Origin of the sequence: Pseudoalteromonas sp. SCSIO 43101, from assembly GCF_023650775.1 — a bacterium.
Taxonomy (GTDB): Bacteria; Pseudomonadota; Gammaproteobacteria; order Enterobacterales; family Alteromonadaceae; genus Pseudoalteromonas; species Pseudoalteromonas apostichopi.
Genome location: NZ_CP072673.1, coordinates 772,332 through 830,002 on the forward strand (window position 1 = coordinate 772,332; position 57,671 = coordinate 830,002).

Sequence of the window (57,671 nt, forward strand, 5' to 3'; positions counted from 1 at the left end):
AATCTCGAAGTGGATTTTTCTTTTGAAGTACCAAACCTTGCGCGTTTTCGTGTAAACGCATTTAACTCAAACCGTGGCCCAGCGGCGGTGTTTCGTACTATCCCAAGTGATGTTTTAACGCTTGATGACTTAGGTGCGCCTGATATTTTTAAAACCATTTCCGATAATCCGCGTGGTTTAGTGTTGGTTACAGGCCCGACTGGTTCTGGTAAATCAACTACCTTAGCGGCGATGGTTGATTATATTAATCAACATAAGCATCACCATATTTTAACTATCGAAGATCCTATCGAATTCGTGCACGAGAATAAGCTGAGTCTCATTAACCAACGCGAAGTTCACCGTGACACGCATAGCTTCTCTAATGCACTTAGAAGCGCATTACGTGAAGATCCGGATGTAATCTTGGTGGGTGAGCTTCGTGACCTTGAAACAATTCGCTTAGCGATGACCGCGGCAGAAACAGGTCACTTGGTGTTTGGTACCTTGCATACTACTTCTGCACCAAAAACTATCGACCGTATCATTGACGTATTCCCTGGTGAAGAAAAAGACATGGTGCGTTCAATGTTGTCTGAATCACTACGTGCCGTAATATCACAAACCTTACTTAAAAAAGTGGGCGGTGGCCGAGTAGCAGCCCATGAAATCATGATAGGTATTCCTGCTATCCGAAACCTAATCCGAGAAGATAAAATCGCGCAAATGTATTCATCAATTCAAACCGGTGCGTCCCATGGAATGCAGACCATGGATCAATGTTTAGCAAGCTTAGTTAACTTCGGTATTATTACAACCAATGATGCGCGTGCTAAAGCACAGGATAAAACCCAGTTTGGTGGTTAACGGAGTTATTTTAAAATGTCTTTACCTTTAAATCATTTTTTACAAGTTATGATCGACAAAAAAGCGTCTGACTTGTTTGTTTCTAGCCAACTGCCTGTCAGTGCAAAAATAAACGGTGAGCTAGTACATCTTACCGACGAAAAGCTTTCTGATGAAGCTTCACTCGATTTGGTTGAGTCAGCCATGAGCGATAAGCAGCGTAAAGAATTTCATGATACTAAAGAGTGTAACTTTGCGATTGCAACTGATGAGGGCCGTTTCCGTGTTTCTGCTTTTTGGCAGCGTGACAGAGCTGGTATGGTTATTCGTCGTATCGTGACTCAGATACCTGATGTGAATGAGCTAGGGTTGCCGTCAACCTTAACCGATGTGATTATGGCTAAACGTGGTTTAGTTCTGTTTGTGGGTGGTACAGGTACGGGTAAATCGACCTCGCTCGCTGCGCTTTTAGGTTATCGTAACCGCAACCAGCGAGGTCATATTTTAACGATTGAAGATCCTATTGAATTTGTTCATGAGCATCGTAAAAGTATCATTACTCAACGTGAAGTAGGTTTAGATACAGAAAGCTTCGAATCAGCGCTAAAAAGCTCGTTGCGTCAAGCGCCTGATGTAATCTTAATTGGTGAAATACGCTCACAAGAAACCATGGAGTATGCATTAAGCTTTGCAGAAACAGGTCACTTGTGTGTGGCAACACTGCATGCGAATAATGCTAACCAAGCAATCGACCGTATTATGCACTTAGTACCTAAAGAAAAGCACGATAAGTTAAAATACGACTTAGCACTTAACCTTCGCGCTATTGTTGCTCAGCAGTTGGTTCCAACTGCCGATGGCGAAGGACGTGTAGCTGCTATCGAAATTTTGCTAAATTCGCCTATGGTGGCAGAGCTTATTAAAAAAGGTGATGTTGGTTCTATCAAAGAAACCATGGCGAAATCGAAAGAAATGGGTATGCAGACCTTTGATCAAGCATTGTTTGAGCTTTATAAGCAGCGTCGCATTAACTACGCCGATGCGTTGCATCATGCTGATTCGCCAAATGACCTACGCTTAATGATTAAGCTACAAAACAATGAGCAAAGTGGCGCAGGCTTTTTACAAGGCGTGACTATCGATGGTCTTGATGGAAAGAGTGACACATAAATGGGATTGCGAGTAAGTTTAATCAGCTGGTTATTACTATTAGTGAGTACGTTTCATGTATACGGTAATGACAATAAAGGTGTGGTTATTTTTATTCGCGATGATGTTTATGACGATTACAGTCGCTTTTTGAATGGTCGTAAGCCTATTGAAGTTAAAGACTTCAGTGGTGCTTACATTCGTCGCGATGTAGTCGATATGATCATAGCTCAACAAGCATTGAATATAGGCGGCTACACTAAGCCATTTCGCTACCACAAAGGTAATGCTAATTACCGTAATACCAAGCTGTTAGAAGATGGCCAGCTTTTACTCAGCTTTGATAGTGTATGGTCTGTTGATGCAAAGTCGCTTGCAGAGTCGGTGTACATATCAGATCCTGTGATTCGAAATGGTGAGTATTTTGCGGGCATTTTTACCTCACCGAACAATAAAAAAGCGCTGCAAATAAAACAGCTTACTGACTTTAAGCAATTAACTGCGGTGTCAACGCCACGCTGGCAAACCGATTGGCAAACGTTATCGGCTCTGCCACTGAAAGAATTACTTAGAGAAGACGAGTGGCTAGGACAAGTCCGCACTGTATCGATGCAGTGGGTTGATTTTATGATGATGCCCCTGATGCCCAGCCTCAATAATCGTTATTCCTTAGAGAATATTGAATTGGTTGCTGTGCCTAACCTTTTACTTCAGCTTAAAGATAGCCGCCACTTTATCATTTCGAAGAGTCATCCCGATGGCAAAGAAGCCTTTGCTGCAATTCAAAAAGGGCTTGCACAACTTCGTCAATCAGGTGCAATTGAAAAAGCCTACCGAGAGGCAGGCTTTATTCCAGATTTAAAAGACTATATTGTGATTAACGAAGAGCGCTAGTCGCCGTAAAATTGTTCAAAGAAGCTTTCTAAGATGATCACTGCAGACATGTTATCAACATTGCCTTTACCAAGGTTTCGATAGCCACCTTGTTCGAATAAACGGGCTTTGGCATCTGCAGTTGTTAGTCGTTCGTCATGAGTTTCAACCGGAATAGCAAAGTGGTTGTGTAAGCGATTAGAGAACTTCTTCGCTTTAAAGGTCACCTCTTGATTCGTACCATCCATATTAAGCGGTAAACCAACTACCATTAAATCAGGTTGCCATTCGTCCACTTGCTTTTTAATGAGCTGCCAATCAGGAATACCATCTTTCGCTTTTACTGCTTGTAAGCTTGATGCTGTTCCTGTGAGTTCTTGACCTATAGCTATACCAATGCTTTTGGTTCCAAAGTCAAAACCCATTACGGTGCGTTCACCCACCGGCTTAAAAGTTCGTTTTGTCATAGTCTTAAAATTTTAAATGTTAAGCGTGGCCTGCTTCAGAGCTTAATTGCCCGACATCAAAACCGAGCATAGAAACCGCTTTTTCCCAGCGTTTTTCGACTGGAGTATTAAAGATGATTTCAGGATCAGCTTTGATAATTAACCAGGAGTTTTCTAACAGCTCTTGTTCTAATTGGCCTTGATCCCAGCCAGCATAGCCAAGAGTGATAATAAATTGATCAGGTGCCTCACTTGTGGTTAAGCTTGCTAACACATCTTTTGAGGTCGTGATCATAATGTCACTGCTGAGCTTTTGACTCGCTGCATAACCAGGCTTTGGCGAATGTAAAACAAACCCGCGATCGGTTTTTACAGGTCCGCCAGCATACACAGCTAAGCCTGCAGCTTGTTTGCTTTTGTCGTTATCAATTTCGATTTTATCGAGTAGCTCGCCCACAGTGATGTTGATAGGCTGGTTAATCACCAAGCCCATTGCACCATCTTGATTGTGCTCACAAATATAAGTGACAGCACGCTTAAAAAAAGGGTCTTGCATGCTCGGCATCGCGATTAAGAAATGATTCTCTAATGACTGCATAGGTCGCCCCTTTTGTTGTTTAAATTAAGTATGGCTCAGTTTTCTTTCAATGGCATCAAATAAGTGACCAGTGATTGAAATATCATAAGCAGCTTCAATCTCTTTTACACACGTTGGCGCAGTGACATTGATTTCAGTTAAGCGGTCGCCAATGATATCTAGACCAACAAAAATAAGGCCTTTTTCTTTCAATGTCGGCGCAACTGCTTCAGCAATTTTGCGGTCAGAGTCGCTAATAGGGCGTGCTTCGCCACGACCACCCGCTGCTAAGTTACCGCGCGTTTCGCCATTTTGTGGAATACGCGCTAAGCAATATGGCATCACTTCACCATCAACTACAAGTACGCGTTTGTCGCCTTGTTTGATTTCAGGAATATAATTTTGTGCCATTGCAAAACGGTTACCATGCTCGGTTAATGTTTCGCAGATCACACCTATATTCGCATCATCCTCTTTAACACGAAAGATAGATGCCCCTCCCATGCCATCAAGCGGCTTTAAGATAATATCTTTATGCTCAGCTAAAAATGCACGAATGTCTGCTTGGCTTCGAGTTACCAACGTATCAGGGGTATGTTCGCTAAACCAAGCTGTAAATAGCTTTTCGTTGGCATCACGTAAGCTTTGAGGCTTGTTGATAATAAGAGTACCGGCTTGCTCGGCACGCTCTAAAATATAGGTTGCGTAGATATACTCAGTATCAAAAGGTGGATCTTTACGCATTAAAATTACGTCTAAATCAGCTAAAGCAATAGTGGCTTTTTCTTCTAACTCGTACCAGTGATTTACATCATCAAAAACACGGGCTTTGGCTGCAGTTGCATAGCCTTGACCTTGACGCAGAGACAGGTCATCCATTTCCATGTAGTAAATTTCGTAACCGCGCTTTTGTGCTTCCATCATCATTGCAAAGCCAGTGTCTTTTTTAATATTAAAGCCACTTATTGGATCAGAGATTATGCCTAACTTAATTGCCATTATTTTGCCTTAGAATCGTATGCCATACTGTGTTTTGTTACTTTGATATATGGGTGTTTTTACGGTTTTCAATTCGCTAAATCGCCAAACTGTAATTGCAGTGCGCTTAACACGGTCAGGGCCGCTGTTTCTGTCCGCAAAACACGAGGGCCTAAACGAATATCAACAAAATTTTGTTGTTTAGCTATATCGATTTCTTCATCGGTAAAACCACCTTCAGGACCCACTAAAAAACGCACGCCCTCGCTAGGCACATGAATAGTTTTAATGCTGTGCTCAGCACGTGGATGTAAGGTGAGTTTTATTGCTTCACTTGCTTGCTCTAACCATTCTTTTATATCGATAGGAGGATGTACAACTGGTACATAATTGCGGCCAGATTGTTCTGCTGCAGCAATTGCAATTTTTTGCCATTGTTGGTGTTTTTTCTGCAGTCTATCGCCACTGAGTTTTACACCACAACGTTGACTAAAAATAGGAGTGATTTCTGTGATACCTAACTCTACAGATTTTTGAATAGTGAAATCCATTTTATCGCCACGAGAAATACCTTGGCCCAAGTGAATTTTTAAAGGCGATTCAACATTATGATCAATAAATTCTTGTGGCTCGACCACCACATTTTTTTTGCTGACTTCAATAATCTCACTGAGGTATTCACCTCCTTCACCATTAAAAATCGAGACCTTATCACCGACTTGCATACGTAATACACGGCCAATGTGACCTGCTGCATCATCATCAAGTGCTAATGGTGTGTTTAAAGAAATCGCTGAGGGTTGGTAAATATGTGGAACTCGCATGGCTGTCACTTATCAATAATTTTAGCAATATGGTAAGTATACAGCGGTTTAGGTGCAATTATTTATTTGTTATTTAAACTCATCTTTGGCAGTTAAGGCGTGGGCAGTTGTTTCGGCTATTTCAGATTGGCAAGATAAGTGATTAATGTGAGCTGCATCAGGGCAGGGAGTAAAGCCAAAGCCTTGTCCTTCTTGCTGCACTAAGTAACGTATTTTGTGCAATGAGTTATAGATAAACTTTTGTGCGTCGTCTGCCAGTTGGTAGTCAGTTTGGTTTATCAATACACCTTGTATGTTGTGATGTTCATGTAAATAGCTAGCTAATTCTGAAACACTAATCTCATTACTAAAATCACAGTAGCAATAATCTTTAACGAGTTGATCGAACATGAGCTTTACCATGCTACGGCTATTAGCTCCAGCCACCACAAGGGTTGAGTTTTCGGCATTTGCAAAATAGTGCTGAGCAAATGCACGACTAAACTCATTATCGATATCAACTAATAAATAATTATTAACTTTAAATGGCATAACGCCTCACGATTCAAGAACTTCCGTATCAAATTGAAAACATACTTATTAGTAAATAGCCTATTGCACCGAAAACGGCAAACTCAATACAGGCTATGCCAATGTTATCTTGGTGGTCTACTTCTAACGATGTGTCGATATTGGGTAAAGATATATATTTAATAATATAGCTCAAAATATACAACAATACCCACATTGCACCGCAATGAGATACTAGAGTGAATAAATTTTCTACCATCTTACCACTAATAAAGGATGCACTGGCAAGACCAGCATAACCCGCAAGTGCTAGGCCAATAGACTTACCCGCATAGCGAATACCAATAGAAGTATTTTCAAGATTAAAATTACTTTGTAGCGATGCACCTTGGTTGGCTTTGGCAAAGCGATACTCTCGGATTTTACTATCAAGGGCAAACATACCTTGCAGCACAAAAAAGCTTACAGTGGCGATCAGCAAGCTGCTATAGCCTTGGGTATGGCACCAGTTATATAGACCAAGAGCAATAATACAGTTTGCGATTAACATGCCTGAGTCGACTAAAGCAGCACAGACATTTTGTTTTAATATGGCCGCTTCTTCGTTAAAGCGATGCAAAATCCATTTACGGTGAATTAAGTGACCTATTTTGATAAAGCTAAATAACAGCACAATAAGTAATAGGACCTTGAGCGGGTTAGACTGCGCTGCACTTAAGCTAATTTCATCAAATATATAGGCAATGGTAGCAATAACAACCATGATCTCACTGGCAAAGCTGATCCCCATAGCAAAGTTATCATGCTGTGCAAGCTCTTCTTTAAGCGCTTGTTTTGCTTTGATTTGCGTTAGAATACGTAGCAGTACTATAGTGACGCAAATTACAGCGAAACTAATAGCAATCGCGACTAAACTAGTGTTAGATAGTGATAAATATGACATGCAGGTCCCTGCTAAATAATTCTTTGATAATCATTCTAGTACGGTTATTGGCAAGTTAAAAGAGAGTATTTAATGAGTAATTTACACGCGCTTACCGAGTCACTACATCAGTTAGGCCAAACCCGCTTCGAGAGCCTGTATAAAGGGCAAGCGGAGCAAGAGAAAATTATTAACTTATTGTCTTTAAGTGACTTTGCGTGGAATTGCTTACAGTCTCAACCAGACCTAAAAGATTGGTTACTAGATGATAATGAACTCACTAACCGTACGATTGAAGCTCCGTTAAACAGTGCTGAAATTAGCGAACTTGACGACAATGCAGCGATGGCAAAGCTGCGCTTATATCGCGAAAAGTACTGGTTGAAAGTGGCTTTTCTTGATTTGTGTTGTGCTAACCCAATTGCTGACAGTATTGCTTATATCTCAGCGCTTGCAAACCAGCTTATCGATAGTGCTAATCAATGGGCATTTGCACAAGTAGCTAAAGTCAGCGGCATGCCGCTTGATGATGACGGTAATGCAATGCCAATGTTAGTTTTAGGCATGGGGAAACTTGGCGGAGGAGAACTTAACTACTCATCTGACATTGATTTAATTTTCTCTTATCCACGCGATGTTGCAACACAAGGTGGTCGCCGCTCCATTGAAGCCCAGGTGTTTTATACTAAAGTGGCGCAAAAACTAATTATGGCGCTTAACCAAACTACGGTAAATGGCCAAGTATTTCGGGTCGATATGCGTCTGCGCCCATTTGGTGAAAGTGGGCCTTTGGTGATGAGTTTTAATGCAATGGAAGACTATTACCAAGAGCAAGGGCGTGAGTGGGAACGTTATGCCATGCTAAAAGGGCGTTTAATTGGTTCAGAAAATCGTTATTGGGACGAGTTTTATGAATTGCTTCGCCCGTTCGTTTATCGTCGCTATATTGATTTCTCGGTGATTGAATCGTTACGTAAAATGAAGCAAATGATTGCTCAAGAGGTACGCCGAAAGCGCCTTACAAACAATATTAAATTGGGTGCAGGCGGCATTCGAGAAGTAGAGTTTATAGTGCAAGCTCTGCAAATGGTGCGAGGAGGGCGTGAAGCTAATTTACAAACTCAGTCATTATTGGTTGCTTTAAAAGAGCTCGTAAACAACCAAGTTATGTCGAATAAAGAAGCTGAGTTATTAACACAGAACTATTTAGATTTACGTCAAATTGAGCAGTACCTACAGATTTTCGATGATAAACAAACGCAAACCTTGCCTGATGACGAGCTAAACCAACAACGTTTATGTTATTTGCTCAACAAAGAAGATTTTAATCAGTGTTTAATTAGCATTGAGCAGACCATGTCCCAAGTACATAGTGAATTCGAACAAGTGATTGGCTTTGAAAGTGAAACGGCGGATCCTTGTGAAAGTGAGTATATTAGCGCTTGGGAAATGACTGATGTTAGCCTGATGTGTGAGCCGAACCTTGATTGGCAACCGGCGCTTGAAGATTTTAAAGCGCGATTAACTAAGGCGAAAATTGGCAGTCGAGGTCGTGATATCCTCGATAAATTAATGCCGCTTTTACTTAAACAACTCACTGTAACTAAAGCGAGCTGTGATGCCTTTACCATGATTTGCCAAGTACTGAATAAGATCATTTCACGAACCGCCTACTTGGAGCTGTTATATGAAAATCCCGGTGCGTTAAATCAGCTGGTTTCACTTTGTTGTCATAGTAAATGGATAGGTGAGCATATTTCTCGCTACCCAATTTTACTTGATGAGCTGATCGATCCTCAGGTGCTCTATAAACCGACGCCTCTGTCTGCTTACAAAAATGAAATTAGACAGTATTTCTTACGCATTGAGCATGGTGACTTAGAATTGCAAATGGAAGCACTTCGTCAGTTTAAACAAACACATCAATTACGTATTGCCGCAGCAGATGCAACAGGTGTTCTTAGTGTAATGAAAGTAAGTGATCACCTTACTGCGCTTGCTGAGGCTATTGTAGAGCAAGCTGTAAATATAGCATGGCATGCCTGTGTTGAGCGCTTTGGTCAGCCAGCGAATACTTCAGAGCAAGAAAAAGGCTTTGCAGTGATAGCGTATGGCAAAACGGGCGGTTTTGAAGTCGGTTACGATTCAGATCTTGATCTTGTGTTTGTGCATAACCACGATGGTAGCAGTTACACTGATGGTGATAAGTCGATTGATTCTAGGCAGTTCTACTTAAAGCTGGCGCAGCGCTTAATGCACTTATTCAATACTCGCACCGCTTCTGGCATTTTGTATGAGCTTGATACTCGCTTAAGGCCTGAAGGAGCGTCTGGGCTACTGGCTATTAATCTAGAAAGCTTTTATCACTATCAACAAACTCAAGCATGGACTTGGGAGCATCAAGCACTAGTCCGCTCACGAATGATTTATGGGCAAACCTCATTGAGCGAGCGTTTTGCACAAATTCGCAAAGACGTTTTATGCCAAGCCCGCGATAATGAAAAGCTGAAAACAGATGTCGTTGAGATGCGTGAAAAAATGCGCGCTCACCTTGCTAAAGGGAATGATGAGCTATTTGACTTAAAACAAGATAGGGGCGGTATTACAGATATTGAGTTTATCACTCAGTACTTGGTGTTGAATAATGCTATGCAGCACCCTGAGCTAACTACTTGGTCTGATAATGTGCGTATTTTAGCTGATGCAGCTCGTTTGGATTGTATCAGTGAACAAATGCAGCAAGAGTTAATCGCTGCGTATATTGCGTATCGTTCACGCTATCATGTGATGAGTTTGAATCAGCAAGGGCGTTGTGCGCCACGTGCTGAGTTAACTCAGCACATCGACTTAGTAAGTCAGGCGTGGCAGCAGGTGTTTTAGCTTTTTAAGCGACGGCAGTTTTCGCGCACATAAGCTGAGGGCAGCTCGGTTATTACCGCTGCTCTTTGCTTAAAGCAGAAGTAAGTGTAAACCTCATTTTCGAAATCATCGTTGATGGCGCGGCCAACTTGGTAAAGTGTTGAGACAAAATTACTATCAACGCGAAAATGGTCTTTTACCACATAGTCTTTACTTAAATACCAGTACAGCACGATATCTTCGTGGCGGGCATAATCCGCGAGTACATCTTTTAGAGTATTACCACTTTCAAAACGACGTGGTTGAATCTCTCCAGTCCAGTTTGGCGATGAAGGATCGACTACTTTTTCACGTTCAAAAAGTGCTACATCAAGGCTGGTTTCTGGCGTAGGCAATTTAAGAACGTACTTATCTCGTTCGTTATTTTTGTCATTTACTTGGTTACGTAGTGCTGCATAAAAGCGCGATAAGCCTTGTGCCGCAGCATTCTTAGTATCTTTCATGTCCATTACTGGACCACTACCGAATAAAAAGTAAATAGCAGCAGCAATTAAAATAAATGCTAGTGATAAATGCTTAACCCAGAACCACATTTCTAATACTCTTGTTGTTGATTAGCTTTATAAAACCATACAAACAGCAAAATGTCACTCTACTTGTAATAAGAAGGGGCATTCTTGTCTGGACGGGTTTTAAAGCGGCGATGTAGCCACATGTACTGTTCTGGCGCTAAATCGATGGCTTGCTCCATACGTTGATTTACATGAGTAACATCAACAAGATCATCACCACTTGGGAAGTTTTCAAGAGCAGGTAACACTTCTAGGTGGTAGCGACCATTTTCATCACGACGACTAGTTAAACTCACCGTTTCGCAGTTGCGGCTACTTGAAAATAGCAGCGTCCCCGTTGTTGTTGCAGCTTCTTTTACCGCATAAAAGGGGGCAAATTCACAGCGTTTACGGCCGTAATCTTGATCTGGCAAGTAGTAGCAAACTTTTTTATTTTTAAGTGCTTTTAATAAGCCTTTGACATCTTTTTTGCCAATTAAGTATTCGTTTGAACGAAGACGACCGTTAGTCGTGAAATATTCCATCAAAGGGTTATTGTGTGGGCGATAAAAGCCAATACCTTGGTGTTTTACACCCATAATACGGCTCGCCATTTCTAAGTGTAAAAAGTGTGGCACAAGTAACAGAACACCTTTACCTGCTTGCTGAGCCTTTTCAAAGTGCTCAAGACCTTTAACTGAACCAAACACTTTATTGATACGCCACTGGGGCCACCACCAAGCCATGCCGGTTTCCATCATTGCAATACCGGTATTTTCCATATTTTTAAGTACTAATTCACGTTGTTCATGTTCTGGCATATCAGGAAAACATAAACGAATATTCACTTCAGCAATATGACGGCGGCGCTTCATAAAACGGTGTACTAAACGACCAAGTAGTTTTCCAAGCGCTAGTTGTAATTTATGTGGTAACCAAGAGATAAGATATAAAAAGAACACGCCAACCCAAGTTAACCAGTAACGAGGGCCTAAAAAAGACGCCTTAAAAGGAGATGAACTAACCACAAAAAAATCTCTGAAAATAAAAAAGCTAGTTTAACTGTATGTCTTTAAAAATACAAAAAAGCCAGCACGAGGCTGGCTTTTAAATAAGGACTCATTAGAAGAAATTACTAGATTTCTTTTAAACCTTGGTTAATTGCCGCAAGGTCTTCGCTTGTTAGTGTACCAGCAGCTTGCTTCAAACGAAGTGTTGAAACAACATAGCGGTAACGAACGTTTGCTAAATTACTTTTTGCATTATAAAGGTTTTGCGTGCTGATCAGTACGTCTACGATAGTACGTGTACCAACTTCAAAGCCTGCTTCAGTTGCTTTAAGCGCACTTTCAGCAGAAACAACAGCTTGTTGTAGAGCTTTATAAGTTGCGATGTCAGATACCACTTGGTTGTATGATGTGATAACTGAGCGGGTTACTGCACGTAAGCTTGCTTCTAAGTCTTCACTTGCCGCGACATAGTAAGCACGAGCTTGCTCAGTTGCAGCGGTAGTTGCACCACCTGAGTAGATAGGCAGGCTAAAGTTTACGCCAATTTTAGCACTATCTTCACGTGGCTTATGTGAGTTACTGTTTAAGTCAGTTAGGCTGTCACCATATGAAGCATTTAATGTTAGCTTCGGATAATGCCCCGCTTTTGCTAAATCGATTTGATCTTTAGCAATATCAACCGTGACTTTTGAAACTTGCAGATTTAAGTTGTTGTCTTTTGCAATTTCGATGTAGTCAGTTGACTGTTTTTTAGGTGCAACCGTTGAAAACGTTTCGGTATTCAACATATCTAATTTAGCGTGGTATTTACCTGTGATTTCGCGAAGCTGCTCACGAGCTGTTTCAACACTATTCTTAGCAACAATTTCTTGCGCAACAGAGTTATCGTACTGAGCTTGTGCTTCGTGAACATCAGTAATCGCTGTTAAACCAACCGCATAACGTTCTTTTGTTTGTTGCAATTGGCGCTCGATAGCGCGCTTTTCTGCTTGTACGAACTCAAGGTTATCGATTGCACTTAGTACGTTGAAGTAACCCTCAGCAACACGAACGATTAAATCTTGGCGAGCAAAGTCGTACTGAGCATTTGCTTGTAGTGCTTGTTTATCTGCAATACCAAGTGAATTCCATGCGCCTAAATCAAACAGTGTTTGGTTTAAGCTGATACTACGGCTAAACTCATCAGGATCATAGTCATAACCGGTATAACCCGTTGCATCATTACCGTCATAAAGATCTGATTTGGTTGATTGGTAACCAAGGCTTAAACCAATTTGTGGTAATAGTGCACTTAACGCGCGATCGCTCTCATAGGCTTGCGCATCTGCTTGGGCTTTTGCTTTAAGTACGGTAGGATCGTTTGCCGTAGCAATCTCGTATACTTGCAGTAAGTCTTCAGCATAACTAGCTGTTGCAGTCAGTGCGCTTGAAAACCCGATCAGCGCAGCGAGTAGTGTTTTTTTCATTGTTCGTTCAGTCCTTAGACAATTTTGTACTGTCACCATGGTACTCTTTTTTAATGAATAACCAAAAAAAAATTACGTAAATCTGCATGTCCAAGTGTAACAGAATATAATTGGCCGTAACATTTACTTAAAACGTAAAGGAAATAGTGAATGAAAATATCAGCAATCTCACAATTTAACCATGATGACATAGAGTTAAAGCCGATTGAGCGTGTTTATGATGGTTTCTTTAAAATTAATACTTATCGCTTTCATCATGCATTGTTTGCTGGTGGTAAATCGGTAGAAGTTAAACGCGAAATATTAGAACGTGGTCATGCTGTTGCAGTACTTCCTTATGACCCTACGACCGACCAAGTTTTATTAATCGAGCAAATCCGAATAGGTGCGTTAGCATCCAAGCAGTCACCTTGGTTGCTTGAGTGTATTGCAGGCATGGCTGATGGCAGTACTGATTACGAAGATGTTGCTAAGCGAGAAGCATTTGAAGAAGCGGGCATTGAGCTTAATGAGCTAGAATTTATGATGTCTTACCTTTCAAGCCCAGGTGGTACAACTGAGCGTTTGTATTTATATTTAGCACGCACTGACTTAGCTGGGTATCAAGGTGGAATTTTTGGTCTAGATAATGAAGATGAAGATATCAAAACTCATGTAATGTCATACGATGAGGCTATGTTACGTTTAGAGCAAGGTGAAATAGACAATGCTGCCACAGTTATCTCATTACAGTGGTTAGCACTGAATAAGCAACGTATACTGTCTGATTGGAAAAACTCATAGGGGATTATTTTGTCGTATGTCAGTGCCCAGCAGCGTTATATTCAAAGCTTACCTAAGTATTTAACTTTGTGTGAGCATAACTATGTGCGTGCGCTTAAACTATTACCACATGAGCGTCGTGTAGGTCAGGAGCGAAAGGTGCAATTAGGCCATAGTACCTTTGCTGTTAAAGTTGACGATACAGCAAAATACACCACAGATATTTCTATTAGCCAAGAGGCGGGTAATTTAGCCTCAGTTAAGCCTTTGTATTTAACTGTGCGTATGTACCATGATGCGAAAGTAGCCGAAATTGTGCATCATGATTTTCATCAGCGTATTAAGCCTTCTTACGCTTATCCAAACCCGAACATGCATCAAAAAGATGAAAAATATCAGCTTAATGCCTTTTTGTATGACTGGCTGATTGCTTGTGTTGAAAATGGCCGAGCAGTTTTAAATTGGGATGTAAACAATGGCTTGGTTTAGTAATGCCTACCATTTTGATAAAACAGCGCTAAAAGTCGCTCATATCACTGACTGCCATCTATCAAAAGATACTAGTGGTGAATACTTTAGCGTGAATACGGCAGCATATTTTGCGCGTTGTTTACAGGCTATTGCTGAGCAAAATGCGGATTGTGTGGTGTTTGGTGGTGATTTAACACAAGATCACAGCAGTGAGTCTTATCAGCTTTTTGCTAAGTTAATAGAAGACGCAGCGCTCAATTGTCCGGTATTTTGGCTGCCGGGTAATCATGATGAACTTTTTGAATATGAAGCGCTTACAAGTTCACAAATTCTAAGTAGTAAACGTATTACCTTTTTAGGTGGGCAACTACTTTTGGTAAACTCAAAAGGTTCGACCCCTGCAGGCTGGGTAACACAAACACATTTAAATGAATTAAGCGAGGCGATAGGACAAGTCCCGAGCGTAGTGTTTTGTCATCATAATCCGCTACCTATTCAGGCTTACTTAGATAAGCATATGTTAGAAAATGGTCCGCAGTTTTTAAATACCTGTGTCAACAGTCAGCAGTGTATTGGCGTGTTCCATGGCCATGTTCATCATGAGTACACTCAAAACTACCGTGATCTCAGCGTGTTTGCGACACCAGCCAGTTCGATACAATTTACTAAGCACACCATGGCATGGCAGCAAGAGGACTTAGGCCCTGCATTTCGACTCATCAACTTAAACATTGATGGGCAACAAAATTTACTGTTAAGCACGGATGTAGTATGGCTAAACGAGTAATTTATATACACGGTTTTAATAGCTCTGAGCAATCTTATAAAGCAGTTCGTTTTGGTAAGCATATGGCGCAATTCGATGTAGATTATCAGGTGCCGCGACTAACTCATGAGCCGTTACATGCAATTTTACAATTAGAACAACTGTTAAATGATGATACTGTATTACTAGGTAGTTCATTAGGCGGTTTTTATGCGACCTATTTGTCGCAACGTTATTCGATACCCGCGGTGGTAATTAATCCTGCGGTTCGCCCATTTGAGTTACTCGATAACTATTTAGGGGAAAATTATAACCCGTATCAAGATAGTCACTATGAACTTGGTACTCGTCACATGGATGCATTGCGCAGTTTATATTTGCCGCAATTAGACACCCCTTCATTGATTTATTTGTTACAGCAAACGGGCGATGAAGTACTGCCTTTTCAGCAGGCGGTTAAATATTATTCTCAGTGTAAGCAACACGTTGAATTTGGAGGCGATCATAGTTTTATCGGCTTCGAACAAACCTTTGCAAGTATTGTAGATTTTCTTAAAATCACGTAAAACATAGCTAAGCGCATAAAAGATATAAAAACTATGAGTCAGCAAAATTATAACGCCGAAGCAATTGAAGTCTTAAACGGGTTAGAGCCCGTAAAACGCCGCCCAGGTATGTATACCGATACGGTTCGTCCTAACCACTTAGGTCAAGAGGTTATCGATAACAGTGTCGATGAAGCAATGGCTGGTCATGCAACAAAAATAGATGTCATCCTTCATGAAGATAACTCGCTTGAGGTTATCGATGATGGCCGTGGTATGCCAATTGATATACACCCTGAAGAGGGTATTCCGGGTGTGGAACTTATTTTTACCAAGCTGCACGCTGGTGGTAAGTTCTCTAATAAAAACTATCAGTTTTCAGGTGGTTTACACGGTGTAGGTATTTCGGTTGTGAATGCGCTATCGACTCGTGTTGAAGTTACCGTCCGTCGTGATGCACAGCAATTTCGCATGGCCTTTGAAAACGGCGATAAAGTTGAAGACTTAAACGTGATTGGCACTGTGGGCAAACGTAACACAGGTACAACCGTGCGTTTTTGGCCTGATGCCAGCTATTTTGACTCAGCTAACTTCTCTCTTACTAAGCTTAATCATTTATTAAAAGCCAAAGCGGTATTATGCCCAGGCCTGCGCATTAAGTTTACCAACAAGCAAACTAAAGAAAGCCAAGAGTGGTATTACGAAACGGGCTTAAAAGACTATCTAGTTGAAGCAGTTAAAGGCTTTGAAGTATTACCAAAAGAACCTTTTATTGGTGAGTTTTCAAGCTCAACAGAAGGCGCTGACTGGGCTGTTGTGTGGTTACCAGAAGGCGGTGAATCGATCGCTGAGAGTTATGTTAACTTAATTCCTACCGCTCAAGGCGGTACGCATGTCAATGGCTTGCGTCAAGGCTTGCTTGAAGCAATGCGTGAATTCTGTGAATTCAGAAACTTATTACCACGAGGCGTAAAGCTTACGCCAGATGATATCTGGGAGCGTTGTAGCTACGTATTGTCGGTTAAAATGCAAGACCCGCAGTTTGCAGGCCAAACGAAAGAGAAGTTATCATCTCGCTCATGTGCTGCGTTTGTCTCGGGTGTGGTGAAAGACTCATTCAGTTTATGGTTAAACGAACATACTGAAACCGCTGAATTATTAGCTGAGCTATGTATCTCAAATGCACAGCGCCGTTTACGTGCTGCTAAAAAAGTCGTGCGTAAGCGCATTACCTCAGGCCCTGCATTACCCGGTAAATTAACTGATTGTAGCGCTCAAGATAATGACCGCACTGAACTGTTTTTAGTAGAGGGTGACTCTGCAGGTGGTTCAGCAAAACAAGCGCGCGACCGTGAATTCCAAGCAATTATGCCGCTTCGCGGTAAAATATTAAATACGTGGGAAGTTGAGTCTGGGCAAATTTTAGCATCACAAGAGGTGCATGATATTTCTGTGGCCCTTGGTATAGACCCTGACTCAAGTGATTTATCTGGTCTGCGTTATAACAAAATTTGTATTTTGGCCGATGCTGACTCGGATGGATTACACATTGCCACCTTGCTTTGTGCGCTGTTTGTTCGTCACTTTCCATCGCTAATAAAACAAGGCCACGTGTACGTAGCTATGCCTCCGCTATTTCGTATCGACATTGGTAAAGAGGTTTATTACGCCCTTGATGAAGATGAAAAGAACGGTATTTTAGCGCGCATTGAAGCCGAGAAAAAACGCGGTAAAGTCAATGTTCAACGCTTCAAAGGGTTAGGTGAAATGAATCCGTTACAATTACGCGAAACGACCATGGATCCTAATACACGTCGTTTAGTGCAATTAACCTTGGACGAAGAAGAGCAAACTATGGAAATGATGGATATGTTACTTGCGAAGAAACGTTCGTCAGACCGCCGTCAGTGGTTAGAAGATCACGGTAACCGCGCTGAAGTTTAATAAAGTGTGTGGCAATCTAGTTTCTAGCAAAGAATTAAAGGGCAAGACAAAAATGAAAAAAATACTGACCTCAATATTATCGCTGAGCTTGTTATCAGCGCCTGTAATGGCAAAAGATATTCTTGATAAGTTAACAGTTACTGATGGTTTTTCTATTAGTCTGTTTGCTGATGATGTTGAAAATGCGCGTCAAATAGCGGTTTCAAAAAGAGGCATTGTTTACGCAGGTTCCCGTAAAGCAGGAAATGTTTATGCTCTGATTGATCACAACAGTGATGGTGTGGCTGATAGAAAAATGGTTATTGCCACAGGTCTTGAAATGCCATCAGGTTTAGCAATCAAAGACGGTGACTTATATGTGGCTGAAGTGTCACGCATCATTCGCTTTAAAGACATCGATAAAAACCTAAAAGATCCAAAATTCGATGTGGTTTACGACAAGTTTCCGACTGATCGTCACCATGGTTGGAAGTTCATTAGTTTTGCGCCAACGGGTGAGCTAATTGTGCCTGTGGGTGTGCCATGTAACATTTGTGCTGAAGACGACAAGTACGGTCGTATCTTTTCGTTAGATGTGGATACAAAAGAAATTAAAACAATCGCCAAAGGAGTTCGTAACTCAGTTGGTTTTGATTATCACCCTACAACTAATGCATTTTGGTTCAGCGACAATGGCCGTGACATGATGGGTGATGATATGCCACCTTGTGAAATTAACCGTGTTGGTGAAGGTGAAGAGGGCGCCCATTATGGTTTCCCTTATGTTCACGCAGGTGCAATTTTAGATCCTGAGTTTGGTAAAGGTAAAAGTATTGCCGACTACAAATCACCAGCTCTTGCATTAGGTGCTCATGTTGCACCACTGGGTATTCATTTTTATAACGGCAAGCAGTTCCCTGCGAAATACAAAGAACAGCTGTTTGTTGCTGAGCATGGCTCTTGGAACCGCAGTAAAAAATCAGGCTATAGAGTGATGCTAGCGAATGTTGAGCAAGGTCGTATTACTAAGTACACCCCGTTCATCACAGGCTTTATGCAAAACGAAGAAACATTTGGTCGCCCAGTTGCATTTGCAGAGCTTGCAGATGGCAGCTTATTGATCTCAGACGACTTTGCTAACGCGATTTATCGTGTTAGTGCTAAGAAAAAATAGGTAAGCGTTAATGAGTGATACAGATACCTTGCTGATGCAAGGCGTAGAACAACAAACAATGGGGCGCTTTACTGAAGACGCCTACTTAAACTACTCAATGTACGTCATTATGGACCGTGCTTTACCTCACGTAGGTGACGGTCTAAAACCTGTACAGCGTCGTATCATTTATGCAATGAGCGAACTGGGGTTATCGGCGCAAGCAAAATATAAAAAATCAGCGCGTACGGTGGGTGATGTACTAGGTAAATACCACCCGCATGGTGATAGTGCTTGTTACGAAGCGATGGTGTTAATGGCACAACCGTTTTCTTATCGCTACCCGCTGGTGGATGGTCAAGGTAACTGGGGTGCTGCGGATGATCCTAAGTCATTTGCTGCAATGCGTTACACCGAAGCGCGTTTATCTAAGTTCTCAGAAGTTCTACTAAAAGAGCTTGGTCAAGGCACCGTAGATTGGACCGCAAACTTTGACGGCACACTCGATGAGCCAATGGTATTGCCTGCGCGTTTACCGCATATCTTACTTAATGGTGTAACCGGTATTGCGGTGGGTATGGCAACTGATATACCCCCACATAATGTTCGTGAAGTTGCCAGTGCTTGTTGTTTATTACTTGATAAGCCAAAGACTGAAATCGAAGAGTTGCTTGAGTTAGTGCATGCGCCTGACTACCCAACAGAAGCTGAGATCATCACACCGAAAGACGATATTCGTAAGATTTATCAAACTGGACGTGGCTCTATCAAGATGCGTGCAATTTACACTGAAGAGCAAGGCGACATTGTGATCACTGCGCTGCCTCACCAGTGTTCAGGTGCAAAAGTGCTCGAGCAAATAGCAGCTCAAATGAATGCTAAAAAGCTGCCGATGGTTGCGGATTTACGTGACGAATCTGATCACGAAAATCCAACCCGTATTGTAATTGTTCCACGCTCAAACCGCATTAAAGCTGAGCCATTAATGGCTCACTTATTTGCAACCACAGATTTAGAAAAAAACTACCGTGTAAACCTAAACATGCTTGGCCTTGATGGTCGTCCGCAAGTTAAAGATTTACGTAGTATCTTAACAGAGTGGTTAACGTTCCGCCGCGAAACAGTTCGCCGTCGCTTACAACACCGTTTAGATAAAGTACTCGCACGCTTACATATTTTAGAAGGTTTATTAACGGCCTTTTTAAACATTGATGAAGTCATCGAAATTATCCGTACTGAAGATAAACCAAAGCCTGTTTTAATGGAGCGTTTTGGTTTAACTGATATTCAAGCGGAAGCGATTTTAGAGTTAAAACTACGTCATTTAGCAAAACTTGAAGAGTTCAAGATAAAAGGTGAGCAAGATGAGCTTGCGCTTGAGCGTGACAAGTTAGAGCAAACTCTTGGTTCAGAGCGTCGTATGTCGACCTTGATGAAGAAAGAAATCCAAGAAGCGGCAGAAATGTACGGTGATGAGCGTCGCTCGCCTGTCGTTGAACGTGTCGAAGCTAAAGCACTTAGTGAAAAAGATCTTATCCCTTCAGAGTCAGTCACCGTTGTATTATCTGAAAAAGGCTGGGCTCGTGTCGGTAAAGGTCATGATTTAGATGTTGAAGGACTAAGTTATAAGTCAGGCGACAGCTATAAAGCCTCTGCGCGAGGTAAGAGTAATCAGCCAGCAGTGTTCCTTGACTCAAGTGGTCGTGCTTTTGCGACTGATGCGCATAGCTTACCTTCAGCACGAAGCCAAGGTGAGCCAATGACTGGGCGTTTTAATTTAAGCTCTGGCGCTAACTTTGAGCATGTGGTGATGGCAGAAGATAACCAAGTGTTGTTAATGGCTTCAGATGCGGGTTACGGCTTTATTAGCGACTTTAAAGATCTTGTGAGTAAGAACAAAAACGGTAAAGCGCTGGTTAGCGTACCTAAAGGCGGTGAATTACTCGCGCCAATTAGAGTTACTGATGTAGCGACAGATTACTGTATGGCTATTTCTAACGAAGGCCGAATGTTGTTATTCCCACTGCGCGATCTACCTAAGCTTAGTAAGGGTAAAGGAAATAAGATTATTTCTATTCCTAGTGCGAAAGTACAAGCTCGTGAAGAGTTCGTAAAAGTGCTCGCGGTTGTACCAGAAGGCAGTAGTGTAACCTTACATGCAGGAAAGCGAAAACTGACACTTAAACCAAGTGATCTTGAGCATTACCATGGCGAACGGGGTAGGCGAGGTAACAAGTTACCGCGTGGTCTACAACGGGTAGATGAAGCTGTTATTGAATTTACACAAGTTGATGATAATGAAGAGCCAACTTCAGAAGTAACAGAATAAAAATAAGGCCCGAAAGGGCCTTATTTTTTGCATCAATTCGCTATAACTTTCATTGATGCCGGCTTAGAAAAGTTAAGATAATGACCATTATCAGCTTTTACTTCCATTAATTCCTGATGACTTGTATGCCCGGTAAATTGAGCTGTTCGTCGATAAGAGAGGTTCGGCCAATCTGATAATACAACGGCTACACCGGGGGCTGCTTTTATATAAACTGGGTGTTTATAAATAAAAGAAGGTAGTTTGTAACCAGAGCGTTCATTTGCACTGAGGCAGTACTCACTTTGATCTATTAAGCTCACAATACAACCTAAGGCTTCTTTTGAACTAAAAACGCGCATTGATCTTGGCTTAGAAAAGTCAAGGTAATGGCCATTTTTAGCAAGTACTTTTTTAAGTTTTTCATGTTCAACAGTTCCATTGAACGTAGCTATACGGTTATAAGACAAATTAGTGTAATCAGATAACATGACTTGCAAACCTTGTGGTGCTCTCACATAAATTGGCTTCTTGTGCACAAATGCAGGTAAAGAACTTACTTTTTGCCCATCCTCAAGACAAAACTCCTCATTTGTTTCGATATTAACAATACAGGCTTTTGGCTTGTCAAATGTACTGACTATCGAGGTTGCTAAATTTTGTTTTGCGGGTTTTAAATTTTTAGCTGCTAAGATATTTGAACCACAGTGAATCGAAGCAAAAACAGGATTGGCAGACTGTTCGATATTGATATGAAACTTATTCATTTTATCTGTATTTAATCGATTCTCAGGCAAATTAAAAGTTTTTGTACCTGCTTTTTCAGTGACCACAATTAATTGGCAGCTAGACTTTGCAAAGTTATCTTTATACACCGCACCAGATGAGCCATGAAGCGCAGGATAGATAAAGCTTGAAAGTTGCTTGTTGGGATCATAAAAGCCAATCAGAGTCGTAATGGCAACATCTTGCTTGTAAGGTGTTCTTTGCAAATTACTCATCGTATTTGTATCTACTACAATATTACTCCACGGTTCCATTTTTTTACTAACAGGATTCCATTTTGTGAAACCTGTCATTGAACTTGGAGAAAAATTAGCTTTGCTTTCAAAAAAACGCTGAATACGATTTAGCTCATATGGAGTGTGTAACGTATATTTATTGAATTCGTAATACATTGGCCCACCACCAGACATTGATCCTTTACCATATTGGTGGCCATTAAAAGACGCAATACACGTTTCCTTATAGCAACGGTCTTTGTAAGTTACTATAGATGAAAAGTTAGGTATAAATTTATCTAAATCCGCATCCCAACCCCAGGTTGAGTTACGTTCATCCGCAGGACGATGCAACACACCATCTACACCACCAGGGTAGTGTCCCATACCATAATTATGGCCAAGTTCATGGCTAAACTCATTTCCTTCAGAGCGGCGCAAGGTGACCATTCCAGCCCCTCCGGATAAACCATGAACAAAAATACCGTTACTATATTTACCGATAGCATTATGAGCGGTTAATTGTGCACTACTGAATGGATGTGAAGTGGGACCAGACATTCCTGAAGCGTTAATTCCATAGTTAGCGTTATTAATACCGTGGGAAAATAAGTTCTTTGCGATTTGATGACGCATATCACCGCTATAAACCCCTCCTTTACTCGGATCTGAGTCGGTAAGTAAGTTACCATTTGGCAACATTACTTCAGTAAGGTGAATCGGCTCGAACTTATTAACTGTTAATTTACTGAGCGGGACTTGTTGGAAATACTGTCGATGTAAGTCTGGATCATTTTGAAATGTGAATTTGTCACGATAAGGCGTAAGTAAACCAATATCTATTGTGTTAATGATTAAGTTTGAGCTTCCACCTACAGTAACGTTCTTCAGCTCTCCTTGTTTCTCTTCAAACTGGAAAGAGAGGCGCATATTTGGTTTAACAACAGATGCGGGGACTATAGTTGAAAATGTGTCTTCACTATAACTAATTGGATTGTCACTATCTTCAAACCCAAAAGGTTTAGTGAAGTTTTCTGGCGAGCGCATATATGTTTGGTAAAGCAGGCTATTATTGTGATCAAGTACGCTTAATATAATTTTTGCATCATTATTCAATTTATCATGTGGCTTAAACATGATCATCGTTCTTCGTTCGGCTACCAAGTGAGGTTGAATGTCGTCTTCAACCCCATTTTGTGATGGCGTAATTGAGTTTTGTGCAAAAAGGACCGTGGCTGGGAAGTTTCCTGTTGTGTCACTATGAAACTCGTTTTGATTAAATGTATTGGTCTGTAAGGCCGATGCATTAAAGGAGTGACACAAAGCAAATGAGCCAAGTAACGCTATGACTATAGGAGTTTTTTTCATTAGCACTTACCGTTTTTTGTAGTTTATAAATAGGGTAGGGGTATGAAAAAGTTAGCATTTTAAAAGCCATTACTCTTTAAGAGGCTTCATAATTTTTTTTGAGAAAAATCTGTAAATACAAAGAGGCCTCTCACGTTTGTTTGTCGTTTTTATGCTCATTATTTGTAGTGAAATGATGATATATTGCTTAGGCTTACACATGTGCGCTTAAAGCTATGGCTATGGCACTTTTCACGTTATAATGCGCGCTGTTTAGTACGAGGAGAATTCGTTTGTTAGCTTTTTTTCGCATCATTTTCATGGCTTTATTTATAATTTTAAGCTGTGTGTTTGGTTTGCTCTTATGTATTGTTAAGCCATTTCATACCAATAATGTACATATTATTTCAGGTTGGTTTTGCAAGGTAGCTAAAATTTTAGGTGTAAAACTTGAGCTTAAATACCACGATGATCCAAAAAATATAGGCCCTGCTGTGTATGTGGCAAATCATCAAAATAACTATGACCTATTCACTTTACCTGCCATGGTGCCAGAGAACTGCGTAAGCCTAGGTAAAAAAAGCCTTAAATGGATCCCGTTTTTTGGTCAGCTGTATTGGTTATCGGGTAACATATTGATTGACCGTGCAAATCGTTCAAAAGCCGCAGGCACAATTTCTAAATCAGCTGAGAAAATAAAACAAAAAGGTCTATCTGTTTGGATGTTTCCTGAGGGCACACGAAGCTATGGTCGTGGTTTATTACCTTTTAAAACAGGGGCATTTCACACAGCAATGAGTGCTGATGTGCCCGTTGTGCCAGTTTGTATGAGTACAACGCACAAAACTATTAAGCTAAATCGCTGGGATAATGGTACAATTTACCTCGAAATGTTAGCGCCGATTTATCTTGATAAAGACGTATCTGCTCGTGACCATGCTTCACATGTTCATCAGATTATGGCTGCTAAAATAACTGAATTAGATGCTCAAGTGAGAAACAAATAATGGAAAATTGGCGCGAAATTACTGAAGACATCGTTACTTCATTACTTGAAGATGGCTCAGATCCTGAAGTACTTTATGAAGTGGAACACCACTTTGTTAGCGAAAATTTTGAAAAGTTAGAGCAAGCAGCTTTAGCCGCTTTTAAACTAGGCTACGATGTTGAAGAGCCAGCTGAACTTGAGCTAGAAGACGGCGAGAAAGTATGGAGCTTTGACGTGGTTGTTGAGTGTGAGCTTGACGTAGAAGCTATTATGGAAGATGTCGATAAGCTAGAAGCACTTGCTCAGCAAACAGGTGTTGAATACGACGGCTGGGGTACTTACTTTCAGGAATAAACAGCTAGAGAGCTGTCAGCTTTCAGGGATAAAGTTAGCGAGTTGCTACTTTCTAACTTTCCCCTAGAAACTTTCTAACTTCCTCCTTTCTAACTCATACCTATTTCGTATTCGCTAGCCAATCTATAGACATTTGTAATCAATTAGCGATAATAAAAAACTCGATATTTTTATGCGCTAAGCTCACATATGCTTATTACCTTACCCATTGCCGAACTTGTACCAGGGATGTTTGTTGACAGTGTCAGTAAGCAACAAGAGCATGTAAATAGTATTAAGATCAAAACACGTGGTTTAGTGCGTGATAAAACAATTATTCAACGCCTGATCTCTGAGGGGGTTGAAGAGCTACTCATCGACTTTACACAAAGCGATGTTGCACTGCCTAAAAAATACCAACCAAAACCTGAACCAGCTAAACCAAAAGTTGAACAAAAGCCTGCAGCTAATGGATCACCGCAAGGGATCACGGTTCAACAAGAGTTTCTAAAAGCCAGCGTGCATTACGAACAACATAGCCGAAAACTGCAAAGTTTCTACTCTGATATTACATCGGGTTTGAAAATGAATGTATCGGTGCTTGATGATATCGCCGTTGATATAGTCAGCTCGGTATTTCGTAATCACAATGCATTAACTATTTTAACTCGCCTCAAAGATAAGCATATTTATAACTGGCGGCACATGATCAACACCGCGATTTTGGTGAGTGTGTTTGCCAAGTATTTAGGCTACAAAGAAAAGACAATTAAAGAGCTGGCAATGGGTGCATTGATGCACGATATCGGTCAAGCGAAAATGCCACAAGGTGTACTATCTAAACCAAGCGCTTTGAATGACAATGAAATGCAAGTTGTTAAAAAGCATGTGGCACAGAGCCTTGGCTTAGTAAAAGGTGAAAAGGGCATTACACCATTAATGCTCGATATGATAGTAAATCACCATGAGCGTTTAGATGGTACAGGTTACCCACGTGGTATTGCTGCTGAAAAGCTTAGTCGCGCAGCACGAATGATGGCCATTGTTGATGTTTATGATGCGATGACTGCAGATAGACCTCATCAAATGGGTGAAGAGCCAATCTCAGCTCTGCGTTATTTACTTGCTAATAAACAATTGTTTGATTCTGAATTAGTACAACGTTTTATTAAATGCTTGGGTGTGCATCCAGTTGGCACAATCGTTAAGTTAAACAATGAGCGCTTAGCGCTAGTTATGGAAGGTAACCACGAAAATCCTATTAAGCCAAAGATAAAGGTTTTCTATAATGCTAAGCACAAGCACCATATTACAGCTAAAGATGTCGATCTAAGCGTAGAAAAAGAACTAAAAATTATGGCTAGCATCAAACCATTAGATTATCAGCTTAATTTGGCTCGTTTGTTAAAAGAGCATCTGCTTGTTTAGACTTAATACAGCGTTTTTTGGCGCTGCGTTTTGCTGATATAAATGCACCACTAAAACAACTTGTCATTAATACCAACCAAAGCAAAGAGCCTTTTTCCACATGTAAGGCCACGCAACAGAATAGAAGCGATAAAACAGCACTCAGCATAGCACCTAGCCAATAGTGATTAACTGGGTTATCGCAATCACCTGCTTTAGTACAAGCGCAATAGTTTGCTTTACAAAAATAATGAACGCTGACACCGCATAATATCAGTGCTGCAATAATCAATGCGATTTCCATACTCAAGCTCTACAGAAAAACCTTTATTTTTAGTCTAATAGGACGTGAAATAGATGTCAATGCAAATGATAACTACTATCACTTGGTGTTTTTGTAATCAGACCTCTGATGAGTTTTAATAAGTTGTTATCTTGTTGTTAAAATGTCGGTTTTTTACCTAATTATAACGAAAAATTACAGTTTTTTGATCTTAATTAAGGTAATGTTCGAAAGTTTGTAATTATTAGAATAAAACATCTAATACCAACATACAGCGCTAATCTTTTATGCTTAACTAATAGGTTGCCCTCGTTGTTGGATTAGCTTTCGCACAAGTTTGCAAGAGGACACAGATTTATGAAGTTCACTAAAACACTTATTGCAGCATCACTTGCTGTTGTTTCTGCTGACAGCTTTGCTGCAGCTTTCCAATTAGCTGAGCAAAACGTATCAGGTTTAGGTCGTGCATACGCTGGTGAAGCAGCTGTTGCTGATGACGCGTCTGTTGTTGCTCGTAACCCTGCACTTATGTCTTTATTCAAAGACAAGCAAATTTCAGTTGCAGGTATTGCGGTAATTCCAGATGTAAGCTTAAAAGGTGAAAGTGCTGCGTACGGCTTAGATAAAAGCTCTATCGATGATGATAGTATCGCTCCATCTGCATTTATACCTGCAGGATACTTCACTATGCCTTTAAACGACAAAGTGTCTTTAGGCTTTGGTGCTTTTTCAAACTTCGGTCTTTCAACTGAATTTAAAGACGATTACGCAGCGGGTTCTATCGCAGGTGAAACTGAAATCGTTACAATTAACATGAATGCAAGCGCTTCATACAAAATTAATGAACAGTTCAGTCTAGGCCTTGGCTTAAACTATGTTTATGCAGATGCTAAAGTTGTTCGTAATGCAGGTACTAACCCGTTTGGTTTACCAGCTAGCACGCAAATCGCTCACCTTGAAGGTGACGACTACGGCTTTGGTTGGAATATTGGTGCAATGTATCAGTTAGACGAAAACAGTCGTTTTGGTTTTAACTACCGTAGCGAAACTGATATCGACTTTGAAGGTGAGTACTCAAACCAACTTCCAGCAGCTGTTGGCGGCTTAGCGGGTACTGTAGTACCTGGTGAGTTAAAATTAACTTTACCAGCAATTGCTGAGTTCTCGGGTTCACACCAAATTGATAAGAAGCTTGGTGTACATTACAGCATCTTATGGACTGGTTGGGACAGCTTCCAAAAGTTAGAAGCTTATACACCAAGCCAAGAAACGCCAGTATTCTCTAAAGCAGAGAACTTCTCTGATTCAATGCGTTACTCTATTGGTACTGACTACCAATACAGCGATGCACTTTTACTTCGTGCAGGTATTGCCTACGATGAGTCGCCAGCAGACCAATCACACCTTTCAATCTCTATCCCTGATACAGATCGTTTTTGGTTCTCATTTGGTGGTAACTACGCATTTAGTGAAAACTCAAATGTTGATTTAGGTGTAAGTATCCTTCGTGGTAAAACACAGAACTTCTCAGAAAAAGACAGCTTAGCGGCTTCTTTAGGCCAAGATGTTTCATGGGAATATGAATCAAAAGGTCACGCAGTACTAGTTGGTGCTCAGTACAACTACAAATTTTAATTGTGACGCGACGTAAAGTCGCTGCTACAGAGCATTAAAAAGCCGCGCTATAACAATGTCATAGCGCGGCTTTTTTGTAAGCGTGATTTTATATCACGCTTAATTACTTGTAAGTTATAGACTTTCGATTTTCGCTTTTTGCGCTAATAGTTTGTCTTTCGCATCTGTAAATTCAGCCAGTTTAGCATGCTCTTTAGCAAGCACTGCTTCTGGTGCGTTATTTACGAACTTCTCGTTAGCTAACTTGTTTTGAACTTGTGCTAAGCCTTTTTCTGCTTTTTCAAGCTGCTTCGCAATACGAGCAAGTTCAGCTTCAACATCGATTAAGCCAGCCATTGGGATCATGATCTCAAGGTTGCCAACATACGAAGTTGCACACGCTGGTGCATCGTCTTTGTTATCAAGTAGCGTGAACTCCTCAAGCTTAGCAAGAGAAGCTAAGAATGCTTCGTTTTCCGTTAAGCGGCGCTTGTCTTCATCAGATGCGTTAGCAAGCAATACAGATAGAGGCTTACTTGGGCTGATATCCATTTCACCACGGATGTTACGAATAGCAAGAATGAATTGCTTAACCCACTCTAGGTCAGCCATCGCTTGGCTATCAACATTTGCTTCATTGTAAAGAGGGAAACCTTGAACCATGATGCTAGTGTTGGCAGTTTCGATACCTGCAAGTGGCGCAACACGTTGCCAAATCGTTTCAGTGATGTAAGGCATTAACGGGTGCATCAAGCGTAGTAGGCTTTCTAATACTGTGATTAAGGTATGACGAGTACCACGTTGTTGTGCTTCGTTACCTTTAAACAATACTGGTTTAGTAAGCTCTAGGTACCAGTCACAGAATTGGTTCCACGTGAACTCATAAATGGTGTTTGCTGCTAGATCAAAACGGTAGTTTTCTAGATGCTCAGTATAGGTTTTAACAGTTGCTTCAAATTGGCCTAAAATCCAACGATCAGCTAGTGAGTACTGTTTTTCAGCATCTGTAGCGAAGCCACAGTCTTGCTCTTCTGTATTCATTAATACGTAACGGCTCGCGTTCCATAGTTTGTTACAGAAGTTACGGTAACCTTCAAGACGATTCATATCCCAGTTGATATCACGACCCGTTGAAGCCATTGCCGCAAGGGTGAAACGCAGTGCGTCTGTACCGTGTGCTTCAATACCATTTTCGAATGTTTTACGGGTATTTTTCTCAATCTTCTTCGCTAGTTGTGGCTGCATCATGTTACCAGTGCGCTTTTCAACCAGGCTTTCAAGGTCGATACCGTCAATCATATCGATAGGATCAAGTACGTTACCTTTCGACTTAGACATCTTATCGCCGTTTTCATCACGGATAAGGCCAGTTACGTAAACGGTTTTAAATGGTACTTGTGGCTTGCCGTCTTCATCTTTGATGAAGTGCATGGTCATCATGATCATACGAGCAACCCAGAAGAAGATGATGTCGAAACCTGTTACCAATACGTCAGACGGGTGGAAAGTTTTTAAATCATCAGTGTTTGCCGGCCAGCCTTGCGTTGAGAAAGTCCAAAGCGCAGATGAGAACCAAGTATCTAAAACGTCTTCGTCTTGTTTAAGTGCAACATCATCAGCAAGGTTGTTATCGCGGCGTACTTCAGCTTCGTCACGACCAACGTATACGTTACCTTCGTTGTCGTACCAAGCAGGAATGCGGTGACCCCACCAAAGCTGACGTGAAATACACCAATCTTGTACGTCGTTCATCCACGAAAAGTACATGTTCTCGTATTGTTGAGGTACAAATTTAATATCGCCATTTTTAACTGCTTCTTTCGCAGGCTCTGCTAGAGGTGCTACGCGAACATACCATTGGTCTGTAAGAAGTGGCTCAATTACTACGCCAGAACGGTCACCGTAAGGTACCGTTAGGCTGTGATCTTCGATTTTTTCTAGTAGGCCAAGTTCTTCAAATTCAGCAACGATTGCTTTGCGAGCATCAAAGCGGTCAAGGCCGTGTAAACGCTCTGGAATTGGCGCATCTAACTCAAGCTCTTTACCGTCGAATGTGTAGCTTTCGCCTTCGCTTAATACAGCAGCATCTTTATTGAAGATGTTGATCATTGGTAGTTGGTGACGTTTACCCACTTCGTTATCGTTAAAGTCGTGGGCAGGCGTGATTTTCACACAACCTGTGCCTTTTTCCATGTCTGCATGCTCATCGGCAACAATTGGAATACGACGGTTTACGATAGGCAGTAAAATTTCTTTTCCGATTAGGTCTTGGTAACGCTCATCATCAGGGTTAACAGCAACACCTGAATCACCTAACATTGTTTCAGGACGTGTTGTCGCAACAATGATGTAGTCTTTACCATCTTTGGTTTTTACGCCATCAGCAAGTGGGTAACGTAGGTTCCACATGTGACCTTGTTTGTCTTTGTTTTCAACTTCAAGATCAGAAATCGCTGTGTGTAGTTTAGGATCCCAGTTAACTAGGCGCTTACCACGGTAAATTAAATCTTCTTTGTGAAGACGTACAAATACTTCTTTAACTGCTTCAGAAAGGCCTTCGTCCATAGTGAAACGCTCACGGTCCCAATCTACAGAAGCGCCTAAACGACGTAATTGTTTAGTGATCGTGCCGCCTGAGTGGTTTTTCCATTCCCAGATTTTATCGATAAATGCATCACGGCCTAAGTCGTGACGTGTTTTACCTTCTTCAGCAGCAAGCTTACGCTCAACAAGCATTTGTGTTGCGATACCCGCGTGGTCAGTACCTACTTGCCATAATGTGTTGTTGCCTTGCATACGCTTTAAGCGCGTTAGCGTATCCATGATGGTATCTTGGAACGCGTGGCCCATGTGTAAGCTACCCGTGACGTTTGGTGGCGGGATCATAATTGAGTATGCGTCACCTTGGCCAGACGGTTTAAAGTAGCCATTTTCTTCCCAGCCTTGGTATAAAGACTGTTCAATATCTTGCGGATTATAGGTTTTATCCATTACACAGAACCTTAAATAAATGCTTAAATGTCAATTTCTTGCGTTGCAATATGGGCGCCCAGTTGGCGAAGCTTTTTAAACCGCTCACGGGCGGCTTGTTTAGCATTTGGCTCAACGGGTACGAAATCATAAACCTGCTGAAAACGACGGATAAAATCCGGTAGGTGTTCAGCTAAGTTGATTAATATTTTTCTGTTGCCGACAGGTGGAGTCATACCAATCTCAACCGGAGCGCCACCTTTAGGGCCTTCACCTTGTAAGTTGTGAGGTACGAAACTATCTGGTTCAAATGACCAAATAATGTCGTCGATTGTGTGGGCCGTGTCGGTGTTATCGGCGTAAATAAATACGCGATGACCTAGACGATACTGATCAGCAGCAATTTTGGCTGCAAGATCGAAAACAGCGTCTGCCGTTTGGTGGACACTATCATCTTGTTTTAGAACGTAAAATTGTGCGTTCATATTCATAGTGACTTTCGTCCCCACAGATACACAGATCAAAGCAGGGATTTTGACATAGAACGCGAATTGCTTCAATTAATAAGGCGCCATTTGGCGCCTTATTTAGGGTTAGTTTTAAGCTTTCGACAAGGCTTAATCGTGACTTGCTTCACTTATGCCCGCACGGTTTAACAAATACTGGGTTAACATAGGAACCGGACGACCAGTTGCACCTTTGTTTTTACCGCCGCTGCGCCATGCTGTACCTGCGATATCTAAATGCGCCCAGTTGTATTTTTTGGTGAATTTAGATAAGAAGCATGCTGCTGTAATCGTACCTGCAGCACGACCACCTAAGTTGGTAAAATCAGCGAATGGGCTTTCAAGTTGCTCTTGATAGTCATCCCATAGCGGAAGCTGCCATGCGCGGTCGCCACTTTGCTCAGACGCTTTAAGTAGGTCATGGGCAAGTGGGTTATGGTTAGATAGTAAGCCCGTTGCATGTGAACCCAGAGCAATAATACACGCACCCGTAAGTGTTGCTACGTCGACAACAGTATCTGGTTCGAAACGCTCAACATAAGTTAGGGCATCACACAGCACTAAACGACCTTCAGCATCAGTGTTTAACACTTCAACTGTTTGACCTGACATCGTTGTTAAAATATCACCAGGGCGATAAGCATTTGACCCTGGCATGTTTTCACAACCGGCTAAAACACCGACAACGTTGATAGGTAACTGCATTTGTACCAATGCGCGCATAGTACCAATAACACCCGCTGCACCACCCATATCGTATTTCATTTCATCCATGGCTTCGCCAGGCTTGATTGAAATACCGCCTGAGTCAAAGGTTAAGCCTTTACCTACTAATACGATAGGTGATTGGTCTTTGTCGCCACCTTGATAGTTGATTACTGACATAACTGATTCATTAGCACTACCACGACCAACCGCTAAGTATGAATTCATGCCAAGCTCAGCCATTTTTTCTTCACCAATAATATCAACGCTTACATTATCGAAGTTATTAGCAAGCTCTTGTGCTTGTTCCCCTAAATACGCAGGGTTACAGATATTTGGTGGCATGTTGGCAACGTCTTTACATAATTTGCTACCTGCAGCGATTGCTAAGCCATGCTCAATGGCGCTTTCGCCAATTGTTAACTCGCGGCGTGTTGGCACGTTGAAAACAATTTTACGAAGTGGGCGACGCGGATCGCTCTTTTTGCTTTTCAGTTGGTTGAAGGTGTATAAGCAGTCTTGAGTTGTTTCAACTGCTTGGCGCACTTTCCAGTAGGTGTCGCGGCTTTTAACGTGTTGCTCTGTTAAAAAGCATACTGCTTCCATTGAACCGGTTTCGTTTAGCGTGTTAATCGTTTTTGAGATGATTTGTTTATATTGTTTGTCATCAAGCTCACGCTCTTTACCACAACCGACTAACAACACACGCTCACTCAGTACATTTGGTACATGATGTAATAGCAATACTTGGCCTGGTTTACCTTCAAGGTCACCGCGGCGTAGCAAATTTGAGATATAACCGTCACTGATTTTATCTAATTGTTCACCAATGGGGGATAAACGACGTGGCTCATAAACGCCTACTACAATACATGCGCTACGTTGCTTTTCTGGACTACCACTTTTTACGCTAAATTCCATTGTTACTCCTGATATTGAGTCGTATAACCTTAGTTTATAAGGGTAAGAAATTCTTTTTCGAGTCCTTTCTTACATTTTTTAGTTTAATAGCACTAATCTTAGTACATAAACTATGACTCTATTTATGTGTTTTTGAACTTTATCTTAATGTGAATATCAATATCACATAATAGACGCCATCTGCACCATTTATGCAAGATTATATGTTCTTGCTAGGTATGATATTTAACTTTGATGGCATATAATAAAGTGAGTAAAATAACTAGTTTACTCAAAATTCCTTACTATTCCAGTGAAACTCGATGTTTAACAGGGGCGAGCATTGCTAATTTTTCGTTATTTGACCACTGAAGTCTTCAAGTCGCAGGTCGCCGTATTTTTAACTTTGATGACTATTTTTGTGTCTCAAAAGTTTGTCGTTATCTTAGGAGACGCCTCTGAAGGGGGTCTTCCAGCTAAACTTGTGCTTTCGATGATTGCACTAAAACTTCCTCAACTAGCTTCTCTTATACTGCCTTTGAGTATCTTCTTGGGTATTATTTTGGCGTACAGTCGCATTTATGCCGACAGCGAAATGACTGTTTTCAAAGCCTGCGGTGTTAGTGAGTGGTACGTGGTTCGTGTCACACTTATCTCAAGTACTGCGATGGCTGTTTTAGCTGGGGCGCTGACACTTTATGTTGCGCCATGGGCCAGTGAACAAGAATATCAATTAAAAGAGCAAGCAAAAGCGGATGCTGGCTTATCGGCACTTCGTGCAGGGCGTTTTCAGCAAACTGGAAACGAAAAAGCGGTTGTTTTTATTCACAACATCGAAAATAGCGGAAAAGAGCTACATAAAGTATTTGTTGCTCAGCTACCCGATCGTGAAAAAGGTGACTTAGCACGTTTGGTGTATGCAGAATGTGGTGTGGTGATTGAGCAAGAAAACGGTGAACAGCAACTTGTTCTTAACGATGGTAAGCGCTACGAAACAGATGGCGAGTCTGCTGCGTTAAACTTAACAGAGTTCGATGGTTACAGTGTGCAAATTCAAGATCAAGAAATTGAACATCAGCGCCGTAAGTTAGAAGCTATTTCAACGCTTGATTTATTCAAAATGAAAACCTCTGAAGCCATTGCACAGTGGCAGTGGCGTTTAGCTATCCCGCTTTCAATTCCATTATTAACCTTATTAGCAGTACCGCTAAGTGTGGTGAATCCGCGCCAAGGTAAATTCGCTAAATTGGTGCCCGCAATCAGCTTGTATTTAGGGTATTTCATTTTACTGAATGCCGCTAAATTTGCAGTTGAAGATGGCAAAATCCCACCTTCAATTGGCTTGTGGTGGATTCATTTATCAGCTTTGTTTATTGGTGGTTTCTTGATTATTAAAGGTCGTCCGCTCGGCGCATGGTTAAGGTCAATTGTGACTAAGCGGGAGCTAAGCATATGATGAAAACTCTCGACTGGTATTTAGGCCGCAGCATTATTCAAACAACCGGTTTTGCTTTAATGGTACTGGTGGGTATTAGTACCCTGATTAAGTTTATTGAGCAGTTAAAATCGGTTGGTCGTGGTAGCTATGATATTGCAACCGCGCTGATCTACACCATATACAGCATGCCGGGTGATTTGGTTATTTTCTTTCCTATGGCTGCACTGATTGGCGGATTGACCGGTCTTGGCGCTTTAGCATCCAACAGTGAGTTGGTGGTAATGCAAGCCGCGGGTATGTCACGTCTGCAAATTATTACTTCAGTTATGAAAACCGCTATGTTTATGGCGATTTGTATGATGGCGCTTGGTGAATGGGGCGCCCCTGAAGCACAGCTCAAGGCAAAAGAAATACGCAATCAAGCAATTTATGGTGGTGATGTTTTTAATGCCAAGCAAGGTGTGTGGGCAAAAGATGGCAGCAATTTTATTAATATCGAAGATGTCGACCAGCAAGGTACGTTACGTGGCGTGCATATGTATCACTTTGATAAGTCGTTGCAACTTACTCAGATCACAAAGGCTGAAGAGGCATTAAATCGTAAAGATGGCTGGTTACTTCGTGATGTGAATAAGGTGGTGATCACACCTGAGCAGATCAGTACTGAACAGCACAAGGAAGAGTTTTACGACTCGCAGCTGACCGCTGAAAAGTTAGGAGTTGTATCAGTGAAGCCCGAGGCGCTTTCGTTTACTGGGCTTTGGTCATATTTAGGTTATTTGCAGCAAAATGAGCAAGACACCAGCACTTATGAGTTAGCTTTATGGCGTAAGGTTATGCAACCGGTATCTATAGCCGTTATGTTGTTAGTTGCCTTATCGTTTATATTCGGCCCGCTTCGCACAGTAACCATGGGGGCACGTATCATCATGGGTGTAATAACAGGTATTACTTTCCACTTAACCAATGAAATTTTTGGTCCTGTGGTGATGGTTTATCAAATTCCAGCTGTGGTTGGTGCTGTGTTACCAAGCTTACTGTTTATAGGGTTTGCTACTTATCTATTGAATAAACGAGTGTAATGCTCGTTTAAAATGCACAAAAAAGCGTGGTTTGTTGCCACGCTTTTTTTGTACTTGATGTGTTGCTTAATCACTTAATCAAGTGAGCGATAAATACGTTTATTTTCTTCTTTGGTGAGGGTGATCACTTCAGTTTTTGCGATGTAATCTTGCAATGCGCGCTTATTTTTAAAATCGACCAACACCACTAAATTACCTAAACCTAATAGCGCAGTAATGGCTCTAAGTGCACCTTGTTGCCAGCTAATTAATTGACCATCGAGGGTTTGCACCTTCAAACGCCATGCCCGCATACCAATTGTTTGGCCGCTTTTAGCCCAGAAGTAGCTAAAGAAACTAATACTCACTATCACCAATAACGCACTACGAATGCCATACAATAATGGTGAATTTTGAATGAAAGCGGATACATCTTCAGCGTCACCAATACTTAGTAAGTCTAAAGAAATTAGCCCTTGAACAGCTAATAAATACAGTACGGTAGTCAGCATAGCAAAGGCAATGATAACCAAGGTATCGTAGATTAAAGAGGCAAAGCGGCGCCAGAAACCGGCACGTGGAAACTCAGCTGACATAAACAATCTCATCCAATTAAATTGCGCAGTAGTTTAGCAAAGTCCTTCGCAAACAAGAAATACTTAACGGCCGTTTAGCAAGTCGACAAACAGGTCTGACCTGCTATAGTTGAGAAAATAATAAAAAATGAGCACACAATTATGGCCGTTTCTCAAAGCGAAACCCATCAGGTATTTAATCAACCCAAACCACTTGAAAACTACAATGCCTACGAGGCTGATACCGTATTACAGTATTGGCAAAACCGTTTTGCAGGGCAGTGGGGAACTGTGCATTTAGCTGCGTTTGGGGAGCAAGTGGGTGGCGTATTACTGCAAGCTGGTTTTTTAGCAAACAAACACTTACCAGAATTAACGACTCACAGTCGGTTTGGCGAACGCATAGACCAAGTTGACTATCATCCAAGCTATCATGAGCTGATGCAGCATGCCATAGAGCAAGGTCACTGCGCATTGCCTTGGCAACAACAAAAAGCCGGGAGTCATGTTGTAAGAGCTGTGATGGCAGTGCTGCACAATCATGCAGATCCGGGCTCCGGCTGTCCATTAACCATGACTTTTGCCAGTGTGCCAGCTATTGCCAGCCAAGAAAATATCGCAGCTATGTGGCTACCTAAAATAATGGCAAATCATTACGACCCAGATAATAAGCCTTGGTCTGAAAAAAAGGGTGTCACTATAGGTATGGCGATGACCGAAAAACAAGGCGGCTCTGATGTTCGAGCCAATACCACTAAAGCCGCAGCTATTAATGAAAGTGGCGCAGGGCAATTATATGCTTTAACTGGGCACAAATGGTTTTGCTCAGCGCCCATGAGTGACGCATTTTTAGTACTCGCTAACACTGATGAAAACCAATTATCCTGCTTCTTAGTGCCGCGTTGGCTCGAAACTGGTGAGAAAAATGCCATGTATATTCAGCGTTTAAAAAATAAGTTAGGTAATCAATCGAATGCGAGCTCTGAAATAGAGTTCAGAGGCGCGCATGGCTGGTTGCTAGGAGAGCCAGGGCGAGGCATTGCAACTATTATTCAAATGGTCGCTTTGACTCGTTATGATTGTATGCTTGGTTCAAGTTCGTTGATGTTGCAAGCTGTGAAAGAAGCGATATGGCACACTTCAGGGCGAAGTGTATTTGGTAAAAACCTGCACCAGCAGCCACTAATGCTTAATGTACTGGCAGATTTAGCTATCGAGGCTGAAGCTGCACTTGCTATTTCCATGCGTATTGCACATGCTCTTGATAATCAAGGTAATAGCAATGAAGTTGCATTAGTACGCAGTGCCACTGCAATAGGTAAATACTGGATCTGTAAGCGTGCGGTGCAGCAGACCTATGAGGCTATGGAATGTATTGGGGGCGTGGGTTATGTGCAAGACAACATTATCAGTCGACTTTATAAAGAAGCACCTGTTAACTCAATTTGGGAAGGTTCTGGTAATGTTCAGTGCCTTGATCTTTTGCGTGTATTTAATCGTGAGCCTGAATCTCTGAAGGTGCTTATGAATGAGCTTGAAAAGGCACGCAGTTTGAGCCTCGACTACGCGACAAAGTTAGATGAACTACAACGAATGCTCACTGATGCCGCGAATCTCGAAATGCATGCTCGACGCATAATTGAAAGGCTTGCGCTACTTTGGCAAGCATCAACGCTATTACAATTTGGCGAGCCACTTATTGCAGACGCGTTTGTGAAGAGTCGTCTAAATGAAGTGAGTTTTAGCCAGTACGGCTGTCTTAGTCATGACATCGATTGTCAGGCTATTGTTTCACGAATGATGCCAAAACTCTAAAGTTAACAACTTGTTTAATTATTGTGCGGTTGAGTAGTGGCACCGCATAAAACGCTTGCTGCCTTACCTATTCTTTGTATAATGCTTGGCATAGAGACAAAAGCAGCTTAAAAAGCTTTTGCTCTAAAGTGGTTTTTCTTTATCTTCTCGTGTTTAGAAGGTTAAAGAAAAATGAAGCCAGTATGATGGAATTGGTAGACATGACGGATTCAAAATCCGTTGCCTTCGGGCGTGGCGGTTCAAGTCCGCCTACTGGTACCACTTTTTAACCCTAGCCAATTGGTTAGGGTTTTTTTATGCCTGAAAGCTATCAGCTATCAGCCGAGTGATCGCCTATCGCCTAGTACCCAGAACCTAGGACCCAGAGCTTATAACTCAAATTTAAGTACCAACTCCACCACTATTAAAGCAACTTTTGTTCTATTTATAACCGACCAAGCTCAAACTATGTTTGATCTACAAATAACCATGAAAAATGTGTGCTTATTTGCTTGGAAAGTAACCGTTTAAGACTAGAGTACGATGGTGTTTGCATGCGTCTTATAATACAATTTGTTTTCTAAACTATAAGTGAGGTCAATCACTTAGTGCACAATATCGGGTAAGGTAACTTAGCGTGGGTACATACGACTTAAAGCGTATAGTTGAAAGTATTTCAAATTTAAAAAGTGAAAACTTTTATAATGCAATATGCCTGTCTTTATCGGAAGTGCTTGGTGCTTCTCATGTTTTTTTAGCTCAAGTTGATGAGTCGACTTTGCATGCGACAACCATCGCTTTGGCTGAGCATGACGAAATTGTAGAAAACATCAGCTACGATATCCGCTGTACGCCATGCAACGATGTAAGGTGTGGCAGTATCTCAAGTTACAGCTCTGGAGTTCAGCAGCTATTCCCTAACGATCAGTTACTTGTTGATATGGGCATAGAAGCCTATGTGGGTGTGCCTTTACAAAGTATATCTGGCAAAACAGATACTATTCTTGTCGCACTATTTCAGCATGAAATAAACGATGCGATGCAAATAGAGTCTTTCTTCTCGTTATTTACAGGTCTTATTCAGCGAGAAATCGAAAAAGACCGCTTTATTGCTAAACTTGATTTTGCAAATCAACTTATCGAGCAAAGCCACGAAGCGATTTTTATTTGCGACCATAATGTACATATTACTTATGCAAATACGGCATTTACTGAAATGACCGGTTACTCGCTGAGTGAAGTATTAGGGCAAAACCCAAAAATTTTAAGCTCAAACAAGTATGATCCACATTTTTACAAAGCGATGTGGCATCAAATTAATACAGAGGGTAAGTGGTCTGGTGAAATAACGAATAAAACCAAACAAGGTAAGCTGTATACGCAATTTTTATCTATTACCAAAATGCAAAATAATGGTGAAGATTGCTATGTTGCGTTTATTTTGGATATCACCGAGAAAAAAGAAGCTGAACAGAAAATCTATTTTCACGCAAACCATGACCAACTCACCGGTTTAACCAATCGTTTTTACTTTAAAGAGTATTTATGCAAGCTAATATCGTCTTTGTCTTACCAAGATGATGCGAATACTAACTTAGCAGTGATCTACTTCGATGTTGATAAGTTTCAAGACATCAACACAGTCTACGGCTTAACGTTTGGTGATAAGGTACTATGCGAGCTGTCAAAACGGCTTAATGGCAGTTTTAAAGAGTGTGCTTTTTCGCGTATTGATGGTGATAGCTTTGCCATCTTACAAACTTATCAGCACGTTAGTGAACTTGAGCATGTTTGCAAACAAATTACCGCGTTACTTGTTGAACCTTTTTCGATTGGTGGAATTAGTCAGCAGGTTTCAGTTACGCTGGGAATGAGTCAATTTGAGCAAACTGAAACGGCTACTTCAAATTATAAAATTGAAAAGGTTGCCCGTCGTTTAATACGCCAAGCTGAACTTGCCACCTTAAATGCCAAGCAAACAGGTGATGAGTACCTGTTTTTCTGTAAAGAGATGGATAACAAGGTCAAAAAACACAATTTGTTAGTAGAACAGCTTACCCAAGCTGTGAAAAACAATGATATTGAAGTGTATTTTCAACCTATTATCGATATTGAAAATAACACAGTTGCTAAATTCGAAAGTTTAGTCCGCTGGAATAATCAAGGCCAATGGCTATCACCTGCTGAGTTTATTCCTTTGGCTGAAGAGTCTCGGGTGATTATTCCACTCGGTGAACTCGTGTTGACTAAAACTTGTCAGCAAGTAAAAGAGTTAGAAGCAAAAGGTTATGAAAACGTTGTTTTTAACGTAAACCGTTCTTTATTTGAGTTTACTGAGTATAACCCTGAGCGTAATACATGGCTTGAGATTATTAAAAGCCAAGGGGTTAAACCATCCCAAATTTCATTTGAATTAACCGAAAGTGTTTTAGCTCCAGAAAATACCAATCATCTAGATGTGTTAAGGCAGTTGAAGCAAGCAGGGTGTTTAATTTCATTAGATGATTTTGGTACGGGTTATTCGTCTCTTAGCTACTTACGCCGTTTTCCTGTCGATGTACTTAAGCTAGATAAGTCTTTTATAGATGAAGTACATGTTGATTCAGGTGACGAAGCGCTGGTCAAATCAATTATTCAAATGAGTCGTGTTCTGGGTATTAAAGTTGTTGCTGAAGGGGTTGAAGAACGCGAACAATTGGCTGTACTAACAGAAGCTGGCTGTGACTATATCCAAGGCTATTACTTTTCAAAGCCATTGCCAGCAAGCGATATACTGCCATTTTTAACGCAATTTCCTCGAGCGCAGTAGGTAATTACGGTATGATTTTGATATCAACCTGCTAGTAAAAGCTTACTATGTCAAAATCAACTGCGAAACAAAATATAAAGACGATAGTTTCAGCTATTAAGGCTGAAGAGCAGTCGCTAAGAGCGCTTTATCCTATACTTAATCAGCAAAATACGATTGCTATGGCTATTCTACTCGTGTCGTTATGTTCACTGTTCGGCGTTGCGACACTCTATTATTTAGCTATTATTCCTGCATGGCTGTGTATCATTTTGGCTGCTTTTATTACCTCGATATCGCATGAACTTGAACATGATCTGATCCATAAGCAGTATTTTAGTAATCGTCCTTTTACACATAACCTGATGATGCTAACCGTGTGGCTAATGCGGCCAAATACGGTTAACCCTTGGTATCGCAGAAAAATTCACTTACATCACCATAAAGTATCCGGCACCTCGCAAGATTTAGAGGAGCGCTTAGTGGGCAATGGCATAAAATCACCATTTTTGAGGGTGTTGGTTATCACTGATGGCTTGCTAGGTTTATTAATTAATACCAAGCGATTTAATAAAGAAATTAGTGGCTTTAAGTTTTTACGAGTTTTTAATGCTGGCTTTCCTGTTGCAACAGCGTATTTTGCGACTCTTTATGGGGTAATTGCTTACTATGCTCTGCAATTTGTGCAGCCATTTACATTACCCGCTTGGGGAGTAGAGTTACTTACTGGGGCTGAATTCTTAATGGTGGTACTTATCGTGCCTAATATCATTCGCTCAACGTCTCTTAACTTGGTGACATCTTCAATGCATTATTATGGTGGTGTAAATAATTTGCTAGAACAAACGCATGTGATCACCAGTCGCTGGTTTTTACCGTTTCAATTATTTTGTTTTGATTTTGGTCGCACACACACAATCCACCATTTTGTACCGAATCAGCCTTTTTACATTAGGCAATTGATCAGCAAAAAAATACATCCTATTATGGCCCAGCATGGGGTACGTTTTAATGACTTACAAAGCTTAAAACATGCCAATCACTACCCAGTAAAAGAGCAGTCATCTCAACAAGGAATTTAATATGAAGGTAACAGGTCGTTGTCATTGTGGTGAGGTAACTTACAATGCAGAAGTTGATGAAAATAAAGTGATTAACTGTCACTGTACAGATTGCCAAATTATCTCGGGTGCGCCTTTTCGCACTGTTGTGGTGTCTGTGCCAGATGGGGTTACCTTTACAGGTGCTGAGCCAAAAGAATATATAAAAATAGCCGAAAGTGGTAATCAGCGTGCGCAAGGCTTTTGTGGTAACTGTGGTACAGCCTTGTACGCGACTTCTGTAGGTGCAGGTGAGCGTATTTATGGCTTACGTATTGGCGCTGTAGAGCAAGCTGATGAGCTTATCCCTAAAGCGCATATTTGGTATCGCTCACATAAGCCTTGGCTCGATAACCTAAGTGATATGAGTATCTTTGAAACCGCACCTAATTAGCTGCCCCTTTTTGTTGTTGGCCGATAGTTAGATTTCGGCCACTTAAATAACCAAACAAAGCACACAGTAGACTTGATGCAATACACAGCCAAAGTGCTCCTTCCCAATTATTAAAATAACTATGTAAGGCACCCGCAATAATAGGGCCGGTTGCAGCCAATAAATATCCGATACATTGTGCCATGCCCGACAAAGCTGCGGCTTGCATTGAGTCTTGAGTTCGCAGGCTTACGAATGATAAACCTAGAATAAAACATGCGCCTGAACAAAAACCTAGAGTGATTGACCAAAACATCGCGAAACTAGGTGCAACTAATAACCCAAGTGAACAAAGCGCCCCAAGTAACGCAAGGCTTAAAGTTAAAATACGTTGATCTTTTAATTTGGCAAGTAGCGGAATAAGCACAATCCCTGGCAGGGCGGAGGCAACTTGAAAGGCGCCTTGTAAAGCACCAGCATGCTGCGCACTATGACCACCCTCTATTAAAATGCTGGGCAGCCAACCTAGCATGATATAAGTGAAAAATGAGTTAAAGCCGAGCAGTGAAGTGATTTGCCAAGCAAGTGCTGAGTGCCAAATTTTGCTTTGTGTACTACTTGGCACAGATGATTTTTTTGGCATGGTATGTTGCTTAAGTTGTGGTAACCACACAACAGTAGCCAGTACAACTAATAGGGCATAACTGGCGAGGGCTAATTGCCAGCCAAGTTCTTTATATTCTGCCAGCGGAATGATTATTGCTGAATAGCTTCCGCCAAATATCCCCATTGCCAAAACATAACTAGACGTCATAACAGCCACTTTATGGGGAAAGTCCCGTTTTATCAGGCTTGGCAATAACACATTACCAATCGCGATACCGACGCCAATCACTGCAGTGCCAATAAATAACACTGTGGCTGAGTCAATAACGCGAGATACGACTCCTACGCCTATAAGCACAAGGGCAATGAACAGCGATACTTCAAGACCGCACTTTTTAGCAAGGCTCGCCGCCATGGGGGAGGCAATAGCAAACGCGATTAAAGGTAAAGTAGTCAACATACCGGCTTGTGATGCACTTAACTGAAATTGTTCAATGATTTGTTCAAGTACAGGTGCGATCCCAGTGATAGGAGCACGTAAACTGGCTGCAATTAGAAAAATGCCCAGTACTAATAGAAGGTTACGAATTACGTTTTGAGAAGATGACACGCTGTTTGGAAAGATAGCTATAGGTACTTTTATCATACCAAAACACTAAACAGCGTGGGTGAACTATGAGATAGCTCACCAAATAAAACGGTTACTTAAAACTGATAGCTTGCTGATATCATGGCGTTGCGCGGTCTACCCGGAAAGTAGCGGTCGCCACTAAATGTGGTGTAGTCTGCGCGCTCAGCATAGTGCTCATCGGTTAAATTGTTTATTCGTGCAGTAAGGGTAAAGTTAGGTGTTAGCTGCCATGCTGCTCTTAAGTTAACTAATGAGTGGCCTTCGTAACTATGCTGGTTTTCAGGATCAGTAAAGTAGCTGCTGGTGGTATGCAGCTCAAGTCCAACACGTGTTATATCGTTTGCTTGCCAAAGTAGCTGTAAGTTTGCAATGTTACGTGGTGCAGTATCAATGAGATTGCCATTGATATTAACCCCACCGAGTAACTGATTATAACTATATGTGTGTTTGGCATGACTTGCGGCTATTTGCATCGATAAGCTTGGTGTAATGGCATAGGCTAATTCAAGCTCAACACCACGATGCTGGGTTTGGCCGTCGTTGACATAATAAAAATCACTGTCGCGGAAAATGGTGTTCTTTTTATTCATTGCATAAATGCTAAATACATAATGCAGTTGTGCTTGTTGACCTTTTAAACCAAGCTCGAGGTTTTTAGCTATTTCAGAGTTAAGATCTGCAACATTTTGTTCGCGTTGTAATTGATAAAGCTCTGCCGCTTGCGGTGCTCGATACCCTTCTGAAGCATTGGCGTAGATAAACTGGTTATCAGCATATTGATAGCTTAAACCAAGCTTTGGCGAGAAGTTCGTAAAGCTATTTACGCTACTTTCTGGTCGAGAATAACGGCACCCGCCCATTGCGCATGCTGTGCCATCTTCTTTTGTACGACCAGCCAACATATGGTTAGTGTAGTCATAGCGCATACGCTCGTATCGACCACCAAGACTGATGAGTAAGTCATCAAGCTGCCAATCAAGGTTAACAAATGGTGCTAATAGGGTGCTAGTTACTTGATAATCGTAATGTTTACCTTGAGGCACGGTGGCGACTAAAAACGCTGAGCCTTGAGTCGGGCTATCCTGATATTGTAAAAAATCAGCATCTGTCAGCTCACCATCAAAGCCAATTGTTAAGAGGCTTGCACCAGTTAACTTATGCTGCCAGCTTGATTGAAGGCCAACACCTTGCTGAGCATTTTCTTCAAGGGGAGTACCCGGTAAAAAATGCTTAAAGAAGGTCATGTTTTGGTCGCGGATATAAGGCGTTAGGGTAAAGTTGTTAGCCTCATCTTGTGTCCAATTTAGTTTTGACCAAATACGTAAAGAACGCGCTTTACGAAACGCATCTGGATCAAAATTAGACTGTGCTATTTGCTCGTCTTTATAACTTTCAAAGCCTTCTATGTAGCCTGCAGTTTGTTGATCTAAGTGAGTGTAGGTTAGGCCTGTACTTACACTTAGTTTTTCGCCATCAAAACGGTGACGCAGTGATAGCTTTTCTTGGTCAACACTTTCGTCATCACGGTAACCCGTATCTCGGGTGATCGTGGCATTAATGCCTAAACCTTGCTGGCCAAAATCACGGCCAGTGCCCAGTTTGTAGCGGGTGTAGCCAAACGATCCGTAATCAAAACCAAGTTGGTTGTGGTCATAGGTTGTATCTGGGGTGATCACGTTGACTACACCATGTACTGCGTTTGAACCGTAAAGAGCAGAGCCAGGCCCTTTCAGTACTTCGATGCGTTCTGCCATTTCAGTGTGGGCTTCGAATAATTCATTGATGTTGCAAAAACCAGCTGCGCGAAGTGGAATACCATCTTCAGCGGTAAGTAAGCCGCCGCAGGCTCCTGCACCAGAAAGTACAGGCGAACGTAAAGCGGGTAAATACTCTTGGCCGTTACCGTGTTGAAGATTAGCACCAGCAACCTGTTTAAGGGCTTGTTCAATGTGAGTTGGAGCGATAAGCGCCAGTTGCTTTTGTGAAATACTGCTGACCACAACAGGCAATGGATCTGACAACACTTCGCTACGCGAGGCCGTAGTTGTAATATGTTCTAGTTCATTATTAGCAAAGGCTTGTTGATTAAATAATGAGGTGCTCACAAGCACTGAGAGTATCGACAACTTCATGAAAACCCTTTGGTTAGGTACAACAAAAACCAAAGGGTAACTGCTTTTTAGGATGGGTAAAAGCTTTCGCGATTAATAACTTTGTCTGTTATGAGCTTCGGCGATGCACTGCAAAACCTGCCAGTACTGCAACTAACCAAAACAAGCTACTGCCGCCAGTACCATTTCTGTGCGTGACATTGGCTACTTTTTCTTCTTTTACGCGGGTTTTAAATTGCGCCAATTCAGCATCGAGATTTGTGATCATGTCATCAACGGCACCATTAAAGCTTGCCAGCGACTGCTCTTTTGCCATTTCATCTATGCCAATAGCTGTGCTGCGTTGCTCTGCTTTATGAATACCTGGAGCGCGAAACAGCATTTTTCGGCTTTTTACATCAAATACGGCGGTATCTACAAAGGTTTGTACTGAGTTTTCATTGCCCGGAATCACATATAAACCAACAATAGTTAGATATAAAAATGCAGCGTTATTTTCTAAGCTTTGCGACACCTGGTCGTACGAAACAAGCGCCATAATATCCACATCATATAAACGAGATACTTGCTCTAATGCGGTAAACCCTTCGCCGCCTTTTAAATAAGTGCTTGGGATCACTTCAATGCGGTCTATGTAGTCATATTGCATAAACTGCTTTTTAACTTTGTTTAGCAGTGCCACTTCGTCACTATGATGCAAGCCACCATTGTACTTGTTAGGGATAAAGGCAATCCCTACAGTGGCAGGTAAGTTCAAGGTTGGGATGGTCGCTTGATGGGCAGCTCTGTCTTGCTGATCTGGATAAAGGTACTCAACCAAAGAACTTGATTGCGTTTTTTGATTTCCATATTGACTCATTATGGCACTACAACCCGTAAGTGCAGCAATACTAAATATCAAACACCATTTTAGTGCATTCATAAATTATCCTTATTATGTAGTGAGGAAGCGTTTGTTTGCGTTGGTAAATATAACGACAAACGATGCAAACGGAGCTGTAACTCAGACCCAGTTTTTCATAAATAGTGCCAAAGAAGTTTAAAGAAATGTAAAGATTGGCTTTCTAATGTGTTGATATGTAAATAGTTACGTTTTTAAATTGTAACCCTTCATCTATGATTCAGGCTAAAACGTTAGGCTTTTTACCAAGAGCAAACGTTAAGGGTCTCTATTATGAATAAATTAATTACTATCTCAGTTGCCGTTTTAGGTTTAAGTTTGATACCTATGGAAGCAAACGCGAAACATGATCGTGACCATGATAGATACGAACAAAAACACGAACGTAAAAAGCATAAAAAGCACCACAAACATAAGAAACACCACAAGCATTATCATCATGACAAACATGATCGCTACTATGATCGATATGACCGCTACAGCTATCGTGATTTGCCACCCGGTTTATACAAAAAAGTAGGGCATGGTGGTGGCTTACCACCAGGTTGGTATAAGCGTTATCATCATGGTGATATTCTTGACCGTGATATATATCGCCATGGTCGAGTGATTAAACGTCGTGACCGAAATGGCATTATTGCCATCGAAATCGACGATCGCCTGATTCATCTAGTACACGATACGCGAGAGATTTTATCAATTGTCACTCGCCATCGTTAATCCTGTCGAAAGCCGCTTAGCGGCTTTTTTTTTGCTTGTTTCATATCCAGTTCAGAAAAACTTGCTACGCTTAACTGAAACTAATAGAAGGAACACTCGCATGAAAGCATTGTTAACTGTTGCAGTGATAGGTTTAAGCCTAGTGACGGCTGGCGCACTTGCAAAAGACAAGGATAAGGATAAAGGTAAAAGTCTCCCGCCGGGCCTTGAAAAAAAACTTGATAATGGTGGTGATTTACCACCTGGTTGGCAAAAAAAATTACGTAAAGGCGATATCCTAGATCGTGATATTTACCGCCGCGGTAAAGTGATTAAATCACGAGATAGAGATGGTCTAATTTCAATTCAAGTCGACGGTACTGTCGTGCGTTTAGTGGAAGACACCCGAGAAATTATTTCTATTTTGAGCCGCTAATTTTGTTTGCATCGATCATGACTTATGGATTGAGTTCACTATTGGCCATGCTGCTAGTGGTCTCAATCTTGCCATTTTCATACTCCCAACATTATCTAATTCGCAGTTGTGATTTTGTTCGCTTGCAAGTGGTTTACCTTGCTTGTGCGAGTTTAATTGCGGCAGGTTATTTAATTAGCACCACTGATTCATGGCTTTTTATTGGTTGCGCAGTTGCAAGTATCATTGTGCTGATTTTGCAAGTCGGATGGATTTACCCTTACACAAGACTAGCTAATAAAGAAGTTGCCTCAAGCAATAAAAGCGATAAGCACAGTATTCGTATCATGTCGGCAAATGTACTGATGTCGAACACTGAATATGACAAACTCATTGGCTTAGTTAAAACGCACCAACCTGATTTCCTCATTACGTTAGAGTCTGATCAAACTTGGCAAAATAAACTGAGCAGTTTAGAGCAAGAGTACCCATATCGTGTTTACTGCCCAAAAGATAATCGTTATGGCATGCACTTGTACAGCAAGTTTAAAATCAAACAACAGCAAGTTTGTGAGCTTATAGAAAGCGATATCCCCTCAATTCATATTTTGTTTGAAGATGCCGATGGCGTAGAAGTACAAGGGCACTTTATTCATCCAGCTCCCCCTAGCCCCACAGAGGAGGACAGCTCGTGCCCCCGAGATACTGAACTCATTATTTTAGCGAAAGCACTTAAAAACAGACTGCGACCTTGTATCGTTGCTGGTGATTTAAATGATGTTGCTTGGTCACGCAGCACACGTTTGTTTATGCGTATCAGCGGTCTATTGGACCCACGTAAAGGGCGCGGGTTTTTTAACACCTTTCATGCAAGTTACTTTTTTATGCGTTGGCCACTTGATCATCTTTTTCATAGTAATGAGTTCAGTGTCAAGCGAATAGAGCGTTTGGAAAAATATGGCTCTGACCATTTTGCCCTACTTACAGAGCTTGTTTATAACCCAGACTCAGCTAATCAAAAACAGCTAGAACAAATAGACAAAGAGGAAGCGATTGATGAGTTGAAAATGCCTGCTGCGTCCAAGCAGCAAGTGCCAATGTTTAAAGAGTAATAAATATTAGGTGTAATACCAACCCGCAATAATACTTAATCACTTTGAGTGATTAACCCACTCGTTACCTACATGAAAAATTTCTGACTTAGAAAAACTAAATAACTAAATTTTTGCCTGCTATCAACGAGCTTCTATTACCTTAAAATTGATCTCTTAATTAAGTGAAGTGGTGTAAAAAAGGGCTCATATGAGCCCTTTTTATTTTAATCGTTGACCATAATGGTTTTAATATTAACGAATTCTCGTAACCCAAATCCGCCGTGTTCACGGCCATAACCACTGTCTTTTACCCCCCCAAATGGCAAGTTTGGTTGCGCAAGACCATAGCCGTTAATATTGACCATACCAGTATCAAAGTGCTGCTTTGCAAGCTCAATGGCTGCCTGTTCGTCTTTTGAGAAAATACCGCCGCCAAGGCCATAGCGAGAGTCATTAGCGATTTGCATTGCCTCAGCATTATCTTTTGCTCTGATAAGTGATGCGACAGGGCCAAATAATTCATCAGCGTAAGCAGGCATTCCTGGTTTAACATTCTCAAGAAGGGTAGCGGTGTAGTAAAAGCCGGTGTGCTCAGCAACCTTGCCACCGGTGATAATATTAGCTCCAGCATTGACTGAGTCTGTAACTTGTTGATGCAGTTTATCACGCAGATCTTTGCGAGCCATTGGACCGAGCGTTGTCTTTTCATCATTTGGATCGCCAAGCACAACTTGCTCAAATTGTTCTTTAATTAAGGCTTTAAAATCATCATATAACGCATCAACAACAATAAAACGTTTTGCTGCTACACAGGTTTGCCCATTGTTGATCAAACGACCTTGTGTACATGCGCTAATGGCAGTATTTAAATCGGCATCATCAAGTACGATATAAGCATCATTACTGCCAAGTTCTAGGACGGTTTTTTTCACTTGTTTGCCAGCTTGCTCAGCAACTTTTTTGCCAGTTTCATCGCTGCCAGTAAATGTCACCCCACGAATAGCTGAGTGCGCAATTAGCTCGCTTGCAGTTTTGCCGTCAATCAGTAAGTTTTTAAAGCAATAATCATCAAAGCCTGCTTGTGAAAACATTTGCTCAATCTTTTCGGCCATGCCAAATACATTACCAGCGTGTTTTAGCACCGTGGTATTACCCGCCATGATATTAGCGCAAGCATATCGAATAACCTGATAAAGCGGAAAGTTCCAAGGTTGGATACCTAAAATCACACCAATTGGTTGGTAACTAATAATTGCATGACCGTCCTGCATATCTCGCTTTTCATCAGCAAGCACTTGAGGCCCTTGTTCTGCGGTGTAGCGACAAATTGCAGCACACAGCTCAACTTCTTGAAGACCTTGTTGATATAACTTGCCCATTTCATCTGTCATCAGTTGTGCTATTTCTTGCTGATTAGACTCAATCACTTCTGCTAGTTGATTAAGTAATTTTGCACGGTGTTCATGTGATGTAGTGCGCCACTTTAAAAAAGCTTGATGGCATTGTTCAACCTCACTTTGTGCTTGTTGAAGTGACAGTAGATTATAAGTATTTAAAGTTTGCTCATTGGCTGGATTGATTGTAGTAACAGTATCAGTCATCATTATCTCCTTACAAAATTGTAGGAGAGAGTCTGCAAAGCTAATACCTGTTTTTTATTTTTCTATGTTTTTGTTTTGTAATAACTTTATTTTTATCTTGTGTTTGCTTCGCTCTCTTTTTATGTAAATACTGCAACAGGCTGCAAAACTTACAAGGAATACGTAATGACAAATTCTGTGTTAAATACTGAACTTGCAATTATTCAAGCGCCGATGGCGGGTGTGCAAAATGCTAAGCTGACTGTGGCTGTTTGTGAAGCCGGGGGGCTTGGATCGTTGCCTTGTGCTATGCTTTCGACAGAGCAGCTTAAGTCAGAACTTGATTACATAAGCCTGAATACTGATAAGCCATATAATCTTAATTTCTTTTGTCATCAGACACCTGACTATACATTGGCTCAGCAAACTGCTTGGCATGGGGTGCTAGCACCTTATTTTGAAGAGTTAAATGTAGATGCCTCACAATTAACCCGTAATGCTTCTCGTCAGCCAATTAATCAACAAGTGATAGATATTATCGCGCCCTATAAGCCCGCTGTTGTCAGCTTTCATTTTGGTCTGCCAAGTAAGGATATTGTTACTCAGATCAAAGCGTGGGGCGGGACTGTTCTTTCATCAGCCACAACGTTAGATGAAGCGCGCTGGTTACAAGCAAATGGGGCCGATGCGATTATTGCACAAGGGATTGAAGCAGGCGGCCACCGTGGGCATTTTTTATCGATGGATTTATCGTTGCAACCCACTACTGTGCAATTAGTACGAGAGTGTGTAGAGCTTGATATACCCGTTATTGCAGCAGGGGGGATCTGTACTTCTGAAGATGTAGCACAGTACCAAGCCTTGGGCGTGATTGCAGTGCAGGTAGGCAGTGCTTACTTACTTTGTGAAGAAGCTACAACAAGTGCTTTACATCGTGAAGTATTAAAAACGGCCGAGCCAGATTCTACAGAATTGACGACCTTATTTTCAGGTCGCCCAGCACGAGGAGTTCGCAACCGAGTCATGCAAGAGTTAGGTGCAATGCCAGAGCAGGCACCGCCTTTTCCTTATGCGTCGATTGCGATGACCGCATTACGCTCAAAAGCCGAAGCCAAAGGCGATAGTGGTTTTTCACCGCTTTGGTGTGGTGAGCGCTTTATTGTTCGAGAAGGTATTAACGCAGAGCAAATTACTACGATATTAATGCAAGGTTGGCAATCTTGACTGATCCCCAGTTACTTCCGCTAGGTGATAGTTATCATCAGCTTGCCAGTGAATTTCGTAACAAGCTTGCTGGGCAATGCTCTATAAAACGTTGCGCTAAAGGTGATGTTTTATTACAACAAGGCGACGAACAAGATGCTGGTTACTTAATTGTGTCTGGGGTGCTTGGCGCATTACATGCATCATCACAAGGCGTGCAAAAGTGTAAAGAGTTTTACTTTCAAGATGAATTTGCACTGCTTTATGGTAATTGGTTAACTAAAACCCCTGCGCTTTACCAACTTAAAGTAATACGTGATGCTGAGCTTATTAAGGTGCCTTTAGTTTTACTCGAGAGAGCCGACTGGCAAGCAATCAAACATAACCTGATTAGTCAGCAGCTACTATTTAAAGAAGCAAAAGAAGCATTTTTATTACTGAATACGCCAGAGCAGCGTTATCAATATTTACGGGATCAAAAACCGCACTGGCTTGAACAACTGAGTTTAAACGAAGTTGCTATGTATTTAGGGATCTCAGCTATTTCTTTATCACGAATTAGGCGGCGTCTTAACTTAAGTTAAGGCGCAGCAAAACAGTGAACATTACACTGCTGATTTTTCAGGAGTCGTTATGTTTATTTTATCTCAATGCTTAGTGGCCATTGCCACATTACTCGATTTGGCTTCATTTCAGTTTAAACAAAGACAAGCAATTTTAGCTTGTTTGTTTAGCTCTGTTTTACTCACATCTGTGCACTTTATGCTGCTCGATAACTTAAGTGCAGCATGTTTAATGCTGATCGCAGCACTACGTTATGGTTACTTTATTTTTGCGCGCAAAACTTGGGTGATGATTGCATTTATGCTTTTGAGCATAAGCGCAGTGCTATTTACTTGGCACACTTGGGTGAGTTTTATTGCCCTAACAGCGACCTTAATTCAGACTTATGCTTCGTTTCAGAGTAAAGATTTGTTACTAAGGCTTTTTATGCTCTTAGGTACACTATGTTGGTTAACACATAATGTTCTGATTTTCTCGCCAGTAGCAGTGGTAATGGAAGCAGTGTTTTTATTGAGTAATTTACTAGGACTTTGGCGTTTTTATATCGCTCCAAAAGCGATGAAAACATGTCAATAGATGCATATTCAAAGTGTTACAGCATGCTTTCCATTTAAATAAAACTAAAGCGAGTCAGCAATTCGCTTTAATAAAAAGGTCTCGCGCTGAATTGATAATCCCTGTTTATCACTCATTGCCATAGTGGTTTCATTATGTGCTATGGCATCAAAAATATTTACCCATTTAGGGTGCATGCCATTTTGCACTTCGTAATGTTCCATTTTTGGCTCTGCAAATTCATCGCTTATTTCACAGAAGTAGCAATAAGACTTGATATGAACACAGTCGAAGTCGTCTTTGTACCAAGGCCTGATTTCTTCGTATAACCCCAGTGGTCGGTTTACTTGGATGTGTTGTGCGCCTGTTTCTTCATGTAATTCTCGGTGAAGCCCTTGCTCAATGCTTTCGCCTTCATCAACTCCACCACCTGGTAGGCTGTAGTCATCATAACGGGCGGTATATAAAAGTAGTATTTGTTCACCCTTTAATACGATAGCGCGCGCAGTGTTACGAATAAATATCGTGCCATAGTCATTACTTAAACTTGGGTGAATTACTTTTCTTAATAGCTTCATGGGATTACAACTTTAAATTAACGCAAGTACAGCTCAGCTTAATATTGAATGCGCCATAATAACCTTTTTTTAGCATTTAATTCATTATACTTACCCCAAATTGAAACTAATAAGGTAATATAACTGGAATTAAGAACTATTTAGGTATCTAGCGTGTTTGGTTTTCTTTTCGAAAAAAATTTGCGTAGAATGGTGAAAAAAGCTTAGGAAATGAATATGTTGAACGTACTTTTGGTCGATGATGACAGTGAATTTAGCGATGTAGTTTGTCACATAGTGGAGTTTCTTGGGCATAATATAAATACCGCAGCAAATTTGGCAGAAGCGGAGCAATGGTTTGAAAACAACACGTTTGATCATGTCTTTTTAGACTTCATGTTGCCAGATGGCAGCGGCCTTCATTTACTTGAGCATTTAAAAGCAATAGGTCAATCTCCTCGAGTCACATTAATTTCAGGGCACCCTTCAGTAAAAGGTAAGCTAGCAGAGATGTGTGAACCTAATGTGGGGCATCTTGTTAAACCTTTACAACGCGAAGATATCGAGCGTGTACTCAACCCGAAAAAATCAGCCCCTAAGAAAAAAGCAACACCAGCAATAAAACGTCATTTTGGCACCTTGATTGGTGAATCTGAGGTGATGCAGAAGCTTTATACTATGATTGAGCGTGTTGCAGCCACTTCTGCCAATGTGATGTTGATGGGTGAAAGTGGTGCAGGTAAAGAAGTGGTTGCGCAGGCAATTCATAATGCGACTGAGTGTGATGGTCCGTTAGTGGCAACCAACTGTGGTGCATTTTCAAAAGAGCTGATTGGTAGCGAATTGTTCGGTCATGAAAAGGGCGCGTTTACAGGGGCTATTGCGCGCAAAGAGGGTGTATTTGAACAAGCTGCTGGTGGTACTTTGTTTTTAGATGAAGTCACCGAAATGCCGATTGATATGCAACCAAACTTACTACGCGTTCTTGAAAGCAAAAAAGTAACCCGAGTGGGTGGCACCAAAGAGCAAGCAGTGAATTGCCGTGTTATTTCTGCTACCAACCGCACCTTAACCGACCTTGCGCAAAACAATGTTATTCGTGAAGATATTTATTTTCGTTTAGCGGTATTCCCCATTGATATTCCACCGCTACGTGAGCGAAAAGAAGATATTCCACTGCTCGCCAATGCCTTTTTAGAGCAACTCAATGAAGAAAACGGCACCGACTTTAAATGGCAAGCAGCGCAAATCAAAGAGCTAGAAGGGCATGATTGGCCTGGTAACGTGCGTGAGCTTCGCCACGCTATTCATCGGGCTTTTATTATGAGTGACCCTAAAGGCACAGCTATTACCTTGCCTGAATCATTAGAGTCTCCGTTCTCTAAAGTGAATAAAGAGAGCCAAGCAAATCAAGTTGTTGCAGGGCAAACTATTGAAGAAGTTGAAAAAGAGTTGATCCACGCTACTTTAGATAAAGTACAAGGTAATAAGACGATTGCAGCACAAATGCTGGGGATCAGTACTAAAACTCTTTATAACCGTTTAAATGCTTATGGAGGCATTGGCGAATATAAATAACAAAGGATGGCTATGAATAATAACGAGTCTTTACGAAAAATGGTGCACGACGCCCGTGCGCCACTAAACCGTATTTCAATGAATGCAGAGTTAGTTAAGCTCGTATTAGAAAATGATATGCCAAAGCAAAAAGCACTTGAGGCATTAAATAAAATAATAGCTAATTGCCAGCAGTGTAGTGAGCACTTACAAGAAATAAGTGACACTCACGGGGCTGACTAAGCACTCATAGATTAGGAAGTAAATGCACAAACAAAAAGGAAAAATAGCGATCAATTGGGCTGGCTTTATTGCCGTGGTGCTCTGTATCGTGGTGGCTAACGCTTTTTTAGCTATTGATAGTATTCGCTCGCTCACTGAAACACAAAACAGCCTAGATAACACGAACTCGCTCAATACAGCAATTGAGCGATTACACTTATCTTTGGTGCAAGCTGAATCGGGTCAACGTGGTTATTTACTCACTGATCGTGAAGATTACTTAATGCCTTACAATGATGCAATTGCCTCGATGCAAGCACAGATAATGCTTGTGAAAAGTTTGCATTCAGAAATACCGGGTCAGGCAGATCGCATTGCTCGTTTTCTTTACTTAGTAAATGACAAAATTGCGGTAATGACTAAAACGACCGATCTGGCTTTAGCCAATAAAGACGTTAAGGCTCGTAGTTTGTTATTAACTAACCAAGGTCGCGATTTATATAAAGAAATTCGCCTAGCAGTTGATGAAATTCAAATGCGTGAGCTTAATTTCAAGATAGATCAGTTCACTAAACTCTCGCAAATAAAAGACGATGCTAAGTTAACATTTGCAATTACAGCTGTTACTAGCACTTTATTAATTATTGGTATGTTCTTGTTAACACGTATCAATTTGCGTAACCAAGCCAAGTACCGAGCTGAACTTGAAAATCAAAATGAGAACCTTGCGGCAAAAGTAGCAGAGCGCACCCAAGAGCTGACCATCTATTCAGATGAATTAAGCCGCTCAAATCGAGAGCTTGAAGAATTTGCTTTTGTTGCAAGTCATGACTTACAAGAGCCACTGCGAAAGATTCAAGCTTTTAGTGACCGCCTTGAAAAAATGTTCAAAGATGATCTCGGTGAAAAAGGCATTGATTATATTAATCGCATGAAAAACGCAGCCCAGCGAATGTCTAATTTAATTAATGATTTGCTTGAATTTTCACGAGTAACGACTCGGGGCAAAGACTTTACTGATACTGACTTAAATGAGGTTGTTGCAGAAGTACTTGATGATCTTGAAATCGCGGTTAATGAATCTGAAACCACTGTTAATCTCGATAAGTTACCGCACATTCAAGCTGATCCAAGCCAAATGCTGCAATTATTCTTAAACATTCTGTCTAATGCAGTGAAGTTTAGGCGTGAAAATGTGCCGCCTGTAATCAACATTAGTTACCAGCGAACCAAAGAGTTTAGTCAAGTTCATAATGCAGAGGTAGAGTGGGAAATAATTACTATTTCAGACAACGGAATTGGCTTTTCTGAAGAGTACCTAGAAAAAATATTTGTACCATTCCAGCGTTTGCATGGTCGCTCTCAATATAAGGGCACAGGCATAGGCCTATCAGTTTGTCGCCGAATCGTTGAACGCCATGGTGGAGAAATCACGGCGAATAGTCGCGTTAATGAAGGTGCAAGCTTTACAATTAAATTACCTGTGGAAACATCGCTTTTCACACTACAAGGAGAGGCGTAATGCCACTTAATAAAGTTAAACCAATTACTATTTTAATGGCTGACGACGACGAAGATGATCGTTTATTAACCCAAGATGCATTGGCCGAAAGCCGTGTATTGAACGAGCTATTTTTTGTTGAAGATGGTGTAGAGCTGCTTGAATATCTTGAGCGTAAAGGCAAATTTAGTGAAAAAGAAAAATCGCCACGTCCGGGCTTGATTTTACTTGATTTAAATATGCCGCGCATGGACGGTCGAGAAGCGCTCCAAGCAATCAAAGCGAACCCTAACTTGAAGGGCATTCCGGTTGTTATTTTAACCACATCAAAACAAGAAGAAGATATGGTTAGAGGCTATGACTTAGGTGCTGCATCATACATCACGAAACCGGTTACTTTTGAAGGTTTAGTCGAATTGATGCAAACACTAGGAAAATACTGGGTAGAATTTGTAGAGCTGCCAACATCACGAAACGATTAATTCCGATTAGCGACAATACTTAATTAGGCTAATTGGCATAAGGAGCCAGAATGTTAGATAAGGTAACCCGATTACTCTTAGTAGAAGACGATGAAGATGACTATATTCTCACCTGCGACTACCTAGAACAATTAGGTTCCCATACATTCGATGTTGAGTGGTTAAGCTGCCCAGAACAAGCCATTAGTGTGCTTAGCGAAAACAAGCATGATATTTGTTTGTTAGATTATCGCTTAGGTGCCTCTGATGGCTTAGAAGTGCTGAAACGGGCCGTTGATAACGGTTTTCGCGGTCCGATTATTATGCTGACAGGGCAATCTGATGAAGCTCTCGATTCTGCAGCACTTGATGCTGGTGCGGTTGATTATCTTGTCAAGAGTGAGATGAACTCTAGCCGCTTTGCCCGTGCTATTCGTTATGCTTTAGCTCGCCGAGATGTTGAAGATGAGCGTGTAGAGCGCTTAAAAGCCGAAGCAGAAAACCGCTCTAAAGACCGCTTCTTGGCACATTTAAGTCATGAGTTACGTACACCATTGTCATCCATCTTGGGTTACACTGAGTTACTTATGCACAGCGATAAAAATCTACATGCCCAAAATGAGTTGAGCGTGATTTATAGAAATGGTAAGCACTTATTGAGCTTACTCAATGATGTCCTCGACCTATCAAAAATAGCGGCTGATAAACTTGAACTAAACTGCTGTGATGTCAATTTAGATAGTTTAATGACTGATGTTTATACCCTAATGCGTGTCTCAGCGCTTGATAAAGGCTTAACTCTTAATTTTGAGTCACAACAGGCACTACCTCTAGTGATCAATACCGATGCTACTCGGTTGCGCCAAATTCTAATTAACATCATTAATAATGCTATTAAGTTTACTAACCAAGG

The 57,671-nt window shown here is 41.3% G+C and carries 52 protein-coding genes and 1 tRNA gene (2 of these 53 cut by a window edge); 33 read left to right on the forward strand and 20 right to left on the reverse strand.

The genetic code is table 11. From position 1 onward, the window contains the following. The 3 genes in view from J8Z25_RS03680 to J8Z25_RS03690 are tightly spaced (at most 15 nt apart) and all read left to right on the forward strand, a layout consistent with a single transcriptional unit that may run on beyond the window. On the forward strand, window positions 1–846 hold the 3' portion of the coding sequence (locus J8Z25_RS03680; protein ID WP_130049642.1) for a type IV pilus twitching motility protein PilT. It extends 195 nt beyond the left edge of the window; the window shows 846 of its 1,041 coding nt (coding positions 196–1,041); the start codon falls outside the window, past its left edge; it ends in the stop codon at window positions 844–846. A gap of 15 nt (window positions 847–861) precedes the next feature. Continuing rightward, window positions 862–1,995: a PilT/PilU family type 4a pilus ATPase gene (locus J8Z25_RS03685; protein ID WP_130049641.1), complete on the forward strand. Its 1,134-nt coding sequence runs from the start codon at window positions 862–864 to the stop codon at window positions 1,993–1,995. After that, window positions 1,996–2,868 (forward strand): hypothetical protein, encoded by an 873-nt coding sequence (locus tag J8Z25_RS03690; RefSeq protein WP_130049640.1) that lies wholly within the window; start codon window positions 1,996–1,998, stop codon window positions 2,866–2,868. On the opposite strand, the gene ruvX is transcribed toward J8Z25_RS03690, so the two are convergent. The 6 genes from ruvX to J8Z25_RS03720 form a co-directional block, all read right to left on the reverse strand. After that, entirely contained in the window at window positions 2,865–3,314 is a 450-nt protein-coding gene (gene ruvX / locus J8Z25_RS03695; RefSeq protein ID WP_167658189.1) for a Holliday junction resolvase RuvX, read from the reverse strand. The genes J8Z25_RS03690 and ruvX overlap by 4 nt on opposite strands. Before the next feature lie 19 nt (window positions 3,315–3,333). Then, the gene (locus tag J8Z25_RS03700; protein WP_130049638.1) at window positions 3,334–3,891 is read right to left on the reverse strand and encodes a YqgE/AlgH family protein; all 558 of its coding nucleotides are present in this window, start codon (window positions 3,889–3,891) and stop codon (window positions 3,334–3,336) included. 24 nt (window positions 3,892–3,915) lie between these two features. Continuing rightward, window positions 3,916–4,869: a glutathione synthase gene (gene gshB, locus J8Z25_RS03705; RefSeq protein ID WP_250661691.1), complete on the reverse strand. Its 954-nt coding sequence runs from the start codon at window positions 4,867–4,869 to the stop codon at window positions 3,916–3,918. Window positions 4,870–4,937: 68 nt separating this feature from the next. Next, on the reverse strand, window positions 4,938–5,672 hold the full coding sequence (rsmE, locus tag J8Z25_RS03710) for a 16S rRNA (uracil(1498)-N(3))-methyltransferase (RefSeq protein ID WP_178926615.1): 735 nt from the start codon (window positions 5,670–5,672) through the stop codon (window positions 4,938–4,940). Between the two features lie 69 nt (window positions 5,673–5,741). Beyond that, window positions 5,742–6,203: a hypothetical protein gene (locus J8Z25_RS03715; protein WP_130049635.1), complete on the reverse strand. Its 462-nt coding sequence runs from the start codon at window positions 6,201–6,203 to the stop codon at window positions 5,742–5,744. Window positions 6,204–6,231: 28 nt separating this feature from the next. Further along, window positions 6,232–7,125: a DUF350 domain-containing protein gene (locus tag J8Z25_RS03720; RefSeq protein WP_130049634.1), complete on the reverse strand. Its 894-nt coding sequence runs from the start codon at window positions 7,123–7,125 to the stop codon at window positions 6,232–6,234. 72 nt (window positions 7,126–7,197) lie between these two features. Here J8Z25_RS03720 and glnE point away from each other — a divergent pair, with 72 nt between their 5' ends. Further along, complete coding sequence (gene glnE / locus J8Z25_RS03725) at window positions 7,198–9,984, forward strand: bifunctional [glutamate--ammonia ligase]-adenylyl-L-tyrosine phosphorylase/[glutamate--ammonia-ligase] adenylyltransferase (protein WP_130049633.1); 2,787 nt, start codon at window positions 7,198–7,200, stop codon at window positions 9,982–9,984. Here the strand turns inward: glnE and J8Z25_RS03730 are convergent. From J8Z25_RS03730 to tolC, 3 genes are all read right to left on the reverse strand, one after another. Beyond that, window positions 9,981–10,556, reverse strand: coding sequence for a TcpQ domain-containing protein (locus J8Z25_RS03730; protein ID WP_130049632.1), 576 nt, complete (start codon window positions 10,554–10,556; stop codon window positions 9,981–9,983). The two genes, glnE and J8Z25_RS03730, sit on opposite strands and share 4 nt — an antisense overlap. A gap of 59 nt (window positions 10,557–10,615) precedes the next feature. Beyond that, window positions 10,616–11,542 (reverse strand): LpxL/LpxP family Kdo(2)-lipid IV(A) lauroyl/palmitoleoyl acyltransferase, encoded by a 927-nt coding sequence (gene lpxL, locus J8Z25_RS03735; protein WP_130049631.1) that lies wholly within the window; start codon window positions 11,540–11,542, stop codon window positions 10,616–10,618. 107 nt (window positions 11,543–11,649) lie between these two features. After that, a complete protein-coding gene (gene tolC / locus J8Z25_RS03740) occupies window positions 11,650–12,990 on the reverse strand; it encodes an outer membrane channel protein TolC (protein ID WP_130049630.1) in 1,341 nt (446 codons plus the stop codon). Between the two features lie 150 nt (window positions 12,991–13,140). Between tolC and J8Z25_RS03745 the strand changes: the two genes are divergently transcribed. From J8Z25_RS03745 to parC, 7 genes are read left to right on the forward strand one after another with little or no spacing between them, the layout of a single operon-like run. Next, on the forward strand, window positions 13,141–13,773 hold the full coding sequence (locus J8Z25_RS03745; protein ID WP_130049629.1) for an NUDIX domain-containing protein: 633 nt from the start codon (window positions 13,141–13,143) through the stop codon (window positions 13,771–13,773). Between the two features lie 9 nt (window positions 13,774–13,782). Further along, complete coding sequence (locus J8Z25_RS03750) at window positions 13,783–14,241, forward strand: DUF1249 domain-containing protein (RefSeq protein WP_130049628.1); 459 nt, start codon at window positions 13,783–13,785, stop codon at window positions 14,239–14,241. Continuing rightward, window positions 14,228–15,010, forward strand: coding sequence for a metallophosphoesterase (locus J8Z25_RS03755; protein WP_130049627.1), 783 nt, complete (start codon window positions 14,228–14,230; stop codon window positions 15,008–15,010). Before J8Z25_RS03750 ends, J8Z25_RS03755 begins: the two co-directional genes overlap by 14 nt. Continuing rightward, on the forward strand, window positions 14,995–15,555 hold the full coding sequence (locus tag J8Z25_RS03760; protein WP_130049626.1) for a YqiA/YcfP family alpha/beta fold hydrolase: 561 nt from the start codon (window positions 14,995–14,997) through the stop codon (window positions 15,553–15,555). The genes J8Z25_RS03755 and J8Z25_RS03760 overlap by 16 nt, the downstream gene beginning before the upstream one ends. Window positions 15,556–15,588: 33 nt before the next feature. After that, window positions 15,589–17,478, forward strand: coding sequence for a DNA topoisomerase IV subunit B (gene parE, locus J8Z25_RS03765; protein ID WP_130049625.1), 1,890 nt, complete (start codon window positions 15,589–15,591; stop codon window positions 17,476–17,478). Between the two features lie 52 nt (window positions 17,479–17,530). After that, entirely contained in the window at window positions 17,531–18,631 is a 1,101-nt protein-coding gene (locus tag J8Z25_RS03770) for a PQQ-dependent sugar dehydrogenase (protein WP_130049624.1), read from the forward strand. A gap of 10 nt (window positions 18,632–18,641) precedes the next feature. Continuing rightward, a complete protein-coding gene (gene parC, locus J8Z25_RS03775) occupies window positions 18,642–20,939 on the forward strand; it encodes a DNA topoisomerase IV subunit A (RefSeq protein ID WP_130049623.1) in 2,298 nt (765 codons plus the stop codon). A 32-nt stretch (window positions 20,940–20,971) separates the two neighbouring features. On the opposite strand, the gene J8Z25_RS03780 is transcribed toward parC, so the two are convergent. After that, complete coding sequence (locus J8Z25_RS03780) at window positions 20,972–23,287, reverse strand: M66 family metalloprotease (protein ID WP_250661692.1); 2,316 nt, start codon at window positions 23,285–23,287, stop codon at window positions 20,972–20,974. 299 nt (window positions 23,288–23,586) lie between these two features. Between J8Z25_RS03780 and J8Z25_RS03785 the strand changes: the two genes are divergently transcribed. The 3 genes from J8Z25_RS03785 (at window position 23,587) to J8Z25_RS03795 (ending at window position 26,015) form a co-directional block, all read left to right on the forward strand. Beyond that, on the forward strand, window positions 23,587–24,273 hold the full coding sequence (locus J8Z25_RS03785) for a 1-acylglycerol-3-phosphate O-acyltransferase (RefSeq protein ID WP_130052197.1): 687 nt from the start codon (window positions 23,587–23,589) through the stop codon (window positions 24,271–24,273). Then, complete coding sequence (rraB, locus tag J8Z25_RS03790; RefSeq protein ID WP_167658182.1) at window positions 24,273–24,608, forward strand: ribonuclease E inhibitor RraB; 336 nt, start codon at window positions 24,273–24,275, stop codon at window positions 24,606–24,608. The genes J8Z25_RS03785 and rraB overlap by 1 nt, the downstream gene beginning before the upstream one ends. Window positions 24,609–24,797: 189 nt before the next feature. Next, window positions 24,798–26,015 (forward strand): cyclic di-GMP phosphodiesterase, encoded by a 1,218-nt coding sequence (locus J8Z25_RS03795; RefSeq protein ID WP_167658181.1) that lies wholly within the window; start codon window positions 24,798–24,800, stop codon window positions 26,013–26,015. On the opposite strand, the gene J8Z25_RS03800 is transcribed toward J8Z25_RS03795, so the two are convergent. Next, the gene (locus tag J8Z25_RS03800; RefSeq protein WP_167658180.1) at window positions 25,975–26,298 is read right to left on the reverse strand and encodes a hypothetical protein; all 324 of its coding nucleotides are present in this window, start codon (window positions 26,296–26,298) and stop codon (window positions 25,975–25,977) included. The genes J8Z25_RS03795 and J8Z25_RS03800 overlap by 41 nt on opposite strands. Window positions 26,299–26,634: 336 nt before the next feature. Here J8Z25_RS03800 and J8Z25_RS03805 point away from each other — a divergent pair, with 336 nt between their 5' ends. After that, window positions 26,635–27,912 carry an outer membrane protein transport protein gene (locus tag J8Z25_RS03805; RefSeq protein WP_130049618.1) on the forward strand — a complete coding sequence of 426 codons (1,278 nt, stop codon included), beginning with the start codon at window positions 26,635–26,637 and terminating at the stop codon, window positions 27,910–27,912. Window positions 27,913–28,026: 114 nt separating this feature from the next. Here J8Z25_RS03805 and J8Z25_RS03810 read toward each other — a convergent pair whose 3' ends face one another. The 3 genes from J8Z25_RS03810 to pepA all read right to left on the reverse strand — a co-directional run bounded on the left by J8Z25_RS03810 (window position 28,027) and on the right by pepA (window position 32,993). Further along, complete coding sequence (locus J8Z25_RS03810; protein ID WP_130049617.1) at window positions 28,027–30,882, reverse strand: valine--tRNA ligase; 2,856 nt, start codon at window positions 30,880–30,882, stop codon at window positions 28,027–28,029. A 23-nt stretch (window positions 30,883–30,905) separates the two neighbouring features. Beyond that, window positions 30,906–31,352, reverse strand: coding sequence for a DNA polymerase III subunit chi (locus J8Z25_RS03815; protein ID WP_130049616.1), 447 nt, complete (start codon window positions 31,350–31,352; stop codon window positions 30,906–30,908). Between the two features lie 126 nt (window positions 31,353–31,478). Further along, window positions 31,479–32,993, reverse strand: a complete 1,515-nt coding sequence (gene pepA, locus J8Z25_RS03820) for a leucyl aminopeptidase (RefSeq protein WP_130049615.1) — start codon at window positions 32,991–32,993, stop codon at window positions 31,479–31,481. 322 nt (window positions 32,994–33,315) lie between these two features. On the opposite strand from pepA, the gene lptF reads away from it, so the two are divergent. Both lptF and lptG read left to right on the forward strand, forming a co-directional pair. After that, window positions 33,316–34,428, forward strand: a complete 1,113-nt coding sequence (gene lptF, locus J8Z25_RS03825; protein WP_250661693.1) for an LPS export ABC transporter permease LptF — start codon at window positions 33,316–33,318, stop codon at window positions 34,426–34,428. After that, on the forward strand, window positions 34,425–35,492 hold the full coding sequence (gene lptG, locus J8Z25_RS03830) for an LPS export ABC transporter permease LptG (protein ID WP_130049613.1): 1,068 nt from the start codon (window positions 34,425–34,427) through the stop codon (window positions 35,490–35,492). Before lptF ends, lptG begins: the two co-directional genes overlap by 4 nt. A gap of 74 nt (window positions 35,493–35,566) precedes the next feature. On the opposite strand, the gene J8Z25_RS03835 is transcribed toward lptG, so the two are convergent. Beyond that, complete coding sequence (locus J8Z25_RS03835; protein WP_130049612.1) at window positions 35,567–36,067, reverse strand: RDD family protein; 501 nt, start codon at window positions 36,065–36,067, stop codon at window positions 35,567–35,569. Window positions 36,068–36,208: 141 nt separating this feature from the next. Here J8Z25_RS03835 and J8Z25_RS03840 point away from each other — a divergent pair, with 141 nt between their 5' ends. The 5 genes from J8Z25_RS03840 to J8Z25_RS03860 all read left to right on the forward strand — a co-directional run bounded on the left by J8Z25_RS03840 (window position 36,209) and on the right by J8Z25_RS03860 (window position 42,122). Next, window positions 36,209–37,861 (forward strand): acyl-CoA dehydrogenase family protein, encoded by a 1,653-nt coding sequence (locus J8Z25_RS03840; protein ID WP_130049611.1) that lies wholly within the window; start codon window positions 36,209–36,211, stop codon window positions 37,859–37,861. Between the two features lie 176 nt (window positions 37,862–38,037). Beyond that, a tRNA-Leu gene (locus J8Z25_RS03845) sits at window positions 38,038–38,122 on the forward strand. Window positions 38,123–38,477: 355 nt separating this feature from the next. Further along, window positions 38,478–40,649, forward strand: coding sequence for a putative bifunctional diguanylate cyclase/phosphodiesterase (locus J8Z25_RS03850; protein WP_239976860.1), 2,172 nt, complete (start codon window positions 38,478–38,480; stop codon window positions 40,647–40,649). A 47-nt stretch (window positions 40,650–40,696) separates the two neighbouring features. Continuing rightward, on the forward strand, window positions 40,697–41,710 hold the full coding sequence (locus J8Z25_RS03855; RefSeq protein ID WP_167658175.1) for a fatty acid desaturase: 1,014 nt from the start codon (window positions 40,697–40,699) through the stop codon (window positions 41,708–41,710). 1 nt (window position 41,711) lies between these two features. Then, complete coding sequence (locus J8Z25_RS03860; protein ID WP_130049607.1) at window positions 41,712–42,122, forward strand: GFA family protein; 411 nt, start codon at window positions 41,712–41,714, stop codon at window positions 42,120–42,122. Here the strand turns inward: J8Z25_RS03860 and J8Z25_RS03865 are convergent. From J8Z25_RS03865 to rhlP, 3 genes are all read right to left on the reverse strand, one after another. After that, a complete protein-coding gene (locus J8Z25_RS03865) occupies window positions 42,115–43,353 on the reverse strand; it encodes an MFS transporter (protein WP_239976866.1) in 1,239 nt (412 codons plus the stop codon). The genes J8Z25_RS03860 and J8Z25_RS03865 overlap by 8 nt on opposite strands. A 59-nt stretch (window positions 43,354–43,412) precedes the next feature. Further along, a complete protein-coding gene (locus tag J8Z25_RS03870; RefSeq protein WP_250661694.1) occupies window positions 43,413–45,470 on the reverse strand; it encodes a TonB-dependent receptor in 2,058 nt (685 codons plus the stop codon). Window positions 45,471–45,558: 88 nt separating this feature from the next. Then, complete coding sequence (rhlP, locus tag J8Z25_RS03875) at window positions 45,559–46,371, reverse strand: rhombotarget lipoprotein (RefSeq protein ID WP_250661695.1); 813 nt, start codon at window positions 46,369–46,371, stop codon at window positions 45,559–45,561. Window positions 46,372–46,623: 252 nt separating this feature from the next. Here rhlP and J8Z25_RS03880 point away from each other — a divergent pair, with 252 nt between their 5' ends. From J8Z25_RS03880 to J8Z25_RS03890, 3 genes are all read left to right on the forward strand, one after another. Beyond that, complete coding sequence (locus J8Z25_RS03880; RefSeq protein WP_239976873.1) at window positions 46,624–47,070, forward strand: hypothetical protein; 447 nt, start codon at window positions 46,624–46,626, stop codon at window positions 47,068–47,070. Window positions 47,071–47,170: 100 nt separating this feature from the next. Further along, window positions 47,171–47,485, forward strand: a complete 315-nt coding sequence (locus J8Z25_RS03885; protein WP_167658170.1) for a hypothetical protein — start codon at window positions 47,171–47,173, stop codon at window positions 47,483–47,485. Between the two features lie 17 nt (window positions 47,486–47,502). Then, window positions 47,503–48,576 carry an endonuclease/exonuclease/phosphatase family protein gene (locus J8Z25_RS03890; RefSeq protein WP_250661696.1) on the forward strand — a complete coding sequence of 358 codons (1,074 nt, stop codon included), beginning with the start codon at window positions 47,503–47,505 and terminating at the stop codon, window positions 48,574–48,576. 206 nt (window positions 48,577–48,782) lie between these two features. Here J8Z25_RS03890 and J8Z25_RS03895 read toward each other — a convergent pair whose 3' ends face one another. After that, the gene (locus J8Z25_RS03895) at window positions 48,783–50,159 is read right to left on the reverse strand and encodes an NAD-dependent succinate-semialdehyde dehydrogenase (protein ID WP_250662011.1); all 1,377 of its coding nucleotides are present in this window, start codon (window positions 50,157–50,159) and stop codon (window positions 48,783–48,785) included. A 165-nt stretch (window positions 50,160–50,324) separates the two neighbouring features. Between J8Z25_RS03895 and J8Z25_RS03900 the strand changes: the two genes are divergently transcribed. The 3 genes from J8Z25_RS03900 to J8Z25_RS03910 are packed head-to-tail and all read left to right on the forward strand — an operon-like array spanning window position 50,325 to window position 52,481. Further along, window positions 50,325–51,362: an NAD(P)H-dependent flavin oxidoreductase gene (locus J8Z25_RS03900; protein ID WP_250661697.1), complete on the forward strand. Its 1,038-nt coding sequence runs from the start codon at window positions 50,325–50,327 to the stop codon at window positions 51,360–51,362. Beyond that, window positions 51,359–51,925, forward strand: a complete 567-nt coding sequence (locus J8Z25_RS03905) for a Crp/Fnr family transcriptional regulator (RefSeq protein ID WP_130049599.1) — start codon at window positions 51,359–51,361, stop codon at window positions 51,923–51,925. Before J8Z25_RS03900 ends, J8Z25_RS03905 begins: the two co-directional genes overlap by 4 nt. Window positions 51,926–51,974: 49 nt before the next feature. Then, entirely contained in the window at window positions 51,975–52,481 is a 507-nt protein-coding gene (locus J8Z25_RS03910) for a YgjV family protein (protein ID WP_167658166.1), read from the forward strand. Window positions 52,482–52,525: 44 nt separating this feature from the next. Here J8Z25_RS03910 and J8Z25_RS03915 read toward each other — a convergent pair whose 3' ends face one another. Next, entirely contained in the window at window positions 52,526–53,038 is a 513-nt protein-coding gene (locus tag J8Z25_RS03915; protein ID WP_130049597.1) for an NUDIX hydrolase, read from the reverse strand. Window positions 53,039–53,254: 216 nt separating this feature from the next. Between J8Z25_RS03915 and J8Z25_RS03920 the strand changes: the two genes are divergently transcribed. The 5 genes in view from J8Z25_RS03920 to J8Z25_RS03940 are tightly spaced (at most 50 nt apart) and all read left to right on the forward strand, a layout consistent with a single transcriptional unit that may run on beyond the window. Continuing rightward, entirely contained in the window at window positions 53,255–54,595 is a 1,341-nt protein-coding gene (locus J8Z25_RS03920) for a sigma-54-dependent transcriptional regulator (RefSeq protein WP_130049596.1), read from the forward strand. A gap of 6 nt (window positions 54,596–54,601) precedes the next feature. Further along, complete coding sequence (locus J8Z25_RS03925; RefSeq protein ID WP_130049595.1) at window positions 54,602–54,817, forward strand: histidine kinase; 216 nt, start codon at window positions 54,602–54,604, stop codon at window positions 54,815–54,817. A gap of 22 nt (window positions 54,818–54,839) precedes the next feature. Then, complete coding sequence (locus J8Z25_RS03930; protein ID WP_130049594.1) at window positions 54,840–56,318, forward strand: sensor histidine kinase; 1,479 nt, start codon at window positions 54,840–54,842, stop codon at window positions 56,316–56,318. Then, window positions 56,318–56,779 carry a response regulator gene (locus J8Z25_RS03935; RefSeq protein WP_130049593.1) on the forward strand — a complete coding sequence of 154 codons (462 nt, stop codon included), beginning with the start codon at window positions 56,318–56,320 and terminating at the stop codon, window positions 56,777–56,779. Before J8Z25_RS03930 ends, J8Z25_RS03935 begins: the two co-directional genes overlap by 1 nt. 50 nt (window positions 56,780–56,829) lie before the next feature. Further along, a protein-coding gene (locus tag J8Z25_RS03940; RefSeq protein WP_178926631.1) for a response regulator crosses the window boundary here: on the forward strand, window positions 56,830–57,671 show its beginning. The gene runs 1,126 nt beyond the window's last position; the window shows 842 of its 1,968 coding nt (coding positions 1–842); it begins with the start codon at window positions 56,830–56,832; the stop codon falls past the right edge of the window.

Excerpts from the sequence above, each read along its gene's own strand:
- J8Z25_RS03920 (WP_130049596.1), top strand. The coding sequence starts at position 53,255 with ATGTTGAACGTACTTTTGGTCGATGATGACAGTGAATTTAGCGATGTA.
- J8Z25_RS03720 (WP_130049634.1), bottom strand. The coding sequence starts at position 7,125 with ATGTCATATTTATCACTATCTAACACTAGTTTAGTCGCGATTGCTATT.
- J8Z25_RS03755 (WP_130049627.1), top strand. The coding sequence starts at position 14,228 with ATGGCTTGGTTTAGTAATGCCTACCATTTTGATAAAACAGCGCTAAAA.
- J8Z25_RS03865 (WP_239976866.1), bottom strand. The coding sequence starts at position 43,353 with ATGATAAAAGTACCTATAGCTATCTTTCCAAACAGCGTGTCATCTTCT.
- J8Z25_RS03835 (WP_130049612.1), bottom strand. The coding sequence starts at position 36,067 with ATGTCAGCTGAGTTTCCACGTGCCGGTTTCTGGCGCCGCTTTGCCTCT.
- J8Z25_RS03880 (WP_239976873.1), top strand. The coding sequence starts at position 46,624 with ATGAATAAATTAATTACTATCTCAGTTGCCGTTTTAGGTTTAAGTTTG.
- J8Z25_RS03715 (WP_130049635.1), bottom strand. The coding sequence starts at position 6,203 with ATGCCATTTAAAGTTAATAATTATTTATTAGTTGATATCGATAATGAG.
- parE (WP_130049625.1), top strand. The coding sequence starts at position 15,589 with ATGAGTCAGCAAAATTATAACGCCGAAGCAATTGAAGTCTTAAACGGG.
- J8Z25_RS03760 (WP_130049626.1), top strand. The coding sequence starts at position 14,995 with ATGGCTAAACGAGTAATTTATATACACGGTTTTAATAGCTCTGAGCAA.
- J8Z25_RS03870 (WP_250661694.1), bottom strand. The coding sequence starts at position 45,470 with ATGAAGTTGTCGATACTCTCAGTGCTTGTGAGCACCTCATTATTTAAT.
- J8Z25_RS03785 (WP_130052197.1), top strand. The coding sequence starts at position 23,587 with ATGGCTTTATTTATAATTTTAAGCTGTGTGTTTGGTTTGCTCTTATGT.
- J8Z25_RS03860 (WP_130049607.1), top strand. The coding sequence starts at position 41,712 with ATGAAGGTAACAGGTCGTTGTCATTGTGGTGAGGTAACTTACAATGCA.
- rsmE (WP_178926615.1), bottom strand. The coding sequence starts at position 5,672 with ATGCGAGTTCCACATATTTACCAACCCTCAGCGATTTCTTTAAACACA.
- J8Z25_RS03855 (WP_167658175.1), top strand. The coding sequence starts at position 40,697 with ATGTCAAAATCAACTGCGAAACAAAATATAAAGACGATAGTTTCAGCT.
- J8Z25_RS03915 (WP_130049597.1), bottom strand. The coding sequence starts at position 53,038 with ATGAAGCTATTAAGAAAAGTAATTCACCCAAGTTTAAGTAATGACTAT.
- J8Z25_RS03745 (WP_130049629.1), top strand. The coding sequence starts at position 13,141 with ATGAAAATATCAGCAATCTCACAATTTAACCATGATGACATAGAGTTA.
- J8Z25_RS03690 (WP_130049640.1), top strand. The coding sequence starts at position 1,996 with ATGGGATTGCGAGTAAGTTTAATCAGCTGGTTATTACTATTAGTGAGT.
- J8Z25_RS03810 (WP_130049617.1), bottom strand. The coding sequence starts at position 30,882 with ATGGATAAAACCTATAATCCGCAAGATATTGAACAGTCTTTATACCAA.
- pepA (WP_130049615.1), bottom strand. The coding sequence starts at position 32,993 with ATGGAATTTAGCGTAAAAAGTGGTAGTCCAGAAAAGCAACGTAGCGCA.
- gshB (WP_250661691.1), bottom strand. The coding sequence starts at position 4,869 with ATGGCAATTAAGTTAGGCATAATCTCTGATCCAATAAGTGGCTTTAAT.
- J8Z25_RS03700 (WP_130049638.1), bottom strand. The coding sequence starts at position 3,891 with ATGCAGTCATTAGAGAATCATTTCTTAATCGCGATGCCGAGCATGCAA.
- rhlP (WP_250661695.1), bottom strand. The coding sequence starts at position 46,371 with ATGAATGCACTAAAATGGTGTTTGATATTTAGTATTGCTGCACTTACG.
- J8Z25_RS03815 (WP_130049616.1), bottom strand. The coding sequence starts at position 31,352 with ATGAATATGAACGCACAATTTTACGTTCTAAAACAAGATGATAGTGTC.
- J8Z25_RS03885 (WP_167658170.1), top strand. The coding sequence starts at position 47,171 with ATGAAAGCATTGTTAACTGTTGCAGTGATAGGTTTAAGCCTAGTGACG.
- J8Z25_RS03770 (WP_130049624.1), top strand. The coding sequence starts at position 17,531 with ATGAAAAAAATACTGACCTCAATATTATCGCTGAGCTTGTTATCAGCG.
- J8Z25_RS03795 (WP_167658181.1), top strand. The coding sequence starts at position 24,798 with ATGCTTATTACCTTACCCATTGCCGAACTTGTACCAGGGATGTTTGTT.
- tolC (WP_130049630.1), bottom strand. The coding sequence starts at position 12,990 with ATGAAAAAAACACTACTCGCTGCGCTGATCGGGTTTTCAAGCGCACTG.
- ruvX (WP_167658189.1), bottom strand. The coding sequence starts at position 3,314 with ATGACAAAACGAACTTTTAAGCCGGTGGGTGAACGCACCGTAATGGGT.
- J8Z25_RS03730 (WP_130049632.1), bottom strand. The coding sequence starts at position 10,556 with ATGTGGTTCTGGGTTAAGCATTTATCACTAGCATTTATTTTAATTGCT.
- J8Z25_RS03910 (WP_167658166.1), top strand. The coding sequence starts at position 51,975 with ATGTTTATTTTATCTCAATGCTTAGTGGCCATTGCCACATTACTCGAT.
- J8Z25_RS03685 (WP_130049641.1), top strand. The coding sequence starts at position 862 with ATGTCTTTACCTTTAAATCATTTTTTACAAGTTATGATCGACAAAAAA.
- J8Z25_RS03900 (WP_250661697.1), top strand. The coding sequence starts at position 50,325 with ATGACAAATTCTGTGTTAAATACTGAACTTGCAATTATTCAAGCGCCG.
- lptG (WP_130049613.1), top strand. The coding sequence starts at position 34,425 with ATGATGAAAACTCTCGACTGGTATTTAGGCCGCAGCATTATTCAAACA.
- J8Z25_RS03895 (WP_250662011.1), bottom strand. The coding sequence starts at position 50,159 with ATGACTGATACTGTTACTACAATCAATCCAGCCAATGAGCAAACTTTA.
- J8Z25_RS03800 (WP_167658180.1), bottom strand. The coding sequence starts at position 26,298 with ATGGAAATCGCATTGATTATTGCAGCACTGATATTATGCGGTGTCAGC.
- J8Z25_RS03780 (WP_250661692.1), bottom strand. The coding sequence starts at position 23,287 with ATGAAAAAAACTCCTATAGTCATAGCGTTACTTGGCTCATTTGCTTTG.
- J8Z25_RS03935 (WP_130049593.1), top strand. The coding sequence starts at position 56,318 with ATGCCACTTAATAAAGTTAAACCAATTACTATTTTAATGGCTGACGAC.
- J8Z25_RS03805 (WP_130049618.1), top strand. The coding sequence starts at position 26,635 with ATGAAGTTCACTAAAACACTTATTGCAGCATCACTTGCTGTTGTTTCT.
- J8Z25_RS03890 (WP_250661696.1), top strand. The coding sequence starts at position 47,503 with ATGACTTATGGATTGAGTTCACTATTGGCCATGCTGCTAGTGGTCTCA.
- glnE (WP_130049633.1), top strand. The coding sequence starts at position 7,198 with ATGAGTAATTTACACGCGCTTACCGAGTCACTACATCAGTTAGGCCAA.
- J8Z25_RS03925 (WP_130049595.1), top strand. The coding sequence starts at position 54,602 with ATGGCTATGAATAATAACGAGTCTTTACGAAAAATGGTGCACGACGCC.
- J8Z25_RS03840 (WP_130049611.1), top strand. The coding sequence starts at position 36,209 with ATGGCCGTTTCTCAAAGCGAAACCCATCAGGTATTTAATCAACCCAAA.
- parC (WP_130049623.1), top strand. The coding sequence starts at position 18,642 with ATGAGTGATACAGATACCTTGCTGATGCAAGGCGTAGAACAACAAACA.
- rraB (WP_167658182.1), top strand. The coding sequence starts at position 24,273 with ATGGAAAATTGGCGCGAAATTACTGAAGACATCGTTACTTCATTACTT.
- J8Z25_RS03930 (WP_130049594.1), top strand. The coding sequence starts at position 54,840 with ATGCACAAACAAAAAGGAAAAATAGCGATCAATTGGGCTGGCTTTATT.